62 protein-coding genes (1 of these 62 only partly in view) are annotated in these 54,866 nt (G+C 57.7%); 22 read left to right on the top strand and 40 right to left on the bottom strand.

Translation table 11 applies throughout. From position 1 onward, the window contains the following. Positions 1-319 carry the final stretch of a tryptophan 2,3-dioxygenase gene (locus tag AC2FGC_RS19895; RefSeq protein WP_496726667.1) on the top strand. Its footprint begins 578 nt before the window's first position, so the window shows 319 of its 897 coding nt (coding positions 579-897); its start codon lies off the left edge, out of view; its stop codon occupies positions 317-319. Positions 320-322: 3 nt separating this feature from the next. Then, positions 323-1,150, top strand: coding sequence for an alpha/beta hydrolase (locus tag AC2FGC_RS19890; protein WP_496726668.1), 828 nt, complete (start codon positions 323-325; stop codon positions 1,148-1,150). A gap of 154 nt (positions 1,151-1,304) precedes the next feature. Here the strand turns inward: AC2FGC_RS19890 and AC2FGC_RS19885 are convergent, their stop codons facing one another. From AC2FGC_RS19885 to pip, 9 genes are all read right to left on the bottom strand, one after another. Then, entirely contained in the window at positions 1,305-2,642 is a 1,338-nt protein-coding gene (locus AC2FGC_RS19885) for a metal-dependent hydrolase family protein (RefSeq protein ID WP_496726669.1), read from the bottom strand. Positions 2,643-2,911: 269 nt separating this feature from the next. Further along, on the bottom strand, positions 2,912-5,395 hold the full coding sequence (gene infB, locus AC2FGC_RS19880; RefSeq protein WP_496726671.1) for a translation initiation factor IF-2: 2,484 nt from the start codon (positions 5,393-5,395) through the stop codon (positions 2,912-2,914). A gap of 8 nt (positions 5,396-5,403) precedes the next feature. Beyond that, positions 5,404-6,027, bottom strand: a complete 624-nt coding sequence (locus AC2FGC_RS19875) for an RNA-binding protein (protein WP_058272981.1) — start codon at positions 6,025-6,027, stop codon at positions 5,404-5,406. Positions 6,028-6,049: 22 nt separating this feature from the next. Beyond that, positions 6,050-7,657 carry a transcription termination factor NusA gene (nusA, locus tag AC2FGC_RS19870; RefSeq protein WP_496783255.1) on the bottom strand — a complete coding sequence of 536 codons (1,608 nt, stop codon included), beginning with the start codon at positions 7,655-7,657 and terminating at the stop codon, positions 6,050-6,052. Then, positions 7,657-8,247 (bottom strand): ribosome maturation factor RimP, encoded by a 591-nt coding sequence (gene rimP / locus AC2FGC_RS19865; RefSeq protein ID WP_496726672.1) that lies wholly within the window; start codon positions 8,245-8,247, stop codon positions 7,657-7,659. Before rimP ends, nusA begins: the two co-directional genes overlap by 1 nt. Positions 8,248-8,411: 164 nt before the next feature. After that, positions 8,412-8,582: a hypothetical protein gene (locus tag AC2FGC_RS19860; protein ID WP_496726673.1), complete on the bottom strand. Its 171-nt coding sequence runs from the start codon at positions 8,580-8,582 to the stop codon at positions 8,412-8,414. A 9-nt stretch (positions 8,583-8,591) separates the two neighbouring features. After that, positions 8,592-9,509, bottom strand: coding sequence for a hypothetical protein (locus tag AC2FGC_RS19855; RefSeq protein WP_109311266.1), 918 nt, complete (start codon positions 9,507-9,509; stop codon positions 8,592-8,594). A 93-nt stretch (positions 9,510-9,602) separates the two neighbouring features. Beyond that, positions 9,603-10,424, bottom strand: coding sequence for an ABC transporter substrate-binding protein (locus tag AC2FGC_RS19850; RefSeq protein ID WP_496783253.1), 822 nt, complete (start codon positions 10,422-10,424; stop codon positions 9,603-9,605). Continuing rightward, a complete protein-coding gene (gene pip / locus AC2FGC_RS19845; protein ID WP_496783251.1) occupies positions 10,421-11,398 on the bottom strand; it encodes a prolyl aminopeptidase in 978 nt (325 codons plus the stop codon). The genes AC2FGC_RS19850 and pip overlap by 4 nt, the downstream gene beginning before the upstream one ends. A 48-nt stretch (positions 11,399-11,446) precedes the next feature. On the opposite strand from pip, the gene ubiG reads away from it, so the two are divergent. Next, the gene (gene ubiG / locus AC2FGC_RS19840; RefSeq protein WP_496783248.1) at positions 11,447-12,193 is read left to right on the top strand and encodes a bifunctional 2-polyprenyl-6-hydroxyphenol methylase/3-demethylubiquinol 3-O-methyltransferase UbiG; all 747 of its coding nucleotides are present in this window, start codon (positions 11,447-11,449) and stop codon (positions 12,191-12,193) included. A 72-nt stretch (positions 12,194-12,265) separates the two neighbouring features. Here the strand turns inward: ubiG and AC2FGC_RS19835 are convergent, their stop codons facing one another. The 5 genes from AC2FGC_RS19835 to AC2FGC_RS19815 form a co-directional block, all read right to left on the bottom strand. After that, positions 12,266-12,649 carry a hypothetical protein gene (locus AC2FGC_RS19835; protein WP_496783246.1) on the bottom strand — a complete coding sequence of 128 codons (384 nt, stop codon included), beginning with the start codon at positions 12,647-12,649 and terminating at the stop codon, positions 12,266-12,268. 382 nt (positions 12,650-13,031) lie between these two features. Continuing rightward, positions 13,032-13,472, bottom strand: a complete 441-nt coding sequence (locus AC2FGC_RS19830) for a MarR family winged helix-turn-helix transcriptional regulator (RefSeq protein ID WP_496726678.1) — start codon at positions 13,470-13,472, stop codon at positions 13,032-13,034. A gap of 14 nt (positions 13,473-13,486) precedes the next feature. Further along, on the bottom strand, positions 13,487-14,317 hold the full coding sequence (locus AC2FGC_RS19825; RefSeq protein WP_496726679.1) for a carbon-nitrogen hydrolase family protein: 831 nt from the start codon (positions 14,315-14,317) through the stop codon (positions 13,487-13,489). Further along, positions 14,317-14,574, bottom strand: a complete 258-nt coding sequence (grxC, locus tag AC2FGC_RS19820; protein WP_058272991.1) for a glutaredoxin 3 — start codon at positions 14,572-14,574, stop codon at positions 14,317-14,319. The genes AC2FGC_RS19825 and grxC overlap by 1 nt, the downstream gene beginning before the upstream one ends. Positions 14,575-14,611: 37 nt before the next feature. Further along, complete coding sequence (locus AC2FGC_RS19815; RefSeq protein ID WP_496726755.1) at positions 14,612-15,340, bottom strand: ComF family protein; 729 nt, start codon at positions 15,338-15,340, stop codon at positions 14,612-14,614. A 16-nt stretch (positions 15,341-15,356) separates the two neighbouring features. Here AC2FGC_RS19815 and AC2FGC_RS19810 point away from each other — a divergent pair, with 16 nt between their 5' ends. Together AC2FGC_RS19810 and hemH are read left to right on the top strand one after the other, a co-directional pair. Beyond that, positions 15,357-16,187, top strand: a complete 831-nt coding sequence (locus tag AC2FGC_RS19810) for a methyltransferase domain-containing protein (protein WP_496726680.1) — start codon at positions 15,357-15,359, stop codon at positions 16,185-16,187. Between the two features lie 57 nt (positions 16,188-16,244). Further along, positions 16,245-17,294, top strand: a complete 1,050-nt coding sequence (hemH, locus tag AC2FGC_RS19805; protein ID WP_496726681.1) for a ferrochelatase — start codon at positions 16,245-16,247, stop codon at positions 17,292-17,294. 76 nt (positions 17,295-17,370) lie between these two features. Here the strand turns inward: hemH and AC2FGC_RS19800 are convergent, their stop codons facing one another. Continuing rightward, complete coding sequence (locus AC2FGC_RS19800; protein ID WP_496726682.1) at positions 17,371-17,553, bottom strand: hypothetical protein; 183 nt, start codon at positions 17,551-17,553, stop codon at positions 17,371-17,373. Positions 17,554-17,693: 140 nt separating this feature from the next. Further along, complete coding sequence (locus AC2FGC_RS19795; protein ID WP_496736884.1) at positions 17,694-18,293, bottom strand: L,D-transpeptidase; 600 nt, start codon at positions 18,291-18,293, stop codon at positions 17,694-17,696. 169 nt (positions 18,294-18,462) lie between these two features. Here AC2FGC_RS19795 and dalA point away from each other — a divergent pair, with 169 nt between their 5' ends. Next, on the top strand, positions 18,463-18,978 hold the full coding sequence (dalA, locus tag AC2FGC_RS19790) for a divisome-associated lipoprotein DalA (protein ID WP_058276578.1): 516 nt from the start codon (positions 18,463-18,465) through the stop codon (positions 18,976-18,978). A 61-nt stretch (positions 18,979-19,039) separates the two neighbouring features. Here dalA and ptsN read toward each other — a convergent pair whose 3' ends face one another. The 7 genes from ptsN to AC2FGC_RS19755 form a co-directional block, all read right to left on the bottom strand. Continuing rightward, complete coding sequence (gene ptsN / locus AC2FGC_RS19785) at positions 19,040-19,504, bottom strand: PTS IIA-like nitrogen regulatory protein PtsN (RefSeq protein ID WP_496783244.1); 465 nt, start codon at positions 19,502-19,504, stop codon at positions 19,040-19,042. A 60-nt stretch (positions 19,505-19,564) separates the two neighbouring features. Beyond that, positions 19,565-20,128, bottom strand: a complete 564-nt coding sequence (gene hpf, locus AC2FGC_RS19780; RefSeq protein ID WP_058273067.1) for a ribosome hibernation-promoting factor, HPF/YfiA family — start codon at positions 20,126-20,128, stop codon at positions 19,565-19,567. A gap of 253 nt (positions 20,129-20,381) precedes the next feature. Next, complete coding sequence (gene lptB, locus AC2FGC_RS19775; protein ID WP_058272996.1) at positions 20,382-21,140, bottom strand: LPS export ABC transporter ATP-binding protein; 759 nt, start codon at positions 21,138-21,140, stop codon at positions 20,382-20,384. Further along, entirely contained in the window at positions 21,140-21,631 is a 492-nt protein-coding gene (locus tag AC2FGC_RS19770; protein ID WP_496726683.1) for an LptA/OstA family protein, read from the bottom strand. Before AC2FGC_RS19770 ends, lptB begins: the two co-directional genes overlap by 1 nt. Before the next feature lie 3 nt (positions 21,632-21,634). Further along, entirely contained in the window at positions 21,635-22,234 is a 600-nt protein-coding gene (gene lptC, locus AC2FGC_RS19765; protein WP_058272998.1) for an LPS export ABC transporter periplasmic protein LptC, read from the bottom strand. 15 nt (positions 22,235-22,249) lie between these two features. Then, positions 22,250-23,212 carry a KpsF/GutQ family sugar-phosphate isomerase gene (locus tag AC2FGC_RS19760; protein ID WP_496726684.1) on the bottom strand — a complete coding sequence of 321 codons (963 nt, stop codon included), beginning with the start codon at positions 23,210-23,212 and terminating at the stop codon, positions 22,250-22,252. Continuing rightward, positions 23,209-23,823: a ribonuclease D gene (locus AC2FGC_RS19755; protein WP_496726685.1), complete on the bottom strand. Its 615-nt coding sequence runs from the start codon at positions 23,821-23,823 to the stop codon at positions 23,209-23,211. Before AC2FGC_RS19755 ends, AC2FGC_RS19760 begins: the two co-directional genes overlap by 4 nt. Before the next feature lie 134 nt (positions 23,824-23,957). Here AC2FGC_RS19755 and AC2FGC_RS19750 point away from each other — a divergent pair, with 134 nt between their 5' ends. From AC2FGC_RS19750 to AC2FGC_RS19715, 8 genes are all read left to right on the top strand, one after another. After that, positions 23,958-24,221, top strand: coding sequence for a metal-sensing transcriptional repressor (locus tag AC2FGC_RS19750; RefSeq protein WP_496726686.1), 264 nt, complete (start codon positions 23,958-23,960; stop codon positions 24,219-24,221). Between the two features lie 3 nt (positions 24,222-24,224). Continuing rightward, positions 24,225-25,457, top strand: a complete 1,233-nt coding sequence (locus AC2FGC_RS19745) for an MFS transporter (RefSeq protein WP_496726687.1) — start codon at positions 24,225-24,227, stop codon at positions 25,455-25,457. A 34-nt stretch (positions 25,458-25,491) separates the two neighbouring features. Continuing rightward, positions 25,492-25,920 (top strand): Lrp/AsnC family transcriptional regulator, encoded by a 429-nt coding sequence (locus tag AC2FGC_RS19740; RefSeq protein WP_496783242.1) that lies wholly within the window; start codon positions 25,492-25,494, stop codon positions 25,918-25,920. Between the two features lie 73 nt (positions 25,921-25,993). Further along, positions 25,994-26,683: a lytic transglycosylase domain-containing protein gene (locus AC2FGC_RS19735; RefSeq protein ID WP_496783240.1), complete on the top strand. Its 690-nt coding sequence runs from the start codon at positions 25,994-25,996 to the stop codon at positions 26,681-26,683. 9 nt (positions 26,684-26,692) lie between these two features. Beyond that, positions 26,693-28,780: a flagellar biosynthesis protein FlhA gene (gene flhA / locus AC2FGC_RS19730; RefSeq protein WP_496726689.1), complete on the top strand. Its 2,088-nt coding sequence runs from the start codon at positions 26,693-26,695 to the stop codon at positions 28,778-28,780. Beyond that, complete coding sequence (locus AC2FGC_RS19725) at positions 28,777-29,550, top strand: flagellar biosynthetic protein FliR (RefSeq protein ID WP_496726690.1); 774 nt, start codon at positions 28,777-28,779, stop codon at positions 29,548-29,550. Before flhA ends, AC2FGC_RS19725 begins: the two co-directional genes overlap by 4 nt. Continuing rightward, a complete protein-coding gene (flhB, locus tag AC2FGC_RS19720; RefSeq protein ID WP_496783239.1) occupies positions 29,547-30,632 on the top strand; it encodes a flagellar type III secretion system protein FlhB in 1,086 nt (361 codons plus the stop codon). The genes AC2FGC_RS19725 and flhB overlap by 4 nt, the downstream gene beginning before the upstream one ends. Then, on the top strand, positions 30,632-30,976 hold the full coding sequence (locus AC2FGC_RS19715) for a hypothetical protein (RefSeq protein WP_496726692.1): 345 nt from the start codon (positions 30,632-30,634) through the stop codon (positions 30,974-30,976). Before flhB ends, AC2FGC_RS19715 begins: the two co-directional genes overlap by 1 nt. 37 nt (positions 30,977-31,013) lie before the next feature. Here the strand turns inward: AC2FGC_RS19715 and AC2FGC_RS19710 are convergent, their stop codons facing one another. The 9 genes from AC2FGC_RS19710 to AC2FGC_RS19670 are packed head-to-tail and all read right to left on the bottom strand — an operon-like array spanning position 31,014 to position 35,582. Next, a complete protein-coding gene (locus AC2FGC_RS19710; RefSeq protein ID WP_496779919.1) occupies positions 31,014-31,541 on the bottom strand; it encodes a flagellar basal body-associated protein FliL in 528 nt (175 codons plus the stop codon). A 12-nt stretch (positions 31,542-31,553) separates the two neighbouring features. Further along, positions 31,554-32,285, bottom strand: a complete 732-nt coding sequence (flgH, locus tag AC2FGC_RS19705) for a flagellar basal body L-ring protein FlgH (protein ID WP_496726695.1) — start codon at positions 32,283-32,285, stop codon at positions 31,554-31,556. Next, entirely contained in the window at positions 32,285-32,701 is a 417-nt protein-coding gene (gene flgA, locus AC2FGC_RS19700) for a flagellar basal body P-ring formation chaperone FlgA (RefSeq protein WP_496783237.1), read from the bottom strand. Before flgA ends, flgH begins: the two co-directional genes overlap by 1 nt. Beyond that, the gene (gene flgG / locus AC2FGC_RS19695; RefSeq protein ID WP_496783235.1) at positions 32,701-33,486 is read right to left on the bottom strand and encodes a flagellar basal-body rod protein FlgG; all 786 of its coding nucleotides are present in this window, start codon (positions 33,484-33,486) and stop codon (positions 32,701-32,703) included. The genes flgA and flgG overlap by 1 nt, the downstream gene beginning before the upstream one ends. 21 nt (positions 33,487-33,507) lie before the next feature. After that, the gene (locus AC2FGC_RS19690; protein ID WP_496726698.1) at positions 33,508-34,218 is read right to left on the bottom strand and encodes a flagellar hook-basal body complex protein; all 711 of its coding nucleotides are present in this window, start codon (positions 34,216-34,218) and stop codon (positions 33,508-33,510) included. Continuing rightward, on the bottom strand, positions 34,218-34,490 hold the full coding sequence (locus AC2FGC_RS19685) for a flagellar biosynthetic protein FliQ (RefSeq protein ID WP_496726699.1): 273 nt from the start codon (positions 34,488-34,490) through the stop codon (positions 34,218-34,220). Before AC2FGC_RS19685 ends, AC2FGC_RS19690 begins: the two co-directional genes overlap by 1 nt. Positions 34,491-34,494: 4 nt before the next feature. After that, positions 34,495-34,785, bottom strand: a complete 291-nt coding sequence (fliE, locus tag AC2FGC_RS19680) for a flagellar hook-basal body complex protein FliE (RefSeq protein ID WP_113789169.1) — start codon at positions 34,783-34,785, stop codon at positions 34,495-34,497. A gap of 11 nt (positions 34,786-34,796) precedes the next feature. Continuing rightward, the gene (gene flgC, locus AC2FGC_RS19675) at positions 34,797-35,183 is read right to left on the bottom strand and encodes a flagellar basal body rod protein FlgC (protein WP_496726700.1); all 387 of its coding nucleotides are present in this window, start codon (positions 35,181-35,183) and stop codon (positions 34,797-34,799) included. 12 nt (positions 35,184-35,195) lie between these two features. After that, entirely contained in the window at positions 35,196-35,582 is a 387-nt protein-coding gene (locus AC2FGC_RS19670; protein WP_496726757.1) for a FlgB family protein, read from the bottom strand. 86 nt (positions 35,583-35,668) lie between these two features. On the opposite strand from AC2FGC_RS19670, the gene AC2FGC_RS19665 reads away from it, so the two are divergent. The 6 genes from AC2FGC_RS19665 to AC2FGC_RS19640 all read left to right on the top strand — a co-directional run bounded on the left by AC2FGC_RS19665 (position 35,669) and on the right by AC2FGC_RS19640 (position 42,908). Continuing rightward, the gene (locus tag AC2FGC_RS19665; RefSeq protein ID WP_496726701.1) at positions 35,669-37,006 is read left to right on the top strand and encodes a FliI/YscN family ATPase; all 1,338 of its coding nucleotides are present in this window, start codon (positions 35,669-35,671) and stop codon (positions 37,004-37,006) included. Positions 37,007-37,090: 84 nt separating this feature from the next. After that, positions 37,091-37,927, top strand: coding sequence for a flagellar motor protein MotB (locus AC2FGC_RS19660; RefSeq protein ID WP_496726702.1), 837 nt, complete (start codon positions 37,091-37,093; stop codon positions 37,925-37,927). A 98-nt stretch (positions 37,928-38,025) separates the two neighbouring features. Then, on the top strand, positions 38,026-39,321 hold the full coding sequence (locus tag AC2FGC_RS19655) for a flagellar hook protein FlgE (RefSeq protein WP_496726703.1): 1,296 nt from the start codon (positions 38,026-38,028) through the stop codon (positions 39,319-39,321). A gap of 34 nt (positions 39,322-39,355) precedes the next feature. Next, positions 39,356-40,807, top strand: a complete 1,452-nt coding sequence (gene flgK, locus AC2FGC_RS19650) for a flagellar hook-associated protein FlgK (protein ID WP_496726704.1) — start codon at positions 39,356-39,358, stop codon at positions 40,805-40,807. Between the two features lie 2 nt (positions 40,808-40,809). Beyond that, positions 40,810-41,817, top strand: a complete 1,008-nt coding sequence (locus tag AC2FGC_RS19645; protein ID WP_496726705.1) for a flagellin — start codon at positions 40,810-40,812, stop codon at positions 41,815-41,817. Then, the gene (locus tag AC2FGC_RS19640; protein ID WP_496726706.1) at positions 41,814-42,908 is read left to right on the top strand and encodes a flagellar basal body P-ring protein FlgI; all 1,095 of its coding nucleotides are present in this window, start codon (positions 41,814-41,816) and stop codon (positions 42,906-42,908) included. Before AC2FGC_RS19645 ends, AC2FGC_RS19640 begins: the two co-directional genes overlap by 4 nt. A gap of 62 nt (positions 42,909-42,970) precedes the next feature. Here AC2FGC_RS19640 and AC2FGC_RS19635 read toward each other — a convergent pair whose 3' ends face one another. From AC2FGC_RS19635 to AC2FGC_RS19600, 8 genes are read right to left on the bottom strand one after another with little or no spacing between them, the layout of a single operon-like run. Next, the gene (locus tag AC2FGC_RS19635; RefSeq protein ID WP_496726707.1) at positions 42,971-43,615 is read right to left on the bottom strand and encodes a DUF1523 family protein; all 645 of its coding nucleotides are present in this window, start codon (positions 43,613-43,615) and stop codon (positions 42,971-42,973) included. Positions 43,616-43,626: 11 nt separating this feature from the next. Beyond that, positions 43,627-43,893: a hypothetical protein gene (locus tag AC2FGC_RS19630; protein ID WP_058276531.1), complete on the bottom strand. Its 267-nt coding sequence runs from the start codon at positions 43,891-43,893 to the stop codon at positions 43,627-43,629. After that, on the bottom strand, positions 43,894-45,231 hold the full coding sequence (locus AC2FGC_RS19625) for a DUF6638 family protein (RefSeq protein WP_496783233.1): 1,338 nt from the start codon (positions 45,229-45,231) through the stop codon (positions 43,894-43,896). After that, positions 45,228-45,791, bottom strand: coding sequence for a hypothetical protein (locus tag AC2FGC_RS19620; protein ID WP_496783231.1), 564 nt, complete (start codon positions 45,789-45,791; stop codon positions 45,228-45,230). Before AC2FGC_RS19620 ends, AC2FGC_RS19625 begins: the two co-directional genes overlap by 4 nt. Positions 45,792-45,797: 6 nt before the next feature. Next, positions 45,798-47,729 (bottom strand): AAA family ATPase, encoded by a 1,932-nt coding sequence (locus AC2FGC_RS19615; protein ID WP_496783229.1) that lies wholly within the window; start codon positions 47,727-47,729, stop codon positions 45,798-45,800. A 22-nt stretch (positions 47,730-47,751) separates the two neighbouring features. After that, positions 47,752-48,870, bottom strand: a complete 1,119-nt coding sequence (locus AC2FGC_RS19610; RefSeq protein WP_496783227.1) for a hypothetical protein — start codon at positions 48,868-48,870, stop codon at positions 47,752-47,754. Beyond that, positions 48,867-49,184 carry a hypothetical protein gene (locus tag AC2FGC_RS19605; protein ID WP_496783225.1) on the bottom strand — a complete coding sequence of 106 codons (318 nt, stop codon included), beginning with the start codon at positions 49,182-49,184 and terminating at the stop codon, positions 48,867-48,869. The genes AC2FGC_RS19610 and AC2FGC_RS19605 overlap by 4 nt, the downstream gene beginning before the upstream one ends. Continuing rightward, positions 49,174-50,253, bottom strand: coding sequence for a hypothetical protein (locus tag AC2FGC_RS19600; protein ID WP_496783223.1), 1,080 nt, complete (start codon positions 50,251-50,253; stop codon positions 49,174-49,176). The genes AC2FGC_RS19605 and AC2FGC_RS19600 overlap by 11 nt, the downstream gene beginning before the upstream one ends. A gap of 283 nt (positions 50,254-50,536) precedes the next feature. Between AC2FGC_RS19600 and AC2FGC_RS19595 the strand changes: the two genes are divergently transcribed. Continuing rightward, positions 50,537-52,012: an NAD-dependent succinate-semialdehyde dehydrogenase gene (locus AC2FGC_RS19595; RefSeq protein ID WP_496783222.1), complete on the top strand. Its 1,476-nt coding sequence runs from the start codon at positions 50,537-50,539 to the stop codon at positions 52,010-52,012. Positions 52,013-52,140: 128 nt separating this feature from the next. Further along, positions 52,141-54,324 carry an esterase-like activity of phytase family protein gene (locus AC2FGC_RS19590; protein WP_496726715.1) on the top strand — a complete coding sequence of 728 codons (2,184 nt, stop codon included), beginning with the start codon at positions 52,141-52,143 and terminating at the stop codon, positions 54,322-54,324. Positions 54,325-54,866 lie beyond the last annotated feature (542 nt).

Raw genomic sequence — 54,866 nt, 5'->3', positions numbered from 1 at the left:
GCCCGATGATTTACTGAACAGGGACTATGCGCAGCCTTATTCCGGCGACAACCGCGTGGTGAAGATATGGGGGCAGGTTTTCCGCGATACGGACCAGTATTGGGACCTATACGCGCTAGCCGAAAAGCTGATGGACGTCGAATCCCTGTTCCAACGCTGGCGTTTTGACCATGTCACGGCTGTGGAACGTGTCATCGGCAACCAAACTGGCACGGGTGGATCCAGCGGCGTGTCCTTTCTGCGCAAGGCCCTGAATTTACGCTTCTTCCACGACCTCTACGATGTGCGCACCGAATTGATGTATGCGGGGCAGGAGTAGGCGATGCTGTATCGAGGGTTCCCTAAGGATGAGCTGGAGCGTGAATACTCCCCCAGTTCGATGATCGGTGGCGATCTGACGCCTTATCTGGACAGCTACACCGCACTCAGCGCGCAGCACCGGGCGAGGATGGACGTGAAGGAAAACGTCGCCTATGGCGAATCGCCGGCGCAAGTGCTGGATTTCTTTCCCGCGAAAGGAGCAGGCGCGCCTCTGCACGTTTTTGTTCACGGCGGATATTGGCAAGCGCTCAGCCAGCGCGAATCAGCGATGATGGCCCCCGCACTGATTGAGGCCGAGCAATCCTTTGCCACGTTGAATTACACGCTGGCCCCGGATGCGCGGCTGGATCAGATGGTCAACGAATGCCGCGATGCCCTGCTTTGGCTGGCAGAGAACGCGTTCAATTTGGGCTTTGATCCGTCGCGGATCACCCTATCGGGACACAGTGCTGGCGCGCATCTGGTGGCCATGGTCATGGCGACCTCGGCGGATGCGTTGGCCCGCGCAGGATTGCGCGTGCGCGATGTTATTCTGATCAGCGGCGTCTATGATCTGGAACCGATCAGCCTGACCTCGGTGAACGACCCGCTGCAGTTGACCCCGGTCGAAGTGCACGATCTGTCCCCGATCCTGCACCTGCCACCCCCCGGCCCACGCTATCACGTGACAGTGGCGGAACGGGACACGCCGGAATTCATCCGCCAAAGTCGTGATTATGCGGAAGCTCTGCGCAAAGGCGGGCATTCGGTCAGTTTCGATTTGCAAAAGGGCATGCAGCACTTCGATATCATCATGCATCGAGGGACGTTTTTGCCGGCAAATCGGTAGTCAAAGGCATCAAAAATCAACTGATTTGATATTTTCCCGGGAAATTAACACAACCATTACAAACCTTACCTTTGTAGCCAAGCTTCGAACGCCCGGTTCGAGCCCAACGCAGTCGTTACAAAATTGGCTTTGAGCAAAGGACTTCATCTGGAACTCAGTCCAGCGTATTCTTGTAGACTTTGCCGTCTTTCATGATCAGATCGAAATTCTCATGCGGGTCTGCGATCAGGTCGATATCTTGCAGCGGATTGCCGTCCACCAGGATTAAGTCGGCATAAGCGCCCTTTGCGATCACACCCAGGTCACCTTGTTGATAAGGGTGGCGCGGGCCTGAGAGTTTGAGCAGTTCAGCATTGGTTGAAGTCGCCATTTTCAGCACCTCGTATGGCGTGTACCAGCGCTGCAATTTGGCAAGGAACGCACCCTGACGTTCGGCCAGTTTGGGATCGAACAGGATATCGGTGCCAAAGGCGACTTTCACACCAACATCTTTCGCAGTTTTATAGGTGAAATCTGTGCCGTTGGTGACGTCGATCCATTTCTGCTGGCTGACAGGGTCGTCGAAAGAAAAGCCATCCTCGTCATCCAGAAGAGGCTGCACAGACAACCACACGTCGTTGTCGCGCATCAGTTCCATCGTTTCGCGGCTCATCAAAAAACCATGCTCGATGGACTTAACGCCAGCGGCAACGGCAATTTCCACAGCCTCGTCCGTGAAGACATGAGATGCAACATAAGTGTTGTAGGTGTCGGCCACCTCTACAAAAGCCTCGATTTCGGCCTTGGTGTATTGGCGTACATCCAGAGGATCATAGGTGGATGACACCCCGCCACCGGTGGAAATCTTAAGTTGGGTTGCACCCATGCGCATGATCTCACGCGCGCGTTTGACCACTTCCGGAACACCATCAGCTTGCGCCATCAAACCAACGCTGTACCAGTACCATTGCGAATCCGCGCCGTTCGTCGGAACCGCTTGGTAGGGGCGATAGTCAAAGTGGCCGCCGGTTTGTGTCACGGGTGGGCCGGACGGCAGGATACGGGGGCCTTCGATCTCGCCTGCGTCAATCATCCGTTTTATGGCAAATGAATTGCCGCCAACGTCGCGCACCGTTGTAAAGCCGCGCATTAACGTGCCTTCGGACCCGATGGCACCCCGCACCGCGACCTCAAGAATATCGCCGGTCACAACCACACTCTGCGGATTGCAACAGTAAAGCGTGTGCCAGTGTACGTCGATCAGGCCCGGCATCAACGTTCGCCCGCCGCCATCGATGACGATACCATTGGCGACGGCGAGGGGTTCTGAGGACACATCTGTGATCAGATTGTCGGTTACAACAACATAGGCATTTGTAATCATTTCCTCATTCACACCATCAAACACGTTGACGTTTGTGAACAGTATCGGCCCCCCATCCTGGGAGAGCGCTTGCGAACTGGCTATAGTGAGAAAAATCGACGAAACCGCCGCAAGTTTGGGAAAATGCATTCTAAATTCCTCAGAAAATTCTGTCGGAGAAACCATCCCAGCGGAAGCAAGCTTTTTCAAGGATTCCCTCACTTTTCTGCAAGGTCGGCTTTGTCCGCATAGCCGACCTTGAAGTCAGACTCATCTCATAATTAGGGCAGGATTGTAAAACGCACCGTCTGACTGGATTCAGAGAATCTCATACGCACAATCAAAGGCTTGCAATCATTCACAAAAATAAAACAGCGGCCCGAGTGAGCCGCTGTTTTTTGTTTTACTGTACTACCGGATCAATCCAGCGTGCGGGTGACCTCTTCGCGCTCGAAGATTTCGATCACGTCGCCTGCACGGATATCGTCGTAGTTCTCGAACGCCATCCCACATTCCTGACCTGACTGAACCTCGGCCACTTCGTCTTTGAAGCGCTTCAGTGTCTTCAGCGTGCCTTCATGGATCACCACGTTGTCGCGCAGCAGGCGGACGCCTGCGGAACGACGCGCCACGCCTTCGGTGACCAGACAGCCAGCAACCTTGCCGACGCCGGTAACTTTGAAGACTTCGCGAATCTCGGCATAACCGATGAACTTTTCGCGAATCTCGGCGCTCAGCAGGCCGGATGCGGCGGCTTTCACGTCGTCCACAAGGTCATAGATTACCGAGTAGTAGCGGATTTCCACGCCCTTCTGATTCGCGGTGTTCCGCGCCGACGCATTGGCACGCACGTTGAAGCCCAGGATCGGCGCACCGGATGCTTCGGCCAGGCCGACATCGGTTTCGGTAATCGCACCTACGCCCGAGTGCAGCACGCGCACGCGTACCTCGTCGTTGCCGATCTTCTCCATCGCCTGAACGATGGCCTCAGCCGAGCCCTGAACGTCTGCTTTCATCAGAATTGGCAGTTCGTTGACGTTCTCGTCTTCCTTGGCTTTCTGCATCAGCTGCTCAAGGGTCGTTGCGGCGCCAGCGGCAGCGCGTTTGTCCTTGGCGGCCTGTTCGCGGTATTCGGCGATCTCGCGGGCCTGCGCTTCGGTCTCGGTCACGTTCAGAACGTCGCCAGCCTCGGGCGTGCCGTTCAGACCCAGAACCTCGACAGGAACCGAGGGGCCAGCTTCCTTGACGCGTTCACCCTTGTCATTGATCAGCGCTCGGACTTTACCGTATTGCTCACCCACGACGAAGATATCGCCCTGACGCAGCGTGCCGTTCTGAACCAGAACAGTAGCGACGGGTCCGCGACCCACGTCCAGCTGTGCCTCGATCACGGCACCTTGGGCAGCGCGATTCGGGTTGGCTTTCAGCTCCAGAATCTCGGATTGCAGCGCGATGGCTTCCAGCAACTCATCCAGACCCTGACCGGTGATCGCAGAGACTTCGACGTCCTGAACTTCACCCGACATTTTCTCGACGATGACTTCGTGCTGCAGCAGATCGGTGCGCACCTTGTCCGGATTCGCGCCTGGCTTGTCGATCTTGTTGATCGCCACGATCATCGGCACTCCGGCCGCTTTTGCGTGGTTGATCGCTTCGACCGTCTGCGGCATCACCGCGTCATCGGCGGCCACAACCAGAACCACGATATCCGTGACTTGAGCACCGCGCGAGCGCATCGAGGTAAAGGCCGCGTGACCCGGCGTATCCAGGAAAGACAGCGTGGTGCCGCTATCGGTTGTTACCTGATAGGCACCGATGTGCTGGGTGATGCCACCCGCTTCGCCTGCCACAACCCGCGCATCGCGGATCGCATCCAGAAGCGAGGTTTTGCCGTGGTCAACGTGACCCATGATCGTGATGACTGGCGGACGCGATTTCAGATCGGCTTCGTCGTCCTCGACCTCTTTGATGACGTCCTCGACATCCGAATCAGAGACACGGGTCACTTTGTGACCGAATTCTTCAATGATCAGCTCGGCGGTATCGGCATCAATGGTCTGGTTCTGCGTGACCATCATGCCCATGTTCATCAGCGATTTGACAACGTCTGCCACACGCTCGGCCATACGGTTGGCCAGCTCTGACACCGTGATCGCCTCGGGCAGCTGTACGTCGCGGATTACCTTTTCGCGCTCGACCGTACCACCCATGGCTTTCTGACGCGCCCGCTCCTGCTTGCGCTTCATCGCCGCCATAGAGCGGTGCCGATTACCTTCGCCGCCCGTTGCCTGACCCAGTGTCAGCTTGCCGGACCGGCGGTTGTCATCACGGCCTTTGCCACGATTTCCGCGCTGTTCACGCTCGCGATCGTTTTTCCGCGGCGTTGCAGCCGGTGCAGGCTTGTTGGCCGGGCTGCGCGGAGCAGCCGCCTTGGGCTCTGCTGGTGCAGCCGGAGCAGCAGCGCGTTGGGCCGCAATTTCAGCCTCTTTGCGCTTGCGTTCATCTTCTTCGGCCTTGGCACGTGCACGTTCTTCGGCCTCACGCTGTTCGCGTTCCTTAGCCTCTTGCTCCGCACGACGACGGGCGCGTTCTTCTTCACGCGCTTTTTCAGCTGCCTCACGGGCGGCGGCCTCTTCGACCTCGCGGGCTTTGGCAGCCTGCAGCGCCTTCATCCGGCGGGCCATCTCCGCATCGGAAATCCCGGCAGGGCGGCGCGACGGATCACCCGAGGGCGTTGCTCCGCCACCCGGCTTGCCGGCACCCGGCTTGGGAACCACCACGCGCTTGCGTTTGGTCTCCACCACGACATTCTTGGTACGTCCGTGGCTGAAACTTTGTTTCACATTTCCGGGGCGTGCCCCGCCACGAAGACCCAATGTCTTTTTGCCGTCATTATCGCTCATAAAGCTTCTTACCCTTCCGCGCGGCCCCTGCCGCCGTCATCCGTTTCGCGCAAGCCACGCAGGCGCTGCGCTTCCTCTACAACACGTTTGGCGAGTCCGCCAGAGGCGAGCGCCGCATGAATCACGGTTTGGCGCCCAAATGCCTGTCCCAGCTCGTCCGCCGTCAGCCAGCCGATGTATGTTCCGAAGTGCGGCGTGCTCAGTTTCGACTTGCCGCGCCCCGATCCATCAGAGGCTTGTATCAGTACCTGGGCCTCTTCCCGGTCCAGCCACGTCTTGACCTTTTCGTAACCGGCGATCGCGTCACCGGATTTGCGCGCAAGGCTCACCAACTCGATCACACGGCGCGCAATCTGACGCTCAACTTCATCCGCGAGATCGTTAGGCACGCTGACTTGCGCCTTGAAACCACGTGCAAACAGCTTTTTGCCCACGGCCTTGTCCAGCGCGCTGCGATCCGCCGCGACATAGACGCCACGTCCCGGCAGTTTTGCCGCGACATCCGGAAAGACCTGACCATCTGGCCCCGTCACAAAGCGGATCAACCCATATTTAGGTTGAACCTCGCCCGTGGCGATGCACTTGCGTTCAGGCCCTTCGGACCGATCCTTATGGACGCCACCGCGACCCATTTGCGCCACCCGAAGCCCGAGATCAGGCCTCGGCCTCCTCTTCGGTAACTTCTTCTTCGGCCTGCTCCAACTCAGCAGGATCGACCCAGCCCAGCATGATCCGAGCTGTCATGACCAGATCCTGCGCCTCTTCCAGCGTTACACCGAAAGGTTCCAGAACACCGTCATCTTTGATTCGCTGGCCGTCGACCGTGGTCCAACCACCGGCCAGTTCCCAGTCAGCGCAGGTGGCGAAGTCTTCCAGGTTCTTCACATCGTCCTTGGCCAGCGCTTCAACCATCTGGGGTGTCAGGCCTTCGAATTCAATAAGACTGTCTTCGACACCCAACGCGCGGGCGCTATCCAACGCTGCCTTGGCCTGTGCTTCCAGGTGTTCGCGCGCCCGTGTTTGCAGCTCCTGCGCGGTGCCTTCGTCAACGCCGTCAATCACCAGCAGTTCTTCGATCTCCACATAGGCTACCTCTTCGAGGTTGGTGAAGCCTTCGGACACCAGCAACTGTGCAAAGAACTCATCCAGATCCAGGCTGTCCATGAACAGCTGGGTGCGGGCTTCGAATTCTTTCTGACGACGCGCCGATTCTTCGGCCTCGGTCATGATGTCGATATCCAGATTGGTAAGCTGGCTGGCCAGACGCACGTTCTGACCGCGGCGACCGATGGCAAGCGAAAGCTGTTCCTCGGGAACCACAACCTCGATTTTGCCGGCTTCTTCGTCCAGAACCACCTTGGACACCTCAGCAGGCTGCAGCGCGTTCACCAGGAAGGTCGGCTGATCTTCGTTCCACGGGATGATGTCGATCTTTTCACCCTGCAGCTCGTTCACAACGGCCTGCACGCGGCTGCCGCGCATACCAACGCAAGCACCAACAGGATCGATCGAACCGTCATAGGAAATCACGGCGATCTTGGCGCGCGAACCAGGGTCACGGGCAACAGCTTTGACCTCGATGATGCCGTCATAGATTTCCGGCACTTCCATCTTGAACAGCTCGGCCATGAATTCCGGCGCGGTGCGCGACAGGAAGATCTGGTGGCCACGAACTTCGCGACGCACTTCCTTGATATAGGCACGCACACGGTCATTCGGACGATAGCTTTCGCGACCGATCTTGTCATTGCGGCGTAGAACGGCCTCAGCACCGCCCAGATCGACGATGACATTGCCAAACTCTTCGCGCTTGACCGCACCGTTGATAATAGTGCCTGCGCGATCCTTGAAATCTTCGTACTGACGGTCACGCTCGGCTTCGCGCACCTTCTGCAGGATCACCTGCTTTGCGGATTGTGCCGCGATACGGCCCATTTCAACCGGCGGCACTTCTTCGACGAAGACGTCACCAACCGAAGGCGTTTCCATATACTGCTTGGCCTGCTCGACGGTCATCTCAGCCTGATAGTTTTCCAGCTCTTCATCCTCGACCACGGTGCGGACGCGGGTGAATGTCGCTTTACCGGTCTTACGATCGATGCTGACGCGGATGTCCATCTCGGCGCCGTAACGGCTCTTGGCGGCGCGGGCGAGCGATTCTTCCATCGCTTCGACAACCAGACCGGGGTCGATCATCTTTTCGCGGGCCACGGCCTCGGCGGTCTGCAGCAGCTCCAGCTGGTTGGCTGAGGTGATTGCCATCAGTTCGTCTCCTCTTCGGACCCTTCGGTCTCAATCTCGTCGAAAGCGTTTTCGTTCAGGGCACCGGCGTCTTTGCGCTGGCGCAGCATTTCCTTGATCAGGTCATCGGTCAGGACCAGCTTGGCATCGCTTAGCCAGTCGAATTGCAGTCCGATGGTGATCGTCTCGTCCCCCTCGGCGAGATTGATCAAGACCTCATCTCCCTCGATCCCGGCCAGCTCACCCTTAAAACGACGGCGCCCGTCGATCAGTTCGGCGGTTTCGATCTTGGCCTCATATCCTTCGAACGCCTCAAAATCCTTAAGACGCGTCAAGGGGCGGTCGATGCCGGGGCTGGACACTTCCAGCGCATAGGCGTCAAGGATCGGATCCTCGACATCCAACGTGGCGCTGACCGCGTTCGAAATCTCGGCACAATCATCCACTTCGATACCGCCATCAGGCTTGTCAGCCATGATCTGCAGCGTGGTTTGTTTGCCGCTCATCAGGCGGATACGCACAAGCTCATACCCCAGATCCTCGATCACGGGGGCGATGATCTCGGCCAGTCGCCGGTCGATGGCTGCTTTGGCTATCAGGTCATTTGTCATCTGGTACTCTACCCTGTCAGTCGGGCACAAAAAAACGGGCGCGCGGCCCGTCGATCTTTTCCGGTGGAGCCCCGGACCGAAGCCCGACACGCCGCTGTTAACGGCCATATAGCCAAGCGACTGCAAGATTGCAAGCCCAAGCGCCCGGATGGGCAATCACAATATCAGTCTGACAGAATCCACTCGCCATTTTCACACAGGTAAGGACCAACGCGGTCCCCGTCTTCGTAGACTTCGCCGTCAAACAGGCATTGACGTCCCTGGGCATGTGCCACGCCTGACAGAGCGACGGTCACAAGTGCAATAGTGGCAGCGAGAACAGCAAGTTTATTCATGGAAAGCTCCTATTCCGCCGAAGATGCAAAAAGCGCAGGCTGCGTGTTGCGTGGGTAGATAATCACCGAAAGAGTGCCCCTGCCCTGAAACTGCTCGGCATTCGCCGTCCGCGGTGGGAAGAGTTGATCAAAGGCCACCCGGTTCAGCCCCAGCTTCATTTCCGAACCCGACAAAAACTCGAACGGTGTCCGCGCGGCACAGGCATGAAAAACAGGATCTTGCCGCACCGTGAACTGACGCATGATATTGGATGACCCGCCGGTCGGTTTGATCAGGACGGTAATCCCCGGTTTCAAAAAACTGTCAGGGCAGGTGTACACCATCGGTTTTTCGTTTCCGTTTGCGTCATGCAATAACACACCCTCGGCCGTTACCTCGTGCTTGAAGGGGCTGAACACGGTCTCTTGCTGAATGAAGTTGGTGTAAAGCGTCGCAAATAGCTGGCTGTCACCACGCGGTTCCGACTTTATACCCTCGTACAGATCAGCGATGGCCTGCCACATCCTTGAATCCGCCCCACGCAGTGTTCCGGGCAGCGAAAACGGACCTTCCAGATCATACAGCACGTCGCGCAGCCCGGCCGACAGGGGATCCTCCTTTTCCAGCCCTCTAATCTCGTGAACCAGATCCGAATCGTTCAACGCATAGTAACCATGCGACTTCAGCGTGCGGGTCAGAGCCCGCATATCGGACAGTTTCCGCGCTGTCGTCTCTGCACTATCTTCGGGGTTCGCCTCTACGGCCTCAAAACCCTTGTCCAGCAACTGAGTCAGCGACTGCCCTTCGCGGGCATCCAGCTCTATCGTCCCGTTTTTGCTGACTTTTACGGTAACGTCTTTACCTGATTTCAGGGCAAACACCGCAACAACCGCCAATGCTACGGACAAAATGGATATTGATATATTCTTTAAGCTTTCAACCCTCATGGGAATTCTCCCATTTTCGAAACAATTAAGCTAATATAGCGCGTACAATAGCAAAATTTTGCACAAAGTAGAAGTCAGGCGAATTTTCGGCGTTTAAATCAACCACCAACGCTCGGCAACGCGGCCATCATCCAGGGGGCGATCCGTTCCGATCTGACGGGGCATGCCGACATGCCCTGCTACAGCCAGCGCCATATCGGATTCGCTTGGAAAAAAGCGCAATCCGCGGTGCGGGCTGAACCCTTCGCCCTGCGGCAGTGCCGCGATATCCACAAAGCCGTCTCGCAGCGCCTCGGTACGCACGCGAGCGTCGGGAATCACGATAACTTCCAGGGTTTCGGCCCAGCCAGCCAATCCATCTTTGTAGTGGCCCGCCACACGGCGCCCAAGGAAATGACGATCATCCTCCGCCCGTTCAACTCGGTAGCATCCGGTGCCGTTCGCCGCCTGCAAGGGCGTGACACCTTGCCCGTTGCGCGTAATAACGAACCTGCTGTCGGCCAAAAGGAAGGGTAGACCCGGGTTGGCCTGAGCCAACTCCAGACGCACGCGATTATCTGACAAGGCGTCGACCTGCCCGACATCGCCCAGAACAGCCATCACATCCCCTACATCAAGGACTGCGCCATCGTGAAAACGAGCGTTCTCGCGCAGATCAAAGCTCCAGATGCGGGCTTGGGAATCAGTTTGCCAACCGGTCGCAAGCTCTCCGCGCAGGGTGCCGTCGGGTGCAATCTCGGTCAGGGTGTCGAACACGGCCCCACGGGCCACCTGCTCCAAACTGTCATCGCGGGGCACGGCAAGGCGCAGCGTACCACCCACTTTGGGCGTATCGGCTAAAGACGCACCGGTCGCCGCGAGTAGCGCGGCAGCAGCACCGGAAGCAAACAGAGCACGACGGTCGATGCGAGTCATAGCGCGCCCTCCGCCACGCGGTCCATGATGCGAACCAATTCCGCGCTAATTCCGGGTTCGGACAGCGCATGCCCGGCCTGACGTACCATCTTCAGCTCGGCATTGGGCCAAAGCTGGGCAAGGTTCCACGCGGCCTGAGGCGGACAGATCATGTCATACCGACCCTGCACGATATGGCCGGGGATATGTGCGATCCTGTCCATCTGGTCCAAAATCTGCCCGTCGCGTTCAAGGAACGCGCGGTTGATGAAATAGTGATTCTCAAGCCGTGCAAAGGCCCGCGCGTATTCCCCCGGGCTTTCCCCGGTTGCGCCATGCGAATGGATCGAAGCCAGCGCGTTTTCCCAACTGGACCAGGCGCGCGCATACAGAATCTCGGTTGCGCGATCACCCGAAAACAGGCGTTTGTTATATGCGCCGATCGTGTCGCTTAGTTCACTTTCCGACAGCAGAGCAGTGAACTTCGCCCATTGCTCGGGCCAGAACTTGCCCGCGCCACCACCATAAAACCAATCCAACTCGGCCTGCGTCGCTAGGAACACACCGCGCAGCACCAGGCGATTGACCCGATCCGGGTGGGACTGCGCATAGACCAGCGCAAGCGTTGCCCCCCAGCTGCCGCCAAAGACGATCCAGTCGTCGATATCCAGCAGAGTTCTCAGACGTTCGATATCGTCCACCAGATGCCAAGTGGTGTTGTCCGTGACCGAGGCATGCGGGCGTGACCGCCCGCATCCACGCTGATCAAACAGAATCACCCGGTAAACGTCCGGATCAAAATAGCGCCGCATCGCGGGGCTGCAGCCACCGCCCGGGCCTCCGTGCAGAATCACCACCGGAATGCCGTTGGGATTGCCGCATTGTTCCATATAGATACGGTGTCCGTCGCCCACATCGACCATACGCTGATCGAAAGGATCGATCGGCGGGTACAGATATTGAACTGCGCGCTTTTGGTCCGGGTACTTGTCCATTATGGCCCTATATAGTCCTTAAGCGTAAAAGAGCATACGGAGACAGGAATGCAAGCGCATCCGAACACGGTTGACCCTTCCGAGATCGCAAAATTCGAAGCGATGGCCGCAGAATGGTGGGATCCGCATGGAAAATTCAAACCACTGCACATGCTCAACCCCTGTCGGCTGGATTATATCACACAGCAGATCGCGGGCGAATTCGATCGCGATTTGAAGTCGCCAAATCCGTTCGAGGGCCTGCGCCTGTTGGATATCGGTTGCGGCGGTGGCCTGCTGAGCGAACCCATGGCCCGCCTTGGGGCCGAAGTGGTCGGAGCGGACGCCGCCGAAGGCAACCTGCCCGTCGCGCGCATCCATGCCGAACAATCCGGGCTGGAGATCGACTACCGCCACACCACCGCCGAGGACATGGCCGCCGCTGGTGAGCAATTCGATGTGGTGCTGAACATGGAAGTGGTTGAACATGTGGCCGACCCGTTGGGATTTCTGACAGCCTCGCAGCAATTGCTGAAACCGGGCGGGTTGTTGATCTGTTCGACCATCAACCGCAATCCGAAATCTTATGCTATGGCCATTTTCGGGGCCGAGGTCGTCATGCGCTGGTTGCCCCGCGGCACGCATGAGTGGAACAAGTTCATCACCCCCGATGAACTGTTCGACCTGCTGCGCCAAGCCGGGCTGGACCCGGTGGACCGCAAGGGTTTCGTGTTCAACCCGATCCTGTGGAGTTGGTCGATCTCGGACCGCGACCTGAGCGTGAATTATGTGACGGCGAGTGTGAAGCCGGGGTAGGATGGCTGCTTGCAGCCATTATTCCAACGACAATACAGACGCGATGGGTACAAGCACCCATCCTACGATTTCTTAAAACTCTAAACGGGTCAGTCCAAAAGCAGGGCCAAAACCAGCAGCTGTTAGCTCGCTGCCAAGTGCGTCACTAAGGAAAAAATACCTGAACATATTGGGATCAATCCAGACTGCTGGACCATTTACCGATCTGGTATCCGGCACAAGGCAATCAGCAAGTGAGGCATCAGGCTTAGGCTTAAACACCTCGCGCCCAGGCCACACATGCACAACATCGCTCTTTGCAATATCGATTGCATGACCTTGATTCTTGAAAATTAGAGCATATGCCACATAATCAGGCGGGGCTTCTGTATCATTACCAAAAAGTTGCGTTTTTTGCAGGCGTGCCTGGCCCAAATCATAGTGCTCAAAAATCTCCGCAACATCCGCACGCAACATTGGGTGCCCTGCACTGAACACCGGAAGTATAGTGCTCGGTGGTGCCTCGCTTAGGTTCCAATAGAGTTCATTCGGCACTGCTTCTGAGTCGACATGCTCGCCACGGGCATTCTTCTTATTTCCGTCACTATGTTTCTTAGCGATTTCGACATCTTCGTCGCGAAACTTGATCGAAGTGATCTTGTTTCACATTGGTTCAGTGACAAAACCAATGCTGAGCTCATGTCTTTGGTAAACATCGCTAACCCAGATTGCGCCACTCGGTTTTGAAGTCTTCAGGTGAGATCGATTTTGTTGATCTTCGTTAGCGGAGGTTGGCGAAGTCACGTTCTCTGAAAGCACACTGGATTTCCGTCGCTTCCTAAACCAACGCATGACCTTCCTACTCCCCCTCCAACTGCAACCGCAAATCCCGCAGCACGGGCAGTGTGCTGCGGACACGCTCCAGCCCAAGCTCTCCGACCACGCGGTTGATCAGTGGGGCGATTGACGCAATCGCCTGATCGCGCGCTCTCCGGCCAGCCGGGCTGATCGCCACCATCTTGCGGCGGGCGTCGTCCCAGTCGGGGCGGATGTGGATGTATCCGGCCCATTCCAGCTTGGCCAAAGTGTTGGTCATCGCCCCTCGGGTCACGTGGAATGTGTCCGCCAGTTGGGCCGGGCTACGCTCATCCCCAACAAAAACCAGATGGTTCAGCACCGAGAAATGCGAAATCTCCATGCCCTTGGGCAACACCCGGCTAAGCCGGTTGCGCAACAGCTGATCGGCGGTCAGGATTTCGCTGAACAGCGTGACCGCAAGGGCATTGTGTTCGTCAGTCATGGTCCGGTTCTGGATCAGGGTCCGTCAAAGCGACGGGTGTGAGTAAGTGAGGGCACCCGTCGGCGCGCCTCAGACACAGAACTATCACGCAAATCGAAAATGTGAATGCCCGGATCGGTCCCTGCGTCGATGACAACCTCTCCCCAAGGGGCAATTACCATGCTGTGGCCATAGGTATGGCGCGTTTTTCCTCGGGTTTTCGGATGTTCGCCGGTTTGCGCCGGGGCCAGCACCCAACAGCCGGTCTCGATCGCCCGCGCACGCAGCAGCGATTCCCAGTGCGCAGCCCCGGTCACCGGCGAAAACGCCGCCGGAACCGTCAGGATACGCGCACCCGCCTGCGCCAGCGCCGCGTAAAGCGCCGGGAACCGGATGTCGTAACACACCGTCATGCCAACCTTGCCAAAATCGGTGTCGGCAATCACCGCCTTGTCGCCGGGCCGGTAGTTTTTCGATTCGCGGAAGGTCTCGGTTTCGGTAACCTGCACGTCAAACATGTGAATCTTGTCATACCGCGCCACGATCTGCCCCTGCGGGTCAATCATGAAGGATCGGTTGGCAAACCGCCCGTCCGCGTCATGGGTCTTGATCGCTAAAGACCCGATCATCAGCCAGACACCCAGCGCGGCGGCCTGATCCCGCAGGCCCGCCAACGTCTGGTCGTCTTCTTCGTGCTGCAGAACCTCGCGCTGCCGCGTTGTGCTGGTGGACACGCAGTTCGTCACCTCAGGCGTCAGGATGAACCGCGCGCCTTGTGCCGCAGCCTCGGCCATCATGGCGCGCACCCTGTCCAGGTTTTCGACCGGATCGTCCGACGAGGTAATTTGCAGCAGCGCGGTCTTCATCAGGCCGCGAGCAGGCGATCCAGCTTACCCTGACGCTCCAGCTCATAAAGTTCGTCACAGCCGCCCACGTGCTGCGCACCGATAAAGATCTGTGGCACGGTCCGTTTGCCACCCGCGCGCTTGATCATCTCGGGCTTGCGCTTGGGATGCATCAGCACGTCGACTTCCTTGAATTCGACGCCTTTCTGTTTCAGCAGGCGTTTGGCCGCGTGACAAAAACCGCACAGCGGCGAGGTGTATATTTCTACCGGTTTCATATTCCGTACCTTCGCGTTTCGCATAATCTTGGGCGAATTAGGCATCCTTGGCAACGCGCGCTAGGGTCAACACGGAAATATGATTTGCTCCGGATGTAAGGCAGACACGCGCACAAGCCGCCAGTGTTGCGCCGGAGGTCATCACATCATCCACCAGCAGGATATCGCGCCCCTGCATTTGGTCTTGTCGTTTTGGATGGGCGATGATCGCATGCTCAAGGATTTTAGCCCTCTCGGTGGCCGTTTTGCCGTCCAGAACCGGTGTCTTTCGGTGGCGAAGCAAAAGGTCTGGGCAAACCTCAAGCCCGACCTCTTTCCCAAGATGCTGCGCCAGCAGGGCGGATTGGTTGTACCGGCGTTTCAGCAACCGGGACCAGTGCAGAGGCACAGGCGCGACCAGCATGCCGTCCCGAAACAGGTCTTGCCCGGCCCGTGCCAGCCAGCGTGCCGCAGGGCGCGCCAGTTCGGGCCTGTCACCGTGTTTCAAAGCCAGGATCAACGACCGCGCCTTGCCATCATACAACAAGGCCGAACGCCCTTCCCGCCAAGGTCGGGGGGCAGCCATGCAATCATCGCATTCAATCCGATGCCCGTCTGCCATCCCCGGCAACGGTACTCCGCAGCTTTCGCAAACAACGCCGCCGATAAATGGTGTTTCTCGCCAGCAGGATCCGCACAGGCCGAAATCCGTCTCGGTCAGATCACCGCATCCCAGGCAGCGCGGCGGGTAGATCAGAGAGACAGCGGTTTGAATCCGCTGCCACATGCGATAATTGCGCCCTATGAAACTGCCTGAAGCCAACGCACCCTCTTTGTTTGATCGCCGGGCCCTTGCCCTGCATCGCGCCCGTGCACAGGACGAAGCCCTGTTCCTGCATCGCGCTACAGTGGACGAGGTTCAGGATCGGCTCTCCATGGTTAACAAAACCTTTACGGCCCCAGCGATCGTGACGCCGTTTGCGCATATCTGGCGCGAGGTGATCCCAGAGGCTGAATTCGTACCTGATGATGAGGTGCTGGCTCTGCAACCTGGCACGCATGATTTGGTGATTCACGCCATGGCGCTGCATTGGGCCAACGATCCTGTTGGACAACTGATCCAATGTCGCCGTGCTCTGCGCCCCGACGGATTGCTGTTGGTTGTGTGTCTGGGCGGTGAAACCCTGCACGAGCTGCGCGCCGCACTGGGACAGGCCGAAATCGAAGTAAGCGGAGGCCTCAGTCCGCGCATCGTCCCAATGGCCGAGCTGCGCGATCTTGGCGGGTTGCTGCAACGGGCGGGGTTTGCGCTGCCGGTCGCCGACACCGCGCGCCTGACGGCGGAATACCGCGACATGCTTCACCTGATGCATGACCTGCGCGCCATGGGTGAGACCAACAGCCTGTCCGGGCGCATGAAACAACCCACCAAGCGGCAGGTCTTTGCCCGTGCGCAGCAGGTTTATGCCGACAACTTCTCAACGCCTGGGGGGCGGTTGGCCGCCACCTATGAATTGATCTGCCTAACCGGCTGGTCGCCAGATGACAGCCAACAGAAACCATTACGCCCCGGATCAGCCAAAGCGCGGCTTGCGGATGCGCTGGGCACAAAAGAAGGCAAACTGTCCAATTGACGACCGGGCTTTTCCGGTTATCTCAGGCCAGTACAGAGAAATCTCAGGAAGCATCAGATGTTTGACGCCACTCGCCCCGATCATGCCCCAGCAGACCACCCCAAGGTCAAAATGGGCCGCGTCGGCATTCTGTTGGCCAATCTTGGCACACCGGATGACTACAGCTATTGGCCGATGCGCCGGTATCTGAACGAGTTTTTGTCGGACCAGCGCGTAATCGACTATCCCAAGTGGAAATGGCAGCCGATTCTGCAAGGCATCATCCTGTCCAAGCGCCCGTTCAGTTCGGGCGAGGCCTACAAGTCGATCTGGAACCATGACAAGAGCGAAAGCCCGCTGATGACGATCACCAAGGATCAGACAGCAAAGCTGCGCGACGCGATGCAGGAACGCTATGGCGATCAAGTGATGGTCGATTTCTGCATGCGCTACGGCAACCCTTCGACCAAATCCAAAGTGCGAGAGATGGTTGCCGCGGGCTGCGACCGCATCCTGTTCTTTCCGCTTTACCCGCAATACGCTGGCGCGACGACCGCCACGGCAAACGATCAGTTCTTTCGTGCGCTGATGGACGAAGCCTGGCAACCTGCCGCGCGCACTGTTCCCGCCTATTTCGACGAGCCAGCTTATATCGACGCTTTGGCCGGGTCAGTGGAAAAAGCCTATGCCGCGCTGGAGACCAAACCGGATATCCTGGTTTGTTCTTATCACGGCATGCCAGAGCGCTATTTGCAGCAGGGCGACCCCTATCATTGCCAATGCGCGAAAACGAGCCGATTGCTGAAGGAACGGCTGGGCTGGTCGGACGATCAGCTGGTCTCAACCTTCCAATCGCGATTCGGTCCCGAGGAATGGCTGAAACCCTATACCGTGGATCACGTGGCTGATCTGGCGCGGCAGGGAAAGAAGAACATCGCCGTGATAGCGCCCGCGTTTTCCGCCGATTGCATCGAGACGCTTGAAGAGATCAACGAAGAGATCAAGGAAAGCTTTGAAGAGGCTGGCGGTCAGACCTTTATCTATATCCCCTGCCTCAATGACGATGATTCGCACATTGGCGCACTGGGCAAGGTAATCGAAGACAATCTGAAGGGCTGGCTCGACTGACCGATTCCCACCAAATAAATATGAAAAAAGGCGGTGGATCACTCCACCGCCTTTTCTCTAGATTTAGCTCGTCAAATTAGCTTGCTGCAACAGCTGCGGCAACTACGACCAGCAGGACCAGCGGCAGGATGATACCCTGCGACGAACCCTGAGTTTCCTCTACAACAACCGGTGCTTCAACAACCGGCTCTTCCAGGTTACCGGCATAAGCGGTCGAAGCAGCAGCAGTAAATGCAGCGGCGAGAACGAGTTTTTTCATATTAACCTCCAGAGTTTGCACGGCTCCATCAATCGGATCCGCACACCTAAGACTTACCTCGTGGTTTTTTTCTAATCAGCTATATGGCTGGAATGCAATTGCAACTTGAGCCACAAGCGGGTTCGTGCGCGAAAATGTCGTCATATTAGCAACACTTGCGTGCCGACCTTCGCCATCGAGAACAGTTCAGCGATATCTTCGTTGAACAGGCCGATGCATCCGTTCGACGACCGGCGACCGATTTTGCGCGTGTCATGCGTTCCGTGAATCCGGTAGTATTTCCAACTCAGGTATAAAGCATGTGTTCCCAATGGGTTATCAGGGCCCGGTGGAATATGGTCCGGCCATTCGGGATTTCGTTTCTTCATAGAAGGTGTCGGCGACCAACTGGGACCCTCAACTTTGCGGATGACGCTGGTGCGGCCCCGGCGGGTCAATTCTTCGGTCAGCGGAACGGATGAGGGGTAGAGTTTGTATACAGATTGATCATCTGACCAATAATGCAGCGCTCGGGACACCGTATCGACCAGAATGGCCCCATTTCTCGTATTCGAGAAATAAGGCTGCCAATCCAGGGCGCGGAACCCCGAGACATTGCGACGCACGTCTGGCTCGGCCTCGGGGGCTGGGCGCAGTGGGTCACCAGGAACGTACTGGGCAATCGCCGGCGATGCCAACAAGGCCGAAGCACCGGCCAGAAATGCTCGGCGGCTAGATGAATGAATGGGTTTCTTGACCATAGTGACCGGTCCTTTGCGAAAGTTGTCCTGAAATTTTCACGTATTTTATTGCCAGAATGCGTCAATCGCAAATCAAACCGGCAGAAACATGCAAGAATCAGCCATTGCAGGTTTGCCGAAGGCTGCATGGCGCGCTATGCCGTATGTCGACACAATAATCAGGTCGATCATGACGCGTATTATCACATTACTGTTTCTTTGCTTTGTTGCGCTGGCTGCATGTACCCCAAGCAGCACCCCAACTTACGGATCGGATGGCCGTCCACTGCCGTCGGTCTACAAAATCCGCGGCAACCCCGAAAAGCTCCAGTTCCGCATGCTGGATTCGGTAAATGCCTTGCGCCAGGCTCAGGGTTTGCAGGCGGTGCAGCTGAACTCGCAGCTGAATGCCGCGGCCGCGACCCACTCTAAGGACATGGCGCGCCAGAACCGCCCATGGCACTTCGGTTCGGACGGATCGTCGCCCATAGATCGCGCGCAACGCGTTGGTTATTACGGAACCTTCCTGGGTGAGGCGATTTCGGAAACCTATGAGACCGAAACCGAAACCTTGGCCGCCTGGATGCAGGAACCTGGCCCCCGAGCCGTGATCATGGACCCGAAAGCCTCACAAATGGGCTTTTCCTGGCATCAGGAAAGTGGCGGGAAAATCTGGTGGACGCTGGAAATGGGAGCAGGCGGGTAACCAAAAGCCGCCTCGAAGAAAAAAGCCCCCACCTTTCGGGGGCTTTTTTATTTCAGCAAGGTCAGGCGGCCTGCATGGACTGCGCTTCGGTCAGAATCGCGTAAAGCTTGACCGGATCAGGGTTGGCCCGCAGCTTTGTGCAAACAGACGCATCACGCAGTGTACGTGACACCAGCGCAAGCGCCTTAAGGTGATCGACACCCGCCTCTTCCGGCGCAAACAGTGCAAAAGCGATGTCCACCGGCTGCCGGTCGACCGATCCAAAATCAATCGGTTTTTCAAGCATTACAAACACACCCGAAACAGAGTCCAGATCTGTCAGCCGAGCGTGTGGCAAGGCGACACCGTGTCCAACCCCGGTCGGTCCAAGGCTTTCGCGCTCCAACAAGCAATCGACGACAGTCTGCGCATCCAGATGCAAAGTTCCGGCGGCAACATCGCCAATTTCCTGAAACAACCGCTTCTTACTAGAAGCGGCGGACAACACACGTACTGCTTCGGGCTTTAATATGCTCGAAAGCTCCATCATCACGCTCCACGGCGGGGCCCCTGCATTTGCAGGGGCGTGCCTTGCTAGTCTTGCCTGTTACGGATCAATCCAGCCGATATTACCATCTTCGCGACGGTACACGACATTCAATCCGTCCTTGTTTTCGTTCCGGAACACCAACACCGGCGCACCGGCAAGTTCCATCTGCATGACCGCCTCTCCAACACTCAGCGATGGGATCTTGGTTTCCATCTCAGCCACGATCATGGGCTGCAGAGTATCGGGCTCGTCAGCCGTCTCTGATTCGTCAGAGGCGAGGATATAAGACGACGCTCCGAAGAGTTCAACAGGCTCGGACCGATCCTTGTGGTGGTCTTTCAGGCGGCGCTTGTAGCGGCGCAGTTGCGTTTCCATCTTGTCGCAGCATCCCTCAAACGCCGCGTAAATCTCGGTTGCATGTGCCTTGGCCTGAGCGGTCAGACCAGTGGAAAGATGCACTGTGGTTTCGCATACATATTCATGCGCTGAACGGGAAAAGACGACGTTGGCATCTGTCGGACGTTGGGCATATTTGCCCACGACCTCGCCCAGTTCGGTCTGCACATGAGTCTGCAGGGCCGCACCGATGTCGATCTGTTTTCCGCTGATTTGGTAACGCATGTGATCTCCTTCACAATTCACACCCATTTCTGACGTCACGTAATGCGACGCGCTTGTTTTTATCGGGTGGGGGACATCGGCAAATCCTGCGGTAACCGCACCGGCCCCCCTTCCAGGAAGGGGCGTCGTGATCCAGTCGGGAACCGAAGAAATGCCATAGTCTAATTGAGGCAAGAGACGGCGGGAGAGTCAATCAAAACAGGCGTGTATATACGTGATTTCCGCTATGCGCCCGGCGAAAATCTGCGCAAGCTCATGAAATACGGAAGTTTTCGCCTAGGTAAACCCGGCGCACGTTTTCATTTTCGACCACTTCATCGGGTGTGCCGGACATCAGGACCTGACCGTCATGCAGGATGTAGGCACGATCCACGATCTCTAGTGTTTCGCGCACGTTGTGATCGGTGATCAACACGCCGATTCCACGCTTTTTCAGGTCCGCAACCAGATGGCGGATATCCCCGACGCTGATCGGGTCGACCCCCGCAAAGGGTTCATCCAACAACAAATATTTCGGATCTGCTGCCAAACAGCGCGCGATCTCGACCCTGCGGCGTTCACCGCCCGACAAGGCCAGCGCGGGTGCGCGGCGCAAGTGTTCGATCGAGAAATCGGACAACAGTTCTTCCAGCCGCTCCTTTCGGCGGTGAGCATGGTTGACGGTGATATCCAGAACGGCGGCGATATTGTCCTCGACGCTCATGCCACGGAAAATCGACATCTCTTGCGGCAGATATCCGATCCCAAGTCGCGCACGGCGATACATAGGCAGCGTTGTGACAACCTGACCGTCAATCGTAACAGTGCCGGCCTCAGGAAACACAAGGCCCGCGACCGAGTAGAATGTGGTGGTCTTGCCTGACCCGTTCGGACCCAGCAGCGCCACCACCTCGGATCGACCCAAGGTCATGGAAACGTCGCGTATCACCGTCTTTTTTCGGTAGGACTTGCGAAGTTTTTCGATTTTCAGGCCGGACGCGCCTTCGGCTACCGTCAGGTTTGGCTGAGCCATCAGTTGGCCCCCTGCTGCAGGATGGTCTTCACGTTGCCGGTCATCGTCGCTTTGCCAGTGGTCAGGTTGGCGTTCATCTGGTCGCCGCTGATCGTGCTTGGCCCCTGCAACAGCAGAACGTTGCCCTTCATGACGATCTCACCTGAATCGATGGTGTATTCCGCCCAGTCGCCTTCGGCCGCATCCGGAGGGCTGACCAGAATCACATCCTCGGTCGCTTCCATCCGTTCGATGCCTGAACGGTCCTCGTTATAAATGACAAGCACGCGTTCCGCCGTCAGCCGCATTTCGCCCTGAATGACGATCACGTTCCCCAGAAACTCGGCCGAGCCGTCTTCCTGATTTACGTTCAGCTTTTCCGAGGTTACCTCGACCGGCAGGCTTGGGTCGGCATTGGCCGAACCGAAAGCAACCTGAGTTTCCTGCGCTGTCGCAGAGATCGCACCAATTACCAGAGCAGCGCTTACAAGGGCTAATCGAAAATAGAACACAGGTTATCTTTCTGCTTTTTGAGGCTCATACACCAACTTCACGCCATCTGTAAAAATAATATGGACCGGTCCATCTTTTTTTTCAGTCCCAAATGTCATTCTGCCCGCGGTAAAATCACCAATAATACCGGTTCCGTCGACCTGACCGGGCGTGTCGCCCTGAATTTCGTCCAACGCGGTGTTCAACAGATCCGTTGTGACGACGATGCCGTCCGTTGTTGTTATAACCACATCCCCGACAAAGGTAGCCGTATTCTTATCCGGACGGATCATGCCAGAGTTGGAATCCAAAGTGATTACGCCGCCATTCAGCAGGCCAAAGCGGCCCCGAAATTCGGCCGCTGTTGGCGCTTCGCCCTCAGTACCCTGCGTTGCCCGGCTTGCCTCGATCTGAACGTCTTCACCTTTGCGGGTCGTTCCTTGGTAGTTGGGCTGCGTCACCACCTGATCCGCCAAACGTTCATCGATATCCTGCTGGTTGAAGGGCACGGACACATTGGTTTCGATGCTGCGCGACAGTAGGAACACGGTCGACAGCATAGCGATAGCCACCAGTGGCAGCACCACCTTGAAGAACTGTACCCTGCGTGAGTGTCCGTCCACCGCACTACCCTCCGCTTAGCCCAATCCGACGCGCAGGCAGTCGTGGATATGCAACAGCCCCTCGGCTTGGCCCTGTGTCTCGGGGTCTACCACGAACAGCGAAGTGATCTTGCGGTCGTTCATGATCGCCACCGCCTCTTCCGCCATTGCATTCGGGGAAATGGTCAGCGGATTGGTGGTCATGACCTCTTTGGTGGTCTTGTCCAGAAGGCCGTCCATATTCCGGCGCAAATCGCCGTCAGTCACGATGCCAATCAGGCGGCCCGTCTCATCCGTCACGCCGACAACGCCAAAGCTTTTCTGGCTCATGACCAGCAGCGCCTCGCTCATTGGGGTACCCTCAGACACAACTGGCAGATCGGCGTGCATCAAATCCCGCACGGTTGAAAGCTGCGCGCCCAGCTTGCCGCCGGGGTGGAAGGCGCGGAAGTCCTCGGGCTTGAAATCACGGTACTTCATCAACGCAATGGCCAGCGCGTCCCCCATCGCCAAGGTCAAAGTGGTCGAGATCGAGGGCACCATGCCAAAACCGCAAGCCTCGCCCAGCGACGGGATCAGCAGATGCACATCCGCCTGCGTCATTAGCGTGCTTTCCGGTTTGCTGGACAAGCCGATCAACGGAATACCAAAGCGGCGGGTAAAGGCCAGCAGATTGACCAGTTCCGGCGCTTCGCCCGAGTTTGAGATGGCCAGAACCACATCGCCTTTCGACACCATGCCCAGATCGCCATGGCTGGCCTCGGCAGGGTGTACGAAATAGGCCGGCGTGCCGGTGCTGGCCAGCGTGGCGGCAATCTTGTGGCCAATATGACCCGATTTGCCGATACCGCTGATGATGATGCGGCCCGGAGCATGCAGGATCATCTGCACAGCATCAGCAAAATCTTCATTCAGGCTTTCGGCCAGCACGTCCAACGCGCGGGCTTCGTCGGTGATGACCTGACGTGCGGTTCTCAGGAATGCTTCGGTATCGGTCATGAGTGCGCAAAAATATCCGTTTCGGGCCAACCGGCGAGGTCCAGTTTCGCACGCATCGGCAGGAATTCAAAACAGGCCTGCGCCATTTCGGTGCGGCCTTCGCGGGCCAAGCGCCCGTCCAACGCCTCGCGCAGCTGATGCAGGTACAGTACGTCCGAAGCCGCATAATCCAGCTGCGCATTTGTCAGGGCTTCGGCACCCCAGTCGCTCATTTGTTGCTGTTTGGAGATATCGACACCGATCAACTCCTGACACAGGTTCTTCAGCCCGTGGCGATCCGTATAGGTTCGCACCAACCGGCTGGCGATCTTGGTGCAATAGACCGGAGCCGCCAGCGCGCCAAACGCGTGGTACATCGCAGCGATATCGAAACGCCCAAAGTGGAACAGTTTCAGCACGTCGGGGTTTTCCAGCATCGCACACAGGTTCGGGGCCTCGGTCTGCCCCTTTTCGACCTGGACGATGTGGCTGTTTCCGTCGCCGCCTGACATCTGGATCACGCACAGCCGGTCCCGATGCGGATTCAGACCCATGGTCTCGCAGTCGATGGCCACAACAGGGCCCATATCCAACCCGTCCGGCAGGTCGTTTTTGTAAAGATGATTTGCCACGGGGCTTGTCCTTTGTCCGGTATCGTCCCCGAGATAGGAGGTTTGGTCCCTAAACTCAACGCCATCCATAACGGGGCGGCAGGGACCCGTACGATACGTTGACCATATCCCTATGGGGGGGATAGGGTTATTACATGACACAGCACAAACACGAGTCGCACCCGCAGATCCATGCGCGTTTGAAACGGGCGCACGGACATTTGGCCAGGGTAATATCCATGCTCGAAGATCAAGACCCCTGCACCGACATCGCACAGCAGCTTTTTGCGGTTGAAAAGGCGATTACCAACGCCAAACGGGCCTTGATCCACGATCATATTGATCATTGCCTGTCGCCAACCACCGCAGCCAAAGACCCGGAAGTGGAAGACTTCAAAACCATCACAAAGTACCTCTGACCGATGCTGAGCGTCCTGAAGAACCGTGTCTATCGGCATTTACTGGCGGCTCAGGTGGTCGCGTTGATGGGAACCGGGCTGGCGACGGTTGCCTTGGGGTTGCTCGCCTTTGATTTGGCCGGTGACGCGGCAGGTATGGTTCTGGGAACCGCCCTGACCATCAAGATGGTGGCCTACGTGGTTGTCGCCCCGCTCGCCGCTGCGTTTGCAGAACGGCTGGACCGACGCAAAATGTTGGTGGCGCTGGATCTTGTGCGTGCCGCCGTTGCGCTTTGTCTGCCGTTCGTGACCGAGATCTGGCAGATCTATGTGTTGATCTTCCTGCTGCAATCGGCCTCTGCCGGCTTCACCCCTGCCTTTCAGGCAACGATCCCGGATGTTCTGACGGATGAGCAGGACTATACCAAAGCCCTCTCGCTGTCCCGGCTGGCCTATGACCTCGAAAGCCTGCTCAGTCCCGCTCTGGCTGCAGCGCTGTTGTTGATCATGAGCTTCGACAGCCTGTTCTGGGGCACAAGCTTTGGGTTCATTGCATCGGCAATCCTTGTCGTGTCGGTCGCCCTGCCTTCGCCCAAACCGACGAAACGGAGGGGGATTTACGACCGGACGACCCGTGGCATCCGCCTATACCTTGGTACGACACGGTTGCGCGGCTTGCTGGCGTTGACCTGGACGGCCGCGTCAGTCAGCGCGATGGTTATCGTCAACACTGTCGTAATCGTGCGCGCTGATCTTGGGCTGTCGGAAAGCGCTGTGGCCGTAGCATTGGCCGGGTATGGGGGCGGCTCGATGGTGGCGGCCTTCATCCTGCCGTCTCTTCTGAACAACTACGAGGATCGCAGCGCTATGCTGGCTGGTGCAGCATTCGGGACACTTACGATGGCCGTTGCAGCGGGGTTGTTCGCCTCGACCCAGATGACTTTGTGGGGGCTCGCAGTGTTATGGGCAGGTGCTGGCTTTGGCTATTCAGCCACTCTGACACCCTCCGGCCGTCTGCTGACACGCACGGCCCGCCCGGAAGACCGACCAGCAGTTTTCGCCGCGCAGTTCACCCTGTCCCATGCCTGCTGGCTGGTACTGTACCCGATGGCCGGGTGGCTGATGACCACCAAAGGAACCGAACAGACATTGATCTGGATGACTGTGGCGGCCCTTTTGGGGCTTGGTGTTGCGCTTCTGATCTGGCCGCGCTCCAGGCAGAAAATCACGTCGGGCGAACACGCTGACAAACCTTGAGCATCCCAAGGTATTTGCACTACACCTTGGCCCTATGGATCAGCTTGACCGCCGCATCATCACAGCCCTGCAGCACAACGCCCGCGAATCTACGACTAAGATCGCGGCGAATCTCGGTGTGGCCCGGACCACCGTGCATGAACGCATCCAACGGATGGAAGAACGCGGCGTGATTGCCGGGTATTCGGTGGTTCTGAGCGAGCCCGAAGACGCCCCGCGCGTTCAGGTCGTTGTCTTGCTTGAGGTTCAGCAAAAAGAGACCAAACGTATTATCAAGCGGCTGGAAACTTATCCCGAGGTCAAGCTCTGCCTATCGATCAATGGGGAATTCGACCTACTGCTGTCCGCCGAAGCCCCTAGGATCGAGGATCTGGACATTCTGGTCGACGAATTGGCCAAGATCCCCGGGGTTTTGCGAACCAACACCAGTGTCGTGTTCGGCCGCCGGATCGACCGAAACTGAGCGGCCGATAACCCTCTGTAAACCCTGACACAGCTAGCTTGGCCCGGACTGATCAGAATCCCGGACCGGCAGAATGCCATATCGAACGATCTTAGGACTGACCTTGGTGACGCTGTTGGCTGCGCCGCAGGGTTTTGCCATGCCCAACACCCGAACAGCCCGCATCTGCGACCACGCCGCCCAGCGCGCCGCCCGGTCCGAAGGTGTGCCACTAGATGTCATGCGCGCCATTGTCCGCGTTGAAACGGGCCGCACAGCTGACGGGGCACTGCAACCCTGGCCCTGGACGATCAATGTTGAAGGAAAGGGCATTTGGTTCACCTCAGAGTTCGAGGCAAAATCATATGTGTTCGACATCTTCAAAGCAGGCAAACGCAGCTTTGATATCGGGTGCTTCCAGATCAATTACCGTTGGCACGGCAAGGCGTTCCGCTCGATCGACGCCATGTTCGACCCAGATGAAAACGCCACATATGCCGCGCGGTTTCTGAAAGATCTATATGCCGAGCTGGGCTCGTGGAAAGCTGCCGCCGGGGCCTATCACTCGCGCACACCCGCTTTGGCGAACGCCTATGTGGCGCGTTTTCAAACCGTTCTGGCTCAGTTGGATCAGCAAACCCCAAACGCATTTGCGACGCGCGATCCGTTTACCGGGGCTGCCGATCCATTAATTCCACGTCGGGCAGAGCCTGCCAACACTGGCGCGATGGGATCGCTAGTACCGGTGGCTGGTGCCGCGACGGCCTTCATACAGTTCAACTAGGAGCTTTGTGTGCCCAAGATCGACGCCCGTTCGCTTTTCTCTCCGACCGTGCTGCTGGCGCTGGCGTTGATGACTGTCATCGTAATGATGATCCTGCCTATGCCCGCATGGGTTCTGGATGTTGGCCTGTCCGCCTCATTCGCGCTGGCGATTCTGATCTTCACACTGACGTTGTTCATCGAACGCCCGCTGGATTTTTCGTCATTCCCAACCATCCTGCTGGCCTCGCTGATGCTGCGACTGTCGCTGAACGTGTCCTCGACCAAGCTGATCATCGGTCAGGGGCATACCGGCCCTAACGCAGCCGGAGATGTGATCGAAGGCTTTGCGAACTTCGTCATGGGCGGCAGCATCTTTCTGGGCCTTGTCGTGTTTGGTGTGCTGCTGATCGTGAATTTTATGGTCATCACCAAGGGCGCGGCCCGCATGGCCGAAGTCGGCGCGCGATTTGCTCTGGACGGAATGCCCGGCAAACAGCTGGCCATCGACAGCGACATGTCCGCCGGGGCCATTGATCATCAACAAGCGAAAGAGCGCCGCGAACGTGAACAACAGGAAACCACGTTCTTCGGCTCGCTCGACGGGGCCTCGAAATTCGTCAAAGGTGATGCGGTTGCCGGGCTGTTGATCACGCTTCTGAACCTTGTGATGGGCCTGATTATGGGCGTGATCGTGCAGGGAATGCCCATCTCTGCCGCGTTTGAGACCTATGCCATTCTGACTGTTGGCGACGGACTGGTCTCGCAAATTCCCGCCGTGATCATCTCGATCGCTTCGGCACTTTTGCTGGCGCGGGGCGGAACCCAGGGTGCGACCGACAGCGCGATCTTCTCCCAACTGGGGCGCCACCCTGCGGCGCTGGGCACAGTGGCGATGCTGATGGTGTTATTTGCGTTGGTGCCCGGCCTGCCCTTTTTGCCCTTCATCCTTGGCGCAGGCGTTCTGGGCTATGCGGCCTATTCGGTGCACCGCAAACAGAAGGCCGAGGCCGACGCGGAACATGCGCCCTCGACGCAGGATGAGACCCCGGTTTCCCAAGCCATCGGGGACATTCTGGATCTGGACGACGTCCACCTGGAATTCGCCCCTGATCTTGTCAGCATGGTTCTCAACCCTGGCACCGGGCTGGACGCACGAATTGCCAATATGCGCACATATGTCGCCTCAGGCTTTGGACTGATCCTGCCTGACATCCGCCTGACCGACCGGGCGGAACTTCCACTGGGAACCTATGTGATCAAGGTACAGGGGGTCGAACAGGCACGCGGTGTTCTCAACCCTGATCTGGTACTGGCGCTGGTGCAGGACGGCCATGACATGCTGCCTGAAGGCAATGATGTGACCGAACCTGTTTATGGCGCTCCGGCGCGCTGGATTCTACCAAAGGATCAGGAAGCCGCGGCGCTGAGCGGCGCGACCATCGTTTCTCCCCCCGAGATTTTGGCGACACATCTGCTTGAGATCATCAAACAGAACTTCGCGCGGCTGCTGACTTTGAAATGCCTGCGCCGCCTGCTGTCCGAGATGACACGGCTTAGCGATCCGGTTCGGGCCGAAGCGAACCGCAAGCTGCTGGACGAGCTGATCCCGGACAAGGTGCCAATCGACACGTTACATTCTGTTTTGCGCCTGCTGCTGGAGGAAAAAGTCTCGATCCGTAACATGGCCCTGATCCTTGAAACTGTGGCCGAGGCGCGCTTGACCACGACGCAACCCGAAGGGATTTGCGAGTTGGTCAGGCAAAGATTGGGATTCCAGTTGGTTGCCGACATGAAGCGGGGGGACGGTTCCATTCCGCTGATCCAGCTTGCGCCTGAATGGGAAGACACGTTTGCCTCGTACCAGATCGACGCGCCCAACGCTGGATTGGATGTCGCCCTGCCGCCGAACCTGTTCAACAAACTGGCAGATGGTGTCGTCGAAACCGTCTCGCAATCCGCCGATCACGGGGTGTTCCCGGCAGTCGTAACCTCAACCCGCCGACGTCGATTGCTGCGCACGATCATGCAGGCGCGGGGGGTGTCGAATCCGGTCCTGTCCTTTGAGGAAATCGGGCTCGAGGCCAGACCCGCATTGGTCGGAACGATACCCGCATGATCGCTGTGCCTCCAGCGTTGCTGCCGGAACTGGCAGATGGTCTGTGGCACCTCTTTGCCGTCTTCCTGCGCGTGTCGGCGCTGGTATCGCTGTTACCCGCCTTCGGGGAACGCAGCATTCCAACCCGCGTCAAGCTGGGGATCGCCGCGGCATTTACACTGATCGTGACGCCCGCCGTTCCAGCGCCTGACCACGGGCAAGGGTTATTGCCTTTGGCGCGGATGATTGGCTCCGAAACACTTGTCGGGCTGGCACTGGGCATTGGACTGCGCCTGTTCGTGCTGGCCTTGCAAACTGCGGGGTCCATCGCGGCACAATCGGCATCTCTGTCGCAGATTCTGGGCGGGGCCGCTGTCGATCCTGTTCCTGCAATGGGATATCTGTTGACACTCGCAGGTCTGACATTGGCGGTTCTGCTAGGCCTGCACATCCGCATCGCGCAATTTCTGATCCACAGCTACACGCTGTTTCCAATGGGCGTTGCTCCGCTGGCACCGGATATGTCGCAATGGGGCGTGAAACACATCGCGCGCAGTTTTGGTCTAGCGTTCAGCCTGGCCATGCCCTTCGTCATCGCGTCGCTGATCTATAACCTTGCGCTTGGGGTCATAAACCGGGCGATGCCTCAGTTGATGGTGGCCTTTGTCGGTGCCCCCGCGATCACCTTCGCGGGTTTGTTTCTGCTGTTTGCTGGCATCCCTTTGATCTTGTCAGTGTGGTCCGATGCCTTGTTCGCCTTCATTGTGAACCCGCTTGAGGTCAAAAGATGAGCGGTCAGGACGACGACAGTGACAAGTCCTTTGAGGCGACACCGCAAAAGCTGCAGAAAGCGCGCGAAAAAGGGGAAATCGCCAAGTCCAACGACCTGAACGTTGTGGCGGCCTATGTCGGTTTGCTGGTTGCTATGCTTGCTGCGGGGCAATTCGCGGTGCGCAACATAGGAACGTTGTTTGTCGTGTTGATTGATCAGGCAGATGATTTTGGCCAACTGCTGACAACAGGTTCGGCGTCCAGCCCCGTCGGGGGGATGCTGCAGACGGCTGCATTGTCTGTTTCGATCCTGTTTGGCCTGCCCGCCGCCGCCGTCCTGCTCAGCCTGATTTCACAACGTGCGCTGGTTTTTGCGCCCACCAAGCTGAAACCCAAGATGTCGCGCATTTCGATACCGTCCAATGCCAAGAACAAATTCGGGCGCAGCGGCTTGTTCGAATTTGCCAAGAGCTTTGCAAAACTGGTGATTTACTGCACATGCCTGGCGCTTTTCCTGCGGGCCAACCTCAGCGAGATTCTGTCCGCAAGCGCGACTCAAGCCCAGTCTTCAGTGATGCTTATGATGAATCTGCTGTTTCGGTTCATGTTCATCGTCATTGCGGTGGCTCTGACCATCGGTGTGGTCGACTACATCTGGCAATACGCCGAACACATGCGCAAGAACCGGATGTCGCGCAAGGAAATCCAGGATGAGACCAAAGATGCCGAAGGCGACCCGCATGTAAAACAGCAACGTCGTCAGCGCGCCCAGGATATCGCAACCAATCAAATGATGGCCGAGGTGCCAAAAGCCGATGTCGTGATCGTGAACCCAACCCATTTTGCCGTCGCGCTGAAATGGTCCCGGACCGCCGGATCGGCACCTGTTTGCGTGGCCAAGGGCGTGGATTCCGTGGCCGCCGCGATCCGCGAGGCCGCCGGGGCGTCTGGCGTCCCGATCCATCCCGATCCGCCAACGGCACGTGCGCTGCACGCCACTGTTGAGATCGGGCAGCAGATCTCGGAAGAACACTACCGCCCCGTTGCCGCCGCTATTCGGTTTGCCGAGGCGATGCGCAAACGGGTGAAGGGGCAAATCTGATGCAACGCACACAGCTGCGGGATCTGGCCAAAGTGACCGAAGCCTCGTTTCAGCGAGAATACCAATCCCTGCGCCCGCTGCTGGAGGCCGAGGCACGGGTACAACAACAATTGGCCCGACTTGACGCCCAAGTCCAACAAACCCGGCAAGAGACAGCGTCTGCAGAAAGTTACCGTGTTACCGGCACAGATGTTCTCTGGAACGGGTGGGAATCGGCGACACGCAGGCAGCTCAACATGCAACTTGCGCGGTTACGAGCACAAAAGCTGACAGCCCTTGCGAATCTGCGCGTCGCATTCGGGCGCAAGCAGGCGGTTTCCAACTTATGCAAAAAACACCAGTAAGGACCTGCCAGTGATCCAACCAGGGCCCGCCGACCCGTCACGTATCCTGACGGTTCACACTCATGATCAAAACCTTTGAAACATCGTCCCCCAGATCCTTGCGCGCCTCATCCAGCAACGCCTCGCGTAAGACCCCCAGGTTATCCGAGCGGGTGAAGTTCCCGTCAAAACCACCGGTATTGGCGTGGTCGAACAGTACCTGTAAAAAGCGGTCACGCAGTTTGGGTTCCGAGGCATAGAACGGCTCGGCCATTCCAGGTGTGACCTCAAGGCTTAGCGACATGGTGACAAGTGCAGCAATCCGATCCGATTCCACGATCGGAACCACGAATTGCTTGGTCAGCTTCAGATACTCATAAGAACCCAAACCGTCCTTTTTGTCCGCTTTGCCGGATTTTTTTGCCGTGGCTTTCGGGTCTTTCTTCTTAGTCTTGTCTTGTTTTGACTCGACGTTCATATCTTTGGCACCTTCGGCCTTTTTGTCCGAAGGGGCCAGAAACACGCCTGCCGCAATGCCACCACCCAAGCCCGCGAAAAGAAGGACGACCGGGATCAGTTTTTTCATCACTCCCTCCCCTCAGAATGGCAAAATTGAATCCAGGATTTGCTGCCCGTAACGGGGCTGCTGAACGTCAGAGATCTGACCGCGACCACCGTAGGACACACGCGCCGACGCGATCTTGTCGTAGGTAATCTCATTCTGGCGCGAGATATCCTGAGGGCGCACGTAGCCCGCGACCAAAAGTTCACGCAGCTCAAAGTTGACGCGCAATTCCTGCGACCCCGAGATCGAAAGCACCCCGTTTGGTAAAACATCAATCACGGTTGCGGCCACCCGCAGGGTCAGCTTTTCCTTTCGCTTTACTGATCCTTTGCCTTTGCTGGTCGACGAGGAATCGATCGAAACAGCTTCGTCCAGGGATGCGCCGTTTGGCAGGTGCTCGGCCGCGCGTTGCGGTAATCCAAACAGTCCCGGCACCTCAAGACTTTCCGAGCCGCTACGGGATCGGTTGGTGTCATTCGATATCTCGGCCTTTTCGTCCAACTCGATCACGACCGTCAAGATGTCCCCTTTCTTGATCGCGCGCTGATCTCCCAGCAGGGACTGCTGACCTCCGCTCCAAAGCGAGGATTTGTCAACGTTGCGCGCCGACTGCGTATGCAAGGGCAAGCCGGGCCAAAGCATCGCCACATGTTCCGGCGATTCATCATTGGGCGTAAAGCTTGGCGGTTTGCCAAGGTGATCCACGCGGCCACAGGCCGACACGATGAGAACGGCAACCAACAGAGTTTTTGAAAGTGCAGACATCATTTTACCTCAATCTGGCCGTTCGGCCGGATACGTCCGGTGACGGTTGTGCGTGACGACAGGTTCATGACCCGGATACGATCCCCGACCGCGCCGCGGCCCAATGCGCGACCTTCGGCGGTGATGGACAGGGGGCGGCGGTCAAAAACAAGAACGACAAGATCGTTTCGATCCACAATTGCCGGCGGACCGAAATCGCCCTCACGAATAGGACGCCCGGGGTAGAGGGCGACGCGCGCCTCTTGTCCGATCAGAAAGTCCGCATTGCTCACCGCGTTTGGAACCATCTGATCCTTGGTTTCCAGGTCAGTGGCTGAAATGATTTCCTTGGCCCGGATGGTACGTTTCGACACCACAATTTCAGCCATTGCCGGGATCGGAGCCGCCAAGGCCAGAACAAAACTCAGAACCCGCATCACCGCACCTGCGTCGTTGCGCTCATCATCTGATCGACAGCGGATATGACCTTGGCATTCATTTCATACCCTCTTTGTGCCTCGATCAGTTCGGTGACCTCGCGCACCGCATCGACCGAACTGTCCTCAAGATAGCCCTGCCGCAGCGTGCCCACCCCATCCTCTCCAGGTGCGCCAACCACAGGCGCGCCCGAAGCTTCGGTTTCCTTGAACAGGTTGCTGCCAATCGCCTCGAGCCCCTTGGCGTTGGAAAAACTGGCCAGGGTGAACTCTCCCAGCAGTTGCCCCTCTGGCGCGTCGTCGAAATAGGCATAAACCTCGCCCGCTGGGTTAATCGAGATCGACCGCGCATCGTCAGGAATGGTAATTTCGGGTGCTACGGCAAACCCGTCCGAGGTTACGATCAACCCCTCGGCGGATCGTTTCAGGCTGCCATCGCGGGTATAGCCGGACTGTCCGTTGGGCAGCGTCACCTCCAGATAACCGCGCCCTTCGATTGCAACATCCAGATCGCTTCCGGTGGCTGAAAGGGCGCCCTGCGACAGCTGCGCGGTCACCGCAGCCGGGCGCACCCCTAGGCCCAACTGGATACCCGTTGGCAGAACCGTGCCGTCATTGGCATTGACCGCACCCGCCCGTGCCACCTGCTGATAGTGCAGATCTGCAAACTCGGCTCGCCGCGCGTTGTAGCCCGTAGTGTTCATGTTCGCGAGGTTGTTCGATATCGTCTCGACCCGCAGTTGCTGCGCCGTCATTCCCGTTGCCGCAATTTTCAAAGCTCGCATGTCAAATTCTCCTTGTCCAAATCAGCGCATCAGCGCCTTGAGCGCGCCGCGCACCCGTTCGTCTTCGGTTTCCAGAAAGCTCTGACCCAATTCATAGGCGCGCTGGATTTCGACCATGCGCGAGACCTGCGCGATGGCATTCACATTCGATCCTTCGAGAAAACGGTGGATGACCACGGGTTCTTCGACTGGTTCAATGTCGCCCTCGGCCCGGAACTGCGTGCTGCCTTCACGCATCAGCGTTTTGGGATCGGCAACGCGGTAAACCCCGATTTGGCCCAGCAATTGCCCGTCGACACTCAGCGTACCGTCGCTGCCGACATCAATGGATGCCGCGTCCGGCGGGATAAAAACGGGCGCGCCATTGCTGTCCAGCACGCGGTGCCCATCCATGGTCACCAGATCCCCGTCCGCGTTGGATGAGAACGCACCGGCACGGGTCAGACGGTTGCCCGCGGGGGATTCAACCATAAAGAACCCATCCCCTTCGATGGCGAAGTCGAACTGCCCTCCGGTTTCGGTCAGCACGCCTTGCTGCAGCGAGGTATTGCGCACTTCGGCGCGGCTCATGGACAGGGACGGGTTTCCGGGCATATCGCGTACGAATTCCGAGAAAACCAAACCTTGCGCGCGGTAGCCGGTCGTGCTGGCATTGGCGATATTGTTCGCCACCAGGCGCATTTCGTTCATCAGACCCGATTGCCGGGACAGGGTGACATAGGCAGTATCCATCAGCGACCTCCTGCGATTAAAGGGATGAGTGTTCCTGCGAAGAACGTGACCAGCGTCTGGGTCATGAACCCCATCGAAATCCAGAACACGATGACTATGGCGATCAGTTTGGGCACGAAGGTCAGCGTCATCTCCTGCACCGAGGTCAGCGCCTGGAACAGACCAACGATCAGGCCCGAAACCAGCGCCACCGCCAGGATCGGAACCGAAGTGATGACTGCGACCCAAAGCGCCTGACGTACGATGTCATAGAACAGACCTTCGCTGAGCATTGCGTCAGACCGGCATCCGCAGGATTTCCTGGTAAGCCTCGACCACCTTGTTGCGCACGATCACAGCTGTTTCTACCGCCAGTTCGGTCTGCGCCAGCGCCTGCACCAAGGCATGCGGATCGGCCTGCCCGGTCATTGCGGCCTGCGACATCTGCTCGGACTGTTTCAGCGTCGCGGCAAAGTCCTGAAACCCTGCCCGCAGCCCCTGGGCCATTCCGGCATGGTCTGGGTCAGCTTGCGTTGCGGGGCGCGCGCCCGCATAACTCTGGGCGGCATTGATTGCTCGGATATCCATTCTGGTGTCCTTTACTTTCTGAGGAGGTCCATAAGGCTCGACGACATCTGACGAGTCTGATCGAACATCTTTAGGTTGGCTTCGTAACTGCGTTGCGCCTCGCGGGCGTCGGCGATCTCGATCATCAGATCGACGTTCGAGCCACGATAGTGACCCGTGTCATCGGCCATCGGATGACTTGGGTCGTAAATGCGAGACAGCGCACGGCGGTCCAGCTTGACCCGCCCAGCCTGCACCATTTCGTTGCCGCCTTTGTTCACGGCCTCAAACGGAACTGTCTTGCGCCGATAACCCGGCGTATCCGCGTTCGAGATGTTTTCGGACACATGGCGCAAACGCGCGGCCTGTGCGCGCAAGGCGCTGGCAGAGGCGGTCAGGGAATGGGAAAAGTCACTCATCCTATGGCCCCCTTATGCCCGGCCGACGCTGCTGCGCAGAATGTTCATTGAAGATTTGTAGATCGCCAGGGCGCGATCATGCTGACGCTTGACCTCAACGCCCTTTAGCACCTCTTCCTCGACGGAAACGCCATTGCCGTTTGGGTCACCCGAAGGGGTGGCTTCAATCTCAGCCCAGGGCTTTGGGCCACCAACACCATTCAGATGTCCCGCCCGCGTGGCAGTCATGGCGACCTCACGACCCGCGCTTTCGAATGCTTTTTGAAAGGCCTCGATATCGCGGGGCTGGTAGCCTGGCGTATCCGCGTTGGCCATGTTTCGTGCAATGACGGATTGCCGTTGCCCGGCATGGGTTGCCATTGCGTACGCGGTTTTAAAGACGTTCAGGTCATAGAACATCGGGGCTTCTCCCTCGATCAATTTCAATCAAGGCTTAACCCCGATTCCTTTAAAAACCGTTTTCAGAAACCGTTGGAGAACCCACGATGTCCGATCTCGACCCGATGCTTTTGAAATGTGAAATCGACCGCCTGACTGCCACACGCCATATGGGGCATGTGGCCAGCGTCGCGCGCGGGGTTATAGAAGTTGAAGGCCTCGCAACGCATGCGCGGATCGGGGATCATGTGACCTTACGCCGACGCAATGGGCCGAATCTAGCAGGCGAGATATTGCATGTCGAATCGGATCTGATTCACATGCTGCCCGCCACGGCACCGGACGGGGTCTGCCTTGGTGACAGAGTGATTCTGAACCAAACACCAGCCTTTGCGCCGGGAATGCATTGGTTGGGACGAGTGGTTGACCCGTTTGGCAATCCATTGGACGGAAAACCGCTGCTGTCGGGAATTCAGGAGCAGGACATAATGCAAGCGCCTCCACCTGCGGTCGATCGCAAACCTTTGGGTCAACGAATGGAGACTGGTCTTGCGATGCTGAACACTATGCTGCCCATCGTTCAGGGTCAGCGCATTGGACTGTTCGCCGGCTCTGGCGTGGGAAAGTCCACGCTGCTAGCAACGCTGGCGCGGTCGATGCAGGCGGATGTGGTTGTCGTGGCGCTGGTCGGTGAGCGTGGGCGCGAAGTGAACGAGTTTGTCGAACACGCGCTGGGTGCTGAGGGGATGAAGCGGTCGGTCGTGGTGGCCGCAACGTCTGATCAATCCGCCCTTGCGCGCCGCCGTTGTGCCTGGTCCGCGATGTCGGTGGCGGAATACCTGCGCGACCGGGGGCTGAACGTGCTGTTTCTGGCGGATTCGGTCACTCGGTTTGCCGAGGCGCATCGTGAGATTGCCGTGGCCATGGGCGAACGGCCTTCGCTGCGCGGATTTCCCCCTTCTGTAACCCCTTTAATTGCCGCCCTGTGCGAGCGGGCCGGGACAGGCACGGAAGAGCAGGGCGACATCACAGCCGTGTTCAGCGTTCTGGTTGCAGGATCTGATATGGATGAACCCATTGCCGATATCCTGCGTGGCGTTCTGGACGGCCACATTGTCCTGAGCCGTGAGATCGCCGAACGCGGCCGGTTTCCGGCCATTGACCTGAGCCGCTCGGTCTCGCGCAGCCTGCCGAGTGCGGCCACGGCGGAAGAGAACCTGTTGATATCCCAAACCCGCCGACTGGTTGGCAGCTATGAGCAATCCGAAGTTATGATCAGGGCCGGGCTTTACTCCGAAGGCGCGGACCCACTTCTCGATCAGGCGGTACGTGTTCATGATGATCTGGACGGCTTTTTCGCCAAACCCGAAACGGAAGACATCCAGAACAGCTTCAACCACCTGCAGCTGATCCTGCGTCGGGCAGGAACCGCTTTGGCGCAGTAGAGATATCTCGACAGTTTTAAACGTTAAGCCTGCCTTAAGACCTGCGCTGATACCTTGGTATCGGGTGATAAAAAGGTGGTGGAGATGGGTGCGCAATCCAATGCGGCGCCAATCATCATCAAGAAGAAACGTGTGTCCGGTGGCGATGGTCACCACGGTGGCGCGTGGAAAGTCGCATATGCCGACTTTGTCACGGCCATGATGGCGTTCTTCATGTTGATGTGGCTGCTGAATGCAACGACGGAAAAACAACGCAAAGGACTGGCGGATTACTTTTCTCCGACAATCCCCGTGAATCCGGTGTCTGGCGGCGGTGACGGCGCCTTTGGCGGCAACAATATGTTCTCGGAAAAGACCATGGTGATGGATGGTTCGGGCGCCAGCCAGAAAAGCCCAACCGTTGCGCGGCAGGCACGTGGTTCGGTTGGCGTGAACGCCGAGGGCGGCAAGGAAAACCTCGAGGATTTCTCGACGCTTGAAGCCAAGCTTTTGGGGCGCACCGGTGAAAGCCTGGTCTCGGACAAGGTCCTGAAACACATCGTCACGCAGGTCACAGATGAAGGTTTGGTTGTCGAGCTGTTCGATACCGAGGATCAGCCGCTGTTCGAATCGGGGACCGATAAGCCCACCGCCATGATGCGCGCACTGGCGTTGCTGGTGGCGCGGTCTTCGGACCTGGTGCAGAATGCAGTCGCCGTCGAAGGACATGTGCGTGCATCGCCGGTTGTCCTGGCGCAAAACCCGGCCTGGGATCTGTCGACGGCCCGCGCGCAGGCAGCGCGTCAGATGCTGCAAGGCAAGGGCTTGGCCGCCGAAAGGCTGGATCGGGTCACGGGCCACGCAGACCGTGAATTGACAGCCAAAAACCCGATGGCCGTTCGCAACAACCGGATCGAGGTCATCTTTCTGCGCACGCCCTAGACCCAAAAGGATAGAACGCATTTTACCTGTTAGCGTGCTGTTAAGGGCCAGTACGTTAGCTGTTGCATCACGTTTTGACGCAACAGAAGGGCGTGCCAATGACAATTTCCTCTTCGCTGAATGCCGGTGTGGCCGCTTTGAAGGCCAACGCGAACCGGCTGGCGACCATCTCTGACAATATCGCCAACTCGTCCACCTTTGGCTACAAACGGGTTGAGACCGACTTTCACTCGATGGTCACCTCCGGTCAGGGTGGAAGCTATTCGGCAGGCGGCGTCAGAACCACGAGTCAACGCATGATCGACCAGCGTGGATCGCTGGTCACAACGAACAATTCAACCGATTTGGCAGTGCGCGGCCGTGGCCTGCTGCCCGTGCGACCCAGCTCTCAGGTGGCGTCAAACTCGAATGAGATGCTTCTGACCACAACTGGCTCGTTCCGCACCAATGAGCAGGGTCATCTGGTGACGCAATCGGGGCTTGTTTTGTTGGGTTGGCCCGCTGGCCCCGACGGATCGATCCCTAATGTGCCAAGGGATACGCCAGCTGCGCTGGAACCCGTCAAACTCAGCGTCAACCAACTAACCGGTTCACCGACCACAAGCATGAACCTTCGCATGAACCTTCCGGCCACGGCGACGGATGCCGGCGCACCGGGTGACGCACAGCCTTTGTCTGTTGAGTATTTTGACAACCTCGGAAAATCGGAATCCGTGAATATTGAACTGGTCCCGACCGTGCCCGGTACGGGCTCCAGCAATGAATGGACGATGACACTGCGCGATACCGCATCTGGCGGTGCGGTGATCGGAGAGTACCGCCTGACCTTCACCGACAGCCGAACCGCAGGCGGCACGCTGGCCAGCGTGACCACCATATCGGGTGGTGCTTACGATCCGGCAAATGGCAGTTTTGTGGTGAACGTGGATGGCGGGCCGATGGAGATTAATATCGGTCAGATTGGCGACAAAGATGGAATTACCCAGCTGTCGGATACATTTGCCCCCGTATCGATCACGCGCGACGGTGCCCCCGTTGCAACGATGACAGGCGTGAAGGTGGATGAAAACGGGTATGTCTACGCGCAATACGACAGCGGTGTCAGCCGGCGCGTGTACCAGATTCCGCTTGTCGATGTTCCCAATCCCAATGGGTTAACGGCGCAGGATAATCAGACCTATGCGCCATCCCGCGACAGCGGAACGTTCTTCCTTTGGAACGCGGGCGATGGGCCGACCGGCGATCTGGTATCCTTTGCACGCGAGGAATCCACGACCGATGTCGCAACTGAACTGACCTCGATGATCCAAACGCAGCGGGCGTTTTCCTCCAGCGCCAAGGTGATCCAGACCGTCGACGAGATGCTGCAGGAAACCACAAACATCAAACGTTGATCCGGGGCTTTGAGCTAGGGAAAGGACCTGTCCGATGAACATGACGACAGCATTGAACAACGCGTTGGGAGGCCTGACCGCCGCAAGCCGCGGGGCCGCAGTTGTCTCGGGCAATATCGCCAACGCCCTGACACCGGGCTATGCGCGTCGCTCGCTGGAATTGGCAACAAGTCCGATCTCAGGCAACGGCGTGCGCACCGTCGGTGTGACGCGCCATCAGGACCCGGCCCTGATCGCCAACCGGCGCGATTCCGACGCAAATCTTGCCGGTACAAGCGCAATCTCAGAGTTCTACACCCGTTTTGAAAAGGCCGTAGGTTCGGTTGATGACCCCAAATCCTTTGCCTCTCGGTTGACCGAATTTGAGAACGACATGACAACGGCCGCCAGCTTGCCCGATTCCAAAGTGCGGCTGGATCAGGTGGCCCGCGCTGCCCGGGATTTGGCGGACAGCCTTAACGCGGCATCCGAAGGTTTACGTCAGGCGCGGTCGGACGCAGACAGGACCATCGGCAAGCAGGTCAACCGCCTGAACCAGTCCTTGCAGGATATCGAAAAGCTGAACAATAAGATCCCCAGCATCAAGAACTCCGGCAGCGATATCAATGCCTTGCTCGATCAGCGCCAAGTATTGATTGATCAAGTGAACGAGCTGATGCCGGTCAATGTCGTAGCGCGGGATAACGACCGTGTGTCGCTATATTCAGACGGCGGCCTGATCCTTTTAGAGGGGCAGGCAGCAGAATTCAGTTTTACGACTACCGGCGAAACCAAGCCGCACATGACATTTGCCAACAGCCTTTTGTCAGGTCTTGAAATGAACGGGCAGCCTGTGCGTACCGGCGGCAATAGTGCGCAGCTTAGGGGCGGTGCGCTGGCGGCTCAGTTCGAGATTCGCGATGAACTGGCGGTTGAGGCTCAAGTACACTTGGACACCGCCGCTCAAGACCTGATCGAACGGTTCGAGACCGCCGGTCTTGATCCGACCGTCGCGGCAACTGATCCCGGCGTGTTCACCGATGATGGCAATCGCTACGACGCAACTGCGGCAATCGGATTGGCTTCGCGCATACGCTTGAACGTGGCGTTGGACCCCGATGCTGGTGGTGACAGCTGGAAATTGCGGACGGGCCTCGGCGCCGCCACTCCGGGGGATCCAGGCGATGCAACGCAGCTGAGGGCCTTTAGCGCGGTCCTGAACGATGCCCGTCCTGTTGCCGGGGGGTTATATGGCACCGGCAACATGCGAGCTGCGGAAATTGCCGAGGCACTGCTGTCTAAGGCTGGGGCAAACGCCCATGCCGCCGAGGGGCGCATGACATTCGCCAAGCACTCGCAACTGGAAATGGCCAAGATCGAAGCTGAACGTGGCGTGGATACCGACACCGAACTGCAAAACCTGATGCAGATCGAAAAGACATACGCCGCGAATGCGCGGCTCATCTCGACCCTGGATGAGATGATGGACACTTTGCTGAGGTTATGACGATGAATTTGACATCCATTGGTGATCTGGCGCGTGGTTTGACGCTGAGAACCCGGTCAACCGAGATCAAAAACCAGATCGAAACACTGTCCTACGAATTGTCATCCGGACGGGTTCAGGACTTGTCTGGCCATCTGGACGGTGATTACTCTCATCTGCTGGACCTGGATCGCAGCCTGTCCAGACTGGATGCGTTCAAAGTATCGACCGCCGAAGCCGGGTTGTTCACGGATGCGATGCAGCTGAGCCTGAATAAAGTTGCCGGCGCTGTTGAGGGGATTACCGCCTCACTTCTGTCCTTTGGCACCTCAAATCAGGCGGTGACCCACGAAAACGCATCGGCTCAGGCCAGAAACGAACTGGACGCGATCGTATCTGCGTTGAACACCCGCGCCGGAGGGCGCAGCCTTTACTCGGGCACCGCAACGGATGTCTCTCCGCTTCCGTCCGCTGACACGCTGATCACCGCGCTAGAGGCCGAGTTGACGGGCGTAGCTACTGTCGCGGACATCCGGCAGAGGGCAGAGGATTGGTTCAACGATCCTACCGGGTTCGATGCGGTAATTTATCAGGGATCCGGCACAAAACTGGCCCCCATGCAGATATCCGAGAATGAAAGCGTTTCAATTCCTGTGACAGCGACCGACCCAGCCATCAAAGCTGCACTTCGCGACATCGCGGTCGCAGCCGTGGTCGCGGACAGCGGTCTGAATGTCCCGATGCAACAAAGAACGGCCGTGTTCAAACAATTGGGCGTCGATCTGGTCAACGCCAAGGATCAGTTGGTGGGACTGCGCGCCGATGTCGGCGCGACCGAGGCCCGAATCGAACAGGCGCAAACGCGAAATAATGCGGCGCGGACTAGCCTACAAAGCAGCCGAGGCACATTGATCGCGGCGGATCCCTATGAAACCGCCACTCAGTTGCAAACCGTGCAGTTCCAGCTGGAAAGCCTGTATTCGGTCACCGTTCGCAACGCGAACCTGTCACTAGTGAATTTCCTGAGATGAGAGTTCTTGTTTTTCTTCTGATGTTGCTTCCTGGCCTGGCCTCCGCCGGCGCGATCCGACTGAAAGATCTGGTGGACTTCGACGGAGTCCGCGGAAACGATCTGGTCGGTTACGGTCTGGTTGTAGGGCTGAATGGAACCGGTGACGGGCTAAGAAATTCACCCTTTACCGAAGAGATCATGTCCAACATTCTCGAAAGGTTGGGCGTCAACGTCAACGGTGAGGATTTTCGCCCCAAAAATGTGGCCGCCGTTCTGGTGACAGCAAGCCTGCCGCCTTTCTCACGTGTTGGCGGGCAAATCGACGTGACGGTCTCTGCCATCGGAGATTCCAAAAGCCTGTTGGGTGGAACGTTGATAATGACCCCATTGAACGCCGCCGACGGGCAGATTTACGCTGTTGCGCAAGGCACCGTTTTGGCAGGCGGCGTGTCGGCTGAGGGAGAGGCTGCCTCGGTGGTGCAGGGCGTTCCCACATCCGGCGTGATCCCCTCCGGGGCAAGGGTGGAACGTGAAATCGATTTCGAACTATCGGCGCTTACCCAGATGCGCCTTGCTTTGCGAGAGCCTGATTTTACTACGGCAGGCAGGATCGAGCTTGCCATTAATTCCGAATTCAACAGCGCAGTGGCCATCATGCGGGATTCCGGGACAGTTGAGCTGAACATAGCGGCAACGCGGGCAATTTCGACTGCCCACGCTCTTGGGCGAATCGAGAACATTCTGGTCGAACCCGAAACCAAGGCCCGCGTCGTGGTCGATCAGCGTTCGGGCACGATAGTGATGGGGCAGGAAGTGCGGATATCCCGCGTGGCGGTCTCGCAGGGCAATCTTACACTCACGGTTGAAGAGGCGCCGATTGCGGTTCAACCCAACCCCTTCGCGCGCGGTGAAACCGTTGTGGTGCCTAGAACAATCGCTGGAATAGAAGAAGAGGAAGGCACCGGGCTGGCTGAAATACCCGAAGCGGCAACCCTGTCCGAAGTCGTGGCAGGCCTGAACGCGCTAGGGGTGTCGCCCCGGGACATGATCGACATTCTGAAGACGATCAAAGCCGCCGGAGCGTTGCACGCCGAGTTTATCGTACGCTGAGGAACTCAGCCCAACAGGTCACCGCCAAGGCTGACGGAGGGGCCAAATGGCCCCGCCAAAACCTATTTGGATTTCCAGCTGTTTAGCCATTTTCTGAACCTGCTGCCCTGCTCTTCTATGGCGTCGCCGGCGGCATAAAGGCCATCTTCCATATTCTCGATCACGGGATCGACCCGCGCCTCGCGAAACCGGCGCCAACGGACCCAAAGGGCCCACACAATCGCGAAGAAAACGGTCAGAAAAATGATGTTGAACCAGGGAATGATCCGAATGTCTTGGCTGTCTACCGACCAAATCTTTACGGCATTCGGGAAAATCGACAGGAACTCACTGCGCCAACCGTAGTGGCGAACAACCACCCAGCGAGGCGCTTCGGTTGTTGATTTCAAGTCTGCTGCTTCGGCCTGCAGGTTCGACGAGTTTAGTTTAAAATAAGGTGGCCAGCCCCAGCCGGTGTCTTCGTTCCGATAAACCATGACCTTGCCGTTGGTCTTGCGGGTCTGAATGAAAAACACATCGCGGTTTGGTGTTGTCGCATCACTGCCGACGTCATGAACCGACCAGAAGATGCTGTTCTCACCGGGGTCGATCCGTTTCTCATAGGTATCCGAAATCCGAACCACATCGTGCTGCGGAAGGGTGTAATTCAACACCGCCGCAATCGTGCCCCAGAACAGGATGATTATAGCCCATTTGACGTAACGCATCAGCGAAACCCTCACATGAAATTCGTAACATAAATCAGGATTGCGATCAGGCCCAGCGGCACCACGTAAATCCCAAGGATCAGTTTGCGTCGAAACGATCCGTCGTATTTTTTTAGCCCGCGCTGGACAAAGGCATCGCGGTCGCCGGTCAGACCCTTTTTTTCCCAATGGGCGATCAGCTTACTGCGCCGTACCCAGCGGGAATAGATTGATACGCCCACATAAATGACCGTCAGAACGACCAGCAACGGGATCAAAAAGCGCAGTGCGACGAACATTTAACTTCTCCCTACTGCGCCCCAGGGGCCGACGCGTGCGATGATGTCTTCGCTGATCCGGTCATTGCCGCTCATATCCGGTTCGTGGCCGAACAGTGCGGCCCGGGCGCCAGCCTTATCCACCTGATACTCGCGCGCAAGGAAGTCGGCAACATAGGCTTTCTTGGCCTCGGGCCATGTCGCATAGGTGCGGTAGAACAGTTCCTTATGGCAAATGAACACCTGACGCGGGTCCAACGGGGCCAGTTCCGCCAACAACATGTTCACCAGATCGCGGTTCGGTGTGTTGGTTGCGCGCAACGTATAGAAATAGGCCGGATGATCTGACGTGATGCGCGGCCACGGCCCGCCATCCTTTGCCCAGCGCAGCAGCTGTGCCAGACCGTGATAGGCCTCGGGCAAACGATCCGAATGGTTTCGCGCCAGCCGTCGCATGTCACCGCGATCCAAACCTGTCAGGTCGACGCCTGCATCGGCTGCGGCATCCACGGTCAGGAAGTCCATTTTCTGCTGCAGGATTGCGGCGGAATTGACACCGCGCGCCTCGATGATCGTTTCAACCAAGCCGTTTAGCCCGAGGAACTTGGCGATCTGGTTCCGCTGAGATGGGTCAAAAACGTATTTGATCGGCATATCGTCGGGTCTGTCGCCCATACAGATCACCGCCGGGTGATCCAGATCCGGGAACAGGTAGAGCCCGTCGAAGTGCGCCGTCCAGAAATTGCGCTGCTCGAATGCGGTATGGCGCAGGCGGACGGGATTGCGGGTGACGTCGCCGGTTTCCTTGGCCGTTTCGATCATCTTGGCGATCAGCACATCGTCGAACCAGGCGTCCTCTTCGGTTTTGAACTGCTCGACCATGCCCGCCAGTTGTTGCGCTTTGCGCAGGGTGCCGCCTGCAGTATCTGCCTCGATCTCAATCTTGCGCAGGTTCAGCAGATCGCGCGGTGTGGTGAGTTTGATGACCGAGTTCACCAGTTCCCCAGCCACCGCATCGGTGGCGGTCAGGGCAAACAGTTGCGCCTCGTTCATCTCGATGAATTCGCGCAGGATATCGCGCGAGGTCGAGAATTTGACGTTCAGCAGTGGCGCGCGTTTCTGCTCGGTCGTCAACAGAATGAACTGTCGGTTGACTCCGTTGGGGTTGAGGTAGAGCTCGTCCTCCAGCTCAATACCCACCTCCGGCGAATAGCCCGAGATGTCGACATGGAAGTCCGTCAGCGCCGTGGTCTTGCCCGCCAGATGCTGCAGCGCGCGGTTATACCGCTCGACCAGAGCCGGGCTGGAGATGTGGACAAGATTGCCGAACATCAGACCTTTTTTGATGAGGCGGATCATTTGCAATTGTCCTTGTGTGCGTCCGCCATTCGAAGATTTCTTTCTAGGTCACGTTCCCATCTGCACAGTATTTCATGACCCACCGAGACTAACGGGCGACTTTTTTTCTCCTGCGATGCAGAATTTTGGTCACCGACTGGTTCACCGAGAATTGTCTGCATCGATGCTTTGCACGCATCGTGGAAACTCTGATAGTCAGGGTCGTCCAGTGGAACTCGAAGACGCAAATTCGCAATGGTTTCAAGGGAATTTGTCTTGTCTTCTTCGGAAGTAGTATTTGCTACTGCTAGCGCGTTAAATTCGAGCAGCTTTGCTAAATCTCGACGTAGCTCTTCCATCCTTTTTTCTTTCAGATCGAACAGCCTGAGTTCTTTTTGGAGGTTTCGTTCATGTTGGCGTTGATTAAACGCACGTTGGGCTGAACGTTCCTCGTAGCGCTTTGACAAAAAGTACGAAAAGGCGGGAATCGCCAAGGAAAAGACTAGCAACTTGTTTTCGCTCAGCCACGCATTGACCGCCCCAAGTGCGTCACCAACTGATTTCAAAAGTTCAATGGGCATAAAGGTTCACCCCTTCCCCTCCAAATACCGCCGTTTGGCCTCTTCCATCCGGCCCATCTCACGGACGGCGTTCTCGATGGCGACCTCGTCGCTCTTGTCGGCATAGCGGAATTCGCTGTCGGCGTAACGGTTGATCTCCTGCATCACCATCTCGACCGTGATCGGCTGGCGCAGGTCTTCGATCATAGCCTTCTTGGTGTCGTAATCGCGGAACAGGAACAGGTCGGGGTTTTCCATCCACTCATCGGGCAGTTCGAAATCCATCGCGCGGACTTTCACCGCGTCTGTGATGTTCTTGATCGCGCGGCCAGTAAACCGCTCATCCGCCTGCTGGATTGCCTTGAGATAGGTACCCATCTTGGCAATCGTATCCATCTGGCCGATATCGCCGGACACCCGGTCATAAACCTGCAGCAAGGCGTCCTCATGCGGGCGGGAGTGGCTTTCGAAGCTGGCGGCGACGGCCTTCTTGATTTCCTGCGCGGCATAGGCTTCGTGTTCGCCCAGAGGGATGTCGTGGTTGCGGCCCATCAGCAGGTGCAGGATGTCGATGTAATCCTCGCGCGTTTGCGGCCCGTCCACCAGAAACCGCGCGCCCGCCCGCTGGCGCAGGGCGTCGTCCACATTCTCGGGGTAGTTCGAGAACATGCCAAAGGTGCAGTTGCCGCGCACGACGGTGTTGGCACCCGCAAAGCTCTCCATCAACACGGCGGTGATTTCCAGCTGCCCGGCCGAGGACTGCCGGTCGCCGCGTTTGCCCGCCAGCTGGTCGATATCGTCGATGGTGCCGAAGCCGATGACCGAAGGGTCAATGATCGTGTTGATGAAGGCCTTGGCGTTTTGGCCGGATTTGCCCTGATAGCTGTCGATATTGTCGGTGCTCAGGTTCTGGTAGCGGAACGGATAGCCCGCGTTCTGGCAATAATCGTTGATCAGCCCGGCCATCATCTGGATCAGGGTGGTCTTGCCAGTGCCCGGTTTGCCGTCGCCCATGAAGGTGAAGATAAACCCGCCGAGTTCCGCAAACGGGTTCAGGCGGCGATCGAAGTCATAGGCCATCACCATCTTGGCCAGCTTCATCGCCTGATATTTGGCGATGTGGTTGCCCACCACTTCGTTTGGTTTCTTGAACGTCATGGTGAGGGTGGTGGATTTGGCTTTTGAGGCCGGCTCAAAACCACGGATCGTCAGATCATCGGCCTCAACATGCCAGGCGGCGTTATGAAACGGGGCCAGGTGGCCCGCTGACTGGGCGCGCAGGGCGGCCTTGTCCATTAGCTGCTCGGCATAGGCGCTGGTGGCGGCGATCAGGTGCGCGTCGTCTGGGGCGTGTTTGGCCAGCGTCTGATCCATCTCCCACAACGCACCGTGCAGGGCGAGCTGACCATTGTCGGTCAGGACCTCTTCGATCTCGCCGATATCGGCAGTCGTCTCACCCAGATGCGAGGACATCAGATAGGCCAACGCATTGCCGAAGGTATGAGAGGTAATCAGAGCCTCGGCCGTCAGCAGTTCCGAAAATTCGGTCTTGCGGGCGGCCGGTAGATCCCCAGCCAGATTAGCGCGTTTGAGGTCGGCCAGCGGCGTCTGTTCGCCATAAGTTTCGGCCACCGCTAAAGCGATTGCGATGGCGCGGCGGATTGCCTGCTGCGTTGTCGCCTGAGGTGGCGAGACCAATGCATCCCCATCATCCGAGGCCTCGATCCGTTCAACCAGATGCACTCCGTCAGCGCGCACCGTGCGCCGCGTCACCAACCCCGGTGTCGTCGACCGGAACCGCCGTCCGGTCGATACACCCGGTGACCGTTCAACGGCGGCCTCCACGGGTTTGGCAATCCGAGGCGCATGTTCGAACCCGTTCAGCAAGGCGGTCGCTGCCGGATAATGCTTGCGAATATCGTCTTCGCGCAATTCCATCTGATCTGACGTCAAACTCATTTCAAAATTGCCTTTGCTGTCTTCAATATCTCAATACCTGCCCGGATTTGCTGACGACGAATTTGCGCACGTCGGCAAAGCCCGGCGGATTGCGCTCGGCCAGTACCTGAAACGGGCGCTGGGGCAGGATGATGGAACGCTGGGTGCGCGTGGCTCCGGTCTCGGCCCCCTGCCCGCCGAACGGGTCCAGCGCAAAAACCTCACGCTCGACGGTTGAGAACCAACCGGCGCGTTCTTCGATCACCTCTTCGCTTTCCAGCTCTTCCGTGGTCCAGGCCAACGCCCAATCCTGACCTTCGGGCGCCTGCGCGTCCTCTAGCACCTGCCGCAGGGGGCCGGATTGCTCGGTATAGGCCGAGGAATACATCGGCCCCACATGGATCCGGCGCAGGTGCTTGGGGTGCAGGTCGTCGAAATCCTGATCGAAGCCTTTGGCGATGGTCACCAGTTTCAGACCGCCTAAGCTTTGCGCCATCAGATGCGCCTGAACTTCGGGCCAACGACGTTGGTCCTTGGGCAGGGCGGTTTTGCCGCTGTCCTCCAACTGCATCAGGTAGATGACCGGCAGGTTGATCTGGCTGTCATAAACCGCCCAGTGGATCATGAACTTGCGCCGCTCGCCCTCATTTCCGATCCAGTGGCATTCGGGATCATTGCGGGCCCAAAACAGCTGACCGTTTAGCAATTCCTTGTAATAGAGCCTTTGCGACAGGGCGAATTGCAGCTTGGTGGGGATTTCCTGATCGCCAATGATCGTCCGCACCATGTCTGTTTTCAGATCATCCTCGGACGGCATATTCGCCAGATGCACCTGCGCCTGCTGCGCGTCATTGGCCATGGTCAGCAGCTCGGCCGCCACCGGAAATCCGCTGTCACGCTTGTCCATGGCGAGGCTGCCAAAGAACCGGCCCGTATCGCGCCCGACCAGCAGGTATTTCATGGAGAGCGCCCGGAAGGTGTAGAGCAGCCCCGAAAGGTAACGCGACACGATCCGCACCTCTTGTTTCGAGATCGCGCCCTCAGCCTCCATCGTCGCGGCCACGCGCAACAAGTGAACGGTGATCACCTCGAATTTTCGAAAATAGCGGCGCGAGGAGAAGGTGTCGGTTAGTCCCACATGGTCTTTAGTGGGGTCAGTCATGCATCACCGCCACCAAAACCACCTAGGTCCGGGCCAGGTGACTGACTGCCGTCGCTTTGGACATTAGTTGGCACACTGTTAATTCCTTGCGATCTGCGAAACATTTCCAGTCGGTAGCCCGACCACAAAGCACCGAGAACACCAACGCCACTCATAAAGTAAAACCCATTCGCCATCATCGTCAGAAAATAGATGAGGAAAACGAGGCCAATTGCACCCCAAACAAGCTCACCGTTCCGTTCTACCCAAGTCTTGTCTTTGTCTTGCTCTAAGAAAAATGGCATTCGTCGCAACCACTCTTTTTTACCCACCATACAAATTCTTATCATGCTTCTCGACAATCGAGGCGAAGCGACGGGCAAAGCGTTCATCCGCCTTGGCCTTTTTCTCCAGCACATCACGGGCAAAGACCATGTGGTCCTCATGCGCCTCAAGCATGTCGGCCATCTTCTGGTTGGTCGCGGTGCCGATGGCGGCCATGGCGGTCTGCGCCTCCTGGTCCGTCTGCACGCCGATCTCGTTGATGCGGTGGGCCACGTCCTGCTGCTGCGCGGTTTTCAGCGATTTGGTCAGGGCGTCATACAGAACCACGCGTTGTTGCGTGTCTGTCTGCAGCTTGTTGATCAGCACCATTTGCGTCGCGGCCTGGTTCTGTAGGGAGTCGACCCAGGTCTTGCCCTTTTCAATATAACGTTCGAGCGTTTGGCTTTTGGCCAGCTTGACCTGCTCTTCCTGAACCTTGGCATTGTATTGCTTGTTCAGCTCGGCCAGTTCGGTTTCCAGCTGCGTGCGCGCGGCGGCGTCCTGTTCGACACTGATCTTGTTTTCCAGAGTGATAATCGTCGGATCCATATCCTGAATCTCGGCCCGCAGCGCCTCTAGTTCAGCAACAGTGGCCTCGCGGTCATCCAGCGTACCAGTCAGGTTTTCCTCGACCTTCACCCGCTGTTCTTCCAACACGGATAGCTGCCCTTGCAGCAATTGAACGATTACGTCGGATTTGGCGATCAGGTCCTGCAGCTTGTCGTCGATATTGGCGGTGCGCATGCGTTCCTGCCGCATAGACTCGGATTTGCCCTTGGAGAAGATGCCGACAAACGTCTCCCACCCGGACTTCGAGCGCATCTCGTCAAAATCCTTGGAAAAGGCGCTGGTGACGTCGTCCAGACCCATGATCAACTCAGCGATATTGGCGTTCATCACCTCGGTATGGGCGTTCACATCCTCAAGCGTGGCGTTTTCGATGTCGATATCGGCCTCGGCAGAGCCGATCTTAGAACGCGCGGCTTCAATCCGGGATGTCAGCCCTTCGATCTGAGACTGGCTTTCGCGCACTTTTTGCTGCGTTTCCTCAATCAACGCATCAAACTGCTGGTTCGACATCTGTCCTATTCCTTTTTTAATTATGCACCCAACAAGATAGGAGATGTTACGATCATTTACATCCCCTTAGGCATTCAATCCTGTGGAACTTTGGCAAACTCCGCCAAAAAAAGATAGGCGGGTTGACACTTTGGCCTCAGATCGCATGAATGCGCCCCGGTAGGCAAAAAACGTCACGTTTACCATACGAAAACTGGATTGATCTGACCCCACGGGTGGCCATAGACAATCCGGGAGGCACATGTTTGAGTGCTAACAAATTTTTATTGCCGGAGGCTGACCCATGCTGGACGCGACAACCGACCTGAAATCAATCCTGAAAAACCCCGATCTGCTTGTAACCAAAGCCTATATCGGCGGTCAGTGGGTCGACGGGGATAATGGCACCTTTGCCGTGACCAACCCGGCGCGAGGCGACGTCGTAGCCGAAGTCGCAGACCTGAGCCGCGCGCAGGTCGCCGGCGCGATCGCACAAGCTGAGGCCGCGCAAAAGGAATGGGCCAAGCTGACCGGCAAGGAACGCGCCGTGATTCTGCGTCGCTGGTACGACCTGATGATGGAAAACGCCGAAGATCTGGGCAAGATCCTGACCGCCGAGCAAGGCAAACCGCTGGCCGAGGCCGTTGGCGAGATCGGCTATGGCGCGTCGTTCATCGAGTTCTTCGGCGAAGAGGCCAAGCGCGTTTATGGCGAGACGATCCCGGGCCATCAGCGCGACAAGCGGATCATGGTGCTAAAGCAGCCGATCGGTGTTGCGGCCTCGATCACGCCGTGGAACTTCCCCAATGCGATGATCACCCGCAAGGCCGCCCCGGCGCTGGCAGCGGGCTGTGCCTTTGTCGCGCGCCCGGCCAAGGAAACTCCGTTGTCCGCACTTGTAATGGGCGTACTGGCGGAACAGGCTGGCATCCCAGCGGGCGTGTTCAACGTGCTGCCATCCTCCAGCGCCAGCGAAATTGGCAAGGAATTCTGCGAAAACCCCGGCGTGCGCAAGCTGACCTTCACCGGCTCGACCGAAGTGGGGCGCATCCTGCTGAAACAAGCCGCTGATCAGGTCATGAAATGCTCGATGGAACTGGGCGGCAACGCGCCATTCATCGTGTTCGACGATGCAGATCTGGATGCAGCCGTTGAAGGCGCGATGATGTGCAAGTTCCGCAATAACGGCCAGACCTGTGTCTGTGCCAACCGCATCTATGTTCAGGCCGGTGTCTATGACGAATTTGCTGCCAAACTGAAAGCCGCTGTCGAGGCGCTGAAAATAGGTGATGGTCTGGCTGAGGGCACAACAACCGGCCCGCTGATCAACGCCGAAGCAGTGCTCAAGGTCGAAGAGCACATCAAGGACGTCACCGACAAGGGCGGCGCGGTTTTGACCGGAGGTCTGCCGCATGATCTGGGCGGCACCTTCTTCCAGCCCACCATCGTGACCGGCGTGACGCAGGACATGATGGTGGCGCAGGACGAGACCTTTGGCCCGCTGGCGCCCCTGTTCAAGTTCGAAGACGAAGATGACGTGATCGCCATGGCCAACGATACGATCTTTGGTCTGGCTTCATATTTCTACGCCAAGGACCTGAGCCGGGTGTACAAAGTGGCCGAGGCTCTGGAATACGGCATCGTCGGCGTCAACACAGGCATCATCTCGACCGAGCTTGGCCCGTTTGGAGGTGTCAAACAATCCGGCCTGGGCCGCGAAGGCAGCCATCACGGCATGGAAGATTATCTTGAAATGAAGTACGTCTGCCTGTCGGTCTGATCTGAAAAGGCCCCGGTGCTGCGTGCCGGGGCCATTACGTTTGTCACAAAACTGCAAACAAACCGTCACATCCCTGCAATGACCCGCGTTCATCCCCCTCTCATCCAAGTGAGAGAGGATTCCACCCGATGTCATTGCGCTGTGTCTGCCTGACATCTGCCCTTGCCCTGACCGCCGGTCAGGCAGCGGCAGAAATGAATTTCAACCGAATTGCGTCTTTCCCCGTCGTCAAAAACATGGCCGAGGGGGCGGATACCACCCGCGAAACCTCGCCCGAGATCATCGCAGCGACAGCGGACGGCATGACGCTGGTCTATACCGACAGCCCGTTGGGCATGATTGGCATGGTCGATATCACCGACCCCGCGAACCCCGCGCCGCTAGGTGCGATGGACGTGGGTGGTGAGCCGACATCCGTGGGGATCGTTGGCACGACGGCTTTTGTGGGTGTGAACACATCGGAAAGCTATACTGCCCCTTCGGGCAAACTGATCTCGGTCGAGATTGCGGGCAAGGCCGAAACCGGTGCCTGTGATCTGGGTGGTCAGCCCGACAGTGTCGCGATTGCCCCGGATGGCAGCTTTGTTTCCGTCGCCATCGAGAATGAGCGTGACGAAGACCTGAACGACGGGGTCCTCCCGCAGCTGCCCGCAGGGTCGCTGGCGCTGGTGCCGCTGAAAGACGGCGCACTGGATTGCGCGGGCATGAAGATGGCTTCGCTGACAGGTCTGGCCGACGTTGCCCCCACTGATCCCGAGCCTGAGTTTGTCGACATCAACACCCTGGGTGAAACCGTCATCACCCTGCAGGAAAACAACCACATCGCGGTTGTCGACAAGGATGGCAATGTGGTCAACCATTTCTCGGCAGGCAGCGTGGATCTGGAAGGCATCGACGCCACCGATGAACGCGGTGCGCTGATCTTTACCGAAAGCCAGCCAGGTCGCCTGCGCGAACCGGACGCGGTGAAATGGATCGACGACAACCATTTCGCAACCGCCAACGAAGGTGACTACAAAGGCGGCTCGCGCGGCTGGACGATCTTCCACAAGGACGGCACCGTTGTTTACGAGAACGGCACCGATTTCGAGAAAGCCATCATCCAGATCGGTCACTATCCCGACAAACGCTCGGACGCCAAAGGGGTTGAGCCTGAAAGTGTTACCGCAGCGACCTTTGGTGACACACCAATGATCTTTGTAGGAGCCGAGCGCGCCTCGGTCGTGGGTGTATATGACGCCACCGATCCGGCCAACCCGGATCTGAAACAGCTGCTGCCTTCAGGCGTTGGTCCCGAAGGTTATGTTGCGATCCCGGAACGTAACCTGCTGATCTCGGCTAATGAAAAGGACCTGATCGAAGACGGTGGCCCGCGTGCACACGTGATGATCTACGAATATCAGGACGCCCCGGCCACCTATCCGCATCTGACGTCCGCAGGCACGGATGAGCTGATCGGCTGGGGCGCGCTGTCCGGTCTGGTGTCTGATGAGGACGGCATGATCTACGCGGTCAACGACAGCTTTTATGGCTTCCAGCCTTCGATTTTCAAGATCGACCCCAGCCATAAACCGGCCCGCATTGTGGATGTGATCCGCATCCACCGTCAGGACGGCAACCCGGCACAGAAGCTGGATCTGGAGGGCATCACGCTGGACAATAAAGGCGGGTTCTACGTCGCCTCCGAAGGGCGTACCGACCGTGTTATCCCGCATGCGATCTACCACGTGTCCGCTGATGGCCTGATCAAGGGCCGCAAAGGCGAGATCGGTCTGCCACCTGAGCTTTTGGCCGTCGAAAAGCGCTTTGGTTTTGAGGGCATCACCCGCGTTGGCAACACCCTGTGGATGGCCGTTCAGCGCGAATGGAAGGACGACCCCAAGAACCACGTGAAACTGGTCGCCTATAATCTGGACACCAAGGAATGGGGTGCTGTGCACTATCCCAAGGCGGAGCCGGAAAATGGCTGGGTCGGTCTGTCGGAAATCGTGGCCTTTGGCGACCACGTCTATGTCATCGAGCGTGACAATCAGCATGACCACCGCGCCGTGACCAAAAAGATTTATCGCATCCCGCTGTCAGAGATTACCCCGGCCCCGCTGGGCGGCCCTCTGCCCGTCGTCAGCAAGCAAGAGGTCCGCGACCTGTTGCCTGACCTGACCTCGACCGGTGGCTACGTTCTGGACAAGATCGAAGGTCTGGCCATCCTGCCCTCGGGCGAAGCGTTTGTGATGACCGACAATGACGGTGTCGACGATGCCTCGGGTGAGACGATGTTCTGGTCGATCGGGTCGGTGACTGGTGGGAACTAAACTCAACAGGAAAAACACAGAAGGACCCCGCACGAAATTGTGCGGGGTCATTTAACTTCAGACGTCAGATTTGAGCCCACTTTGACCGACGCTGCAAGTTGATGGAAGGTCCGCTTTGTGGGAAGTACAAAGAGCTACCGAGCAGAAATAAACTGTCGTTGAAGCGGTTCCAAATCGAAGGTTGAGACGATTATACGAAAAGGCACGTTGTAGAAAATTGGCAAGAAACACTGGCAATCCACCCAAAGTAAGCATTCCGCGAATTGGTGAGCTTCCGACATGGTGGTCAAAGATTATCGGTATTAAGTGCCCGGAATGCGGTCGTCCTCAGCCACCACGAATGATGGCTTCAACTAATCCCCATCGCGGGCTCAATAAAACCGACTTCCACATGTGCGGAAGCTGTGGGAAACTTCTCTATTTGACTGGTAGGCGGCGTGTTCGGCGGTATTTCCTACTGGTGTTGCCCACATTTATCGGAGTTGCGGTTTTGGGGTTTTCTGTTCTTCGAAACATCGAAGGCCTGAACATTTATCGTGAGG

It is taken from the genome of Ruegeria sp. CDSC054, assembly GCF_059610645.1.
This window is presented reverse-complemented; position numbering and strand designations above follow the sequence as displayed.

Excerpts from the sequence above, each read along its gene's own strand:
- AC2FGC_RS19890 (WP_496726668.1), top strand. The coding sequence starts at position 323 with ATGCTGTATCGAGGGTTCCCTAAGGATGAGCTGGAGCGTGAATACTCC.
- AC2FGC_RS19885 (WP_496726669.1), bottom strand. The coding sequence starts at position 2,642 with ATGCATTTTCCCAAACTTGCGGCGGTTTCGTCGATTTTTCTCACTATA.
- infB (WP_496726671.1), bottom strand. The coding sequence starts at position 5,395 with ATGAGCGATAATGACGGCAAAAAGACATTGGGTCTTCGTGGCGGGGCA.
- AC2FGC_RS19875 (WP_058272981.1), bottom strand. The coding sequence starts at position 6,027 with ATGGGTCGCGGTGGCGTCCATAAGGATCGGTCCGAAGGGCCTGAACGC.
- nusA (WP_496783255.1), bottom strand. The coding sequence starts at position 7,657 with ATGGCAATCACCTCAGCCAACCAGCTGGAGCTGCTGCAGACCGCCGAG.
- rimP (WP_496726672.1), bottom strand. The coding sequence starts at position 8,247 with ATGACAAATGACCTGATAGCCAAAGCAGCCATCGACCGGCGACTGGCC.
- AC2FGC_RS19860 (WP_496726673.1), bottom strand. The coding sequence starts at position 8,582 with ATGAATAAACTTGCTGTTCTCGCTGCCACTATTGCACTTGTGACCGTC.
- AC2FGC_RS19855 (WP_109311266.1), bottom strand. The coding sequence starts at position 9,509 with ATGAGGGTTGAAAGCTTAAAGAATATATCAATATCCATTTTGTCCGTA.
- AC2FGC_RS19850 (WP_496783253.1), bottom strand. The coding sequence starts at position 10,424 with ATGACTCGCATCGACCGTCGTGCTCTGTTTGCTTCCGGTGCTGCTGCC.
- pip (WP_496783251.1), bottom strand. The coding sequence starts at position 11,398 with ATGGACAAGTACCCGGACCAAAAGCGCGCAGTTCAATATCTGTACCCG.
- ubiG (WP_496783248.1), top strand. The coding sequence starts at position 11,447 with ATGCAAGCGCATCCGAACACGGTTGACCCTTCCGAGATCGCAAAATTC.
- AC2FGC_RS19835 (WP_496783246.1), bottom strand. The coding sequence starts at position 12,649 with ATGTTGCGTGCGGATGTTGCGGAGATTTTTGAGCACTATGATTTGGGC.
- AC2FGC_RS19830 (WP_496726678.1), bottom strand. The coding sequence starts at position 13,472 with ATGACTGACGAACACAATGCCCTTGCGGTCACGCTGTTCAGCGAAATC.
- AC2FGC_RS19825 (WP_496726679.1), bottom strand. The coding sequence starts at position 14,317 with ATGAAGACCGCGCTGCTGCAAATTACCTCGTCGGACGATCCGGTCGAA.
- grxC (WP_058272991.1), bottom strand. The coding sequence starts at position 14,574 with ATGAAACCGGTAGAAATATACACCTCGCCGCTGTGCGGTTTTTGTCAC.
- AC2FGC_RS19815 (WP_496726755.1), bottom strand. The coding sequence starts at position 15,340 with ATGTGGCAGCGGATTCAAACCGCTGTCTCTCTGATCTACCCGCCGCGC.
- AC2FGC_RS19810 (WP_496726680.1), top strand. The coding sequence starts at position 15,357 with ATGAAACTGCCTGAAGCCAACGCACCCTCTTTGTTTGATCGCCGGGCC.
- hemH (WP_496726681.1), top strand. The coding sequence starts at position 16,245 with ATGTTTGACGCCACTCGCCCCGATCATGCCCCAGCAGACCACCCCAAG.
- AC2FGC_RS19800 (WP_496726682.1), bottom strand. The coding sequence starts at position 17,553 with ATGAAAAAACTCGTTCTCGCCGCTGCATTTACTGCTGCTGCTTCGACC.
- AC2FGC_RS19795 (WP_496736884.1), bottom strand. The coding sequence starts at position 18,293 with ATGGTCAAGAAACCCATTCATTCATCTAGCCGCCGAGCATTTCTGGCC.
- dalA (WP_058276578.1), top strand. The coding sequence starts at position 18,463 with ATGACGCGTATTATCACATTACTGTTTCTTTGCTTTGTTGCGCTGGCT.
- ptsN (WP_496783244.1), bottom strand. The coding sequence starts at position 19,504 with ATGGAGCTTTCGAGCATATTAAAGCCCGAAGCAGTACGTGTGTTGTCC.
- hpf (WP_058273067.1), bottom strand. The coding sequence starts at position 20,128 with ATGCGTTACCAAATCAGCGGAAAACAGATCGACATCGGTGCGGCCCTG.
- lptB (WP_058272996.1), bottom strand. The coding sequence starts at position 21,140 with ATGGCTCAGCCAAACCTGACGGTAGCCGAAGGCGCGTCCGGCCTGAAA.
- AC2FGC_RS19760 (WP_496726684.1), bottom strand. The coding sequence starts at position 23,212 with ATGACCGATACCGAAGCATTCCTGAGAACCGCACGTCAGGTCATCACC.
- AC2FGC_RS19750 (WP_496726686.1), top strand. The coding sequence starts at position 23,958 with ATGACACAGCACAAACACGAGTCGCACCCGCAGATCCATGCGCGTTTG.
- AC2FGC_RS19745 (WP_496726687.1), top strand. The coding sequence starts at position 24,225 with ATGCTGAGCGTCCTGAAGAACCGTGTCTATCGGCATTTACTGGCGGCT.
- AC2FGC_RS19740 (WP_496783242.1), top strand. The coding sequence starts at position 25,492 with ATGGATCAGCTTGACCGCCGCATCATCACAGCCCTGCAGCACAACGCC.
- AC2FGC_RS19735 (WP_496783240.1), top strand. The coding sequence starts at position 25,994 with ATGCCATATCGAACGATCTTAGGACTGACCTTGGTGACGCTGTTGGCT.
- AC2FGC_RS19725 (WP_496726690.1), top strand. The coding sequence starts at position 28,777 with ATGATCGCTGTGCCTCCAGCGTTGCTGCCGGAACTGGCAGATGGTCTG.
- flhB (WP_496783239.1), top strand. The coding sequence starts at position 29,547 with ATGAGCGGTCAGGACGACGACAGTGACAAGTCCTTTGAGGCGACACCG.
- AC2FGC_RS19715 (WP_496726692.1), top strand. The coding sequence starts at position 30,632 with ATGCAACGCACACAGCTGCGGGATCTGGCCAAAGTGACCGAAGCCTCG.
- AC2FGC_RS19710 (WP_496779919.1), bottom strand. The coding sequence starts at position 31,541 with ATGAAAAAACTGATCCCGGTCGTCCTTCTTTTCGCGGGCTTGGGTGGT.
- flgH (WP_496726695.1), bottom strand. The coding sequence starts at position 32,285 with ATGTCTGCACTTTCAAAAACTCTGTTGGTTGCCGTTCTCATCGTGTCG.
- flgA (WP_496783237.1), bottom strand. The coding sequence starts at position 32,701 with ATGCGGGTTCTGAGTTTTGTTCTGGCCTTGGCGGCTCCGATCCCGGCA.
- flgG (WP_496783235.1), bottom strand. The coding sequence starts at position 33,486 with ATGCGAGCTTTGAAAATTGCGGCAACGGGAATGACGGCGCAGCAACTG.
- AC2FGC_RS19690 (WP_496726698.1), bottom strand. The coding sequence starts at position 34,218 with ATGGATACTGCCTATGTCACCCTGTCCCGGCAATCGGGTCTGATGAAC.
- AC2FGC_RS19685 (WP_496726699.1), bottom strand. The coding sequence starts at position 34,490 with ATGCTCAGCGAAGGTCTGTTCTATGACATCGTACGTCAGGCGCTTTGG.
- fliE (WP_113789169.1), bottom strand. The coding sequence starts at position 34,785 with ATGGATATCCGAGCAATCAATGCCGCCCAGAGTTATGCGGGCGCGCGC.
- flgC (WP_496726700.1), bottom strand. The coding sequence starts at position 35,183 with ATGAGTGACTTTTCCCATTCCCTGACCGCCTCTGCCAGCGCCTTGCGC.
- AC2FGC_RS19670 (WP_496726757.1), bottom strand. The coding sequence starts at position 35,582 with ATGTTCTATGACCTGAACGTCTTTAAAACCGCGTACGCAATGGCAACC.
- AC2FGC_RS19665 (WP_496726701.1), top strand. The coding sequence starts at position 35,669 with ATGTCCGATCTCGACCCGATGCTTTTGAAATGTGAAATCGACCGCCTG.
- AC2FGC_RS19660 (WP_496726702.1), top strand. The coding sequence starts at position 37,091 with ATGGGTGCGCAATCCAATGCGGCGCCAATCATCATCAAGAAGAAACGT.
- AC2FGC_RS19655 (WP_496726703.1), top strand. The coding sequence starts at position 38,026 with ATGACAATTTCCTCTTCGCTGAATGCCGGTGTGGCCGCTTTGAAGGCC.
- flgK (WP_496726704.1), top strand. The coding sequence starts at position 39,356 with ATGAACATGACGACAGCATTGAACAACGCGTTGGGAGGCCTGACCGCC.
- AC2FGC_RS19645 (WP_496726705.1), top strand. The coding sequence starts at position 40,810 with ATGAATTTGACATCCATTGGTGATCTGGCGCGTGGTTTGACGCTGAGA.
- AC2FGC_RS19640 (WP_496726706.1), top strand. The coding sequence starts at position 41,814 with ATGAGAGTTCTTGTTTTTCTTCTGATGTTGCTTCCTGGCCTGGCCTCC.
- AC2FGC_RS19635 (WP_496726707.1), bottom strand. The coding sequence starts at position 43,615 with ATGCGTTACGTCAAATGGGCTATAATCATCCTGTTCTGGGGCACGATT.
- AC2FGC_RS19630 (WP_058276531.1), bottom strand. The coding sequence starts at position 43,893 with ATGTTCGTCGCACTGCGCTTTTTGATCCCGTTGCTGGTCGTTCTGACG.
- AC2FGC_RS19625 (WP_496783233.1), bottom strand. The coding sequence starts at position 45,231 with ATGATCCGCCTCATCAAAAAAGGTCTGATGTTCGGCAATCTTGTCCAC.
- AC2FGC_RS19620 (WP_496783231.1), bottom strand. The coding sequence starts at position 45,791 with ATGCCCATTGAACTTTTGAAATCAGTTGGTGACGCACTTGGGGCGGTC.
- AC2FGC_RS19615 (WP_496783229.1), bottom strand. The coding sequence starts at position 47,729 with ATGAGTTTGACGTCAGATCAGATGGAATTGCGCGAAGACGATATTCGC.
- AC2FGC_RS19610 (WP_496783227.1), bottom strand. The coding sequence starts at position 48,870 with ATGACTGACCCCACTAAAGACCATGTGGGACTAACCGACACCTTCTCC.
- AC2FGC_RS19605 (WP_496783225.1), bottom strand. The coding sequence starts at position 49,184 with ATGGTGGGTAAAAAAGAGTGGTTGCGACGAATGCCATTTTTCTTAGAG.
- AC2FGC_RS19600 (WP_496783223.1), bottom strand. The coding sequence starts at position 50,253 with ATGTCGAACCAGCAGTTTGATGCGTTGATTGAGGAAACGCAGCAAAAA.
- AC2FGC_RS19595 (WP_496783222.1), top strand. The coding sequence starts at position 50,537 with ATGCTGGACGCGACAACCGACCTGAAATCAATCCTGAAAAACCCCGAT.
- AC2FGC_RS19590 (WP_496726715.1), top strand. The coding sequence starts at position 52,141 with ATGTCATTGCGCTGTGTCTGCCTGACATCTGCCCTTGCCCTGACCGCC.